This window comes from Crenobacter caeni (assembly GCF_010435965.1).
Classification (GTDB): Bacteria; Pseudomonadota; Gammaproteobacteria; order Burkholderiales; family Chromobacteriaceae; genus Craterilacuibacter; species Craterilacuibacter caeni.
In genome coordinates this window covers 110,813-165,403 of record NZ_JAAGAA010000001.1, presented here as the reverse complement: position 1 = coordinate 165,403, position 54,591 = coordinate 110,813, and the positions used below count along the sequence as shown (strand labels likewise).

The window sequence follows — 54,591 nt, the reverse complement described above, 5'->3', positions numbered from 1 at the left end:
GGAGGCGACCCGCCTCGCGGTGCTCGCCGCCGCGCAAAAGCAGCTCGAGCGCGGCGCCGACCCGGCCGCGGTGCTCGATACGCTGTCCAAGCAACTAACCAACAAACTGATGCACCCGCCGACGCAGGCCCTGTCCGCGCGCGGCGGCGCACACGAAGACGCGCTGGCCGACGCGGTCGCGCGGCTTTATAGCCTACACCCGGAGTCGTCATGAAACCGTCGATCGCCGCCAAACTGTCGCAACTGGCAGAGCGGCTCGAAGAAGTCACCCACCTGTTGGCGAGCGAAAACGCCACCGCCGACATGGACGCGTTCAAGAAGCTGACGCGCGAACACGCCGACCTCACCCCGGTCGTCGAGACCTTTGCCGCCTACCGCCAGTGCGAGGCCGACATCGCGGCCGCCGAGGAGATGCTCTCCGACCCCGACATGAAGGCGTTCGCCGAAGCCGAGATCGAGGAGGGGCGTGCGCGCCTTGACGCGCTCGACGTCGAGCTGCAGAAGCTCCTGCTACCCAAGGATCCGAACGACGACAAGAACCTGTTCCTCGAGATCCGCGCCGGCACCGGCGGCGACGAGGCCGCGCTGTTCGCCGGCGACCTTTTGCGCATGTACACCCGCTACGCCGAGCGCCAGCGCTGGCAGGTCGAGGTGGTGTCGGCGTCCGAATCGGACCTGGGCGGCTACAAGGAAGTGATCGTGCGCCTGATCGGCCAGGGCGCGTTCTCGCGCCTGAAGTTCGAATCCGGCGCCCACCGCGTGCAGCGCGTGCCGGCGACCGAGACCCAGGGCCGCATCCATACTTCGGCCTGCACCGTGGCGGTGATGCCGGAGGCGGACGAGATTGCCGAAGTGGTGCTCAACCCGGCCGATTTGCGCATCGACACCTTCCGCGCGTCCGGCGCCGGCGGCCAGCACATCAACAAGACCGACTCGGCGGTGCGCATCACCCACTTGCCGACCGGCATCGTCGCCGAGTGCCAGGATGGCCGCTCGCAGCACGCCAACAAGGCGTCCGCCATGCAGGTGCTGGCGGCGCGCATCTACGACATCCAGCTGCGCGCGCAGCAACAGAAAGAGGCGGCCGAGCGCAAGAGCCTGGTCGGCTCCGGCGACCGCTCCGAGCGCATCCGCACCTACAACTACCCGCAGGGGCGGGTGACCGACCACCGCATCAACCTGACGCTGTACAAGCTCGACCAGATAATGGACGGCGACTTGACCGAGCTGACCGACGGCCTGTTGGCCGAACATCAGGCCGAGCTGCTGGCGGCACTGTCCGACTGAACGTTCAGGACGACGGCGCGAATTCGAAGTCTGCCGGCAGCTGCTCGCGCGGGATGCCAGCCGGATTGGTCGGCACCGTGTCGCGCGCGCACTCGCTGCCGGGGAGCGCCTGCACCGTCAGCCCGGCAAAGTGCGCGGCGCCGACCACGCCCAGCTGCAGGCGCCCACCGCCGGCCAGCTCGTCCAGCTGGCCACCGCCGATACGCCGACCGTCCGAGCGCACTTGCACATAGCCGTTGCACACCTCGACCTCGACCCGTAGCGGCTGGCCGTAGCCGATCGCCAGCGGGAACGACGCCGGCGCGCGCCAGAACGTTGCCGCGTGCCGTTTGACGATCAGCCGCTGCCGCCCCGCGTGGAAGGTCAGCCCCACCTGGCGCGAGGTGCCGCCGGTCAGCCCGAGCGTCGCCGCGTAGCCCCGCTCCAGTGTCAGTGTTGTTGCCAGCCGGTAATTGGCCGGTAAGCGCGCGCGGTTCAGCAAGGCGGCCTCGACCGCCCGCCCGGCGCACGCCCGCGCGTCCCCCTCGTACGGCGGGCAATAGCCGGCCAGCACGCCGTCCTGCACCGCCCACTGCCCAGACAGCACCGTCCACTCCCGCCCGAAGTCCTCTGCTGTCGGCGGCCGGTACTGCGCGCAGCCGGCGGCGAGCAACACCAGCACGGCCAGCAGCGGCTGTCTCGCGGCGCCGACAATATCCCTGAAAATATATTGATTATTCATATATCGAAACATAGAATAATGGCGCAACCAGCAAAGGAAACCACCATGCAGAAGAATATCGGCAACACCGAGCGCGTGATCCGCGTCGTCGTCGGCCTCGCCATCACCAGCCTCGCCTTCGTCGGCCCGGCCAGCCCGTGGGCCTTTCTCGGCCTGATCCCGGTCGCCACCGGCCTGATGGGCTGGTGCCCGCCGTACGCGATGCTCGGCATCAACACCTGCAAGAAGTAAGCTTGGGCGGGCGGCCCCGGTCGCCGCTCAGGCGGCCGGCAGCCATACCCGCACGCTGAAGCCGCCGTCGGCCTCGTCGACGAAGCCGAGCGTACCGCCGTGCTGGCGGACGACGCGCGCGACGATCGCGAGGCCCAGCCCGCTGCCGCCGTCGGTGCCGCGGTGCGCCGCCAGCCGCTCGAACGGCGCGAGCGCCGCCTCGCGCAGCGCGACGGCGATGCCGTCGCCGTAGTCGGTCACCCTCAACTCGACCCCGCCCTCCGCCGCGCGCACGCTCAGGCGCACCGGCGGCCGCCCGTAGCGGCGCGCGTTTTCCAGCAGGTTGGAGAGCAGGCGTTCGATGGCGAGCGGATCGGCCGCGACCGTCAGGCCGTCTTCCAGCTCAAGCTCGGCCGGCAGCGCGAGCCTGCCGAAGCGGGTGGCGACGCTGGCGGCCAGCTCGCCCAGCACCACCGTCTCGCGCCGCGGCGCCTCGCCGGCACGCGCGAAGTCGCTGAACTGGCTGACGATGCGGCCGAGCTCGTTCAGGTCATCCAGCATGTCATGGCGGTCGGCGCTGTCGTCCTGCATCTCGAGCAAGAGGCGCAGCCGCGTCAGCGGCGTGCGCAAGTCGTGCGACAGCCCGGCCAGCATCAGCCTCCGCTCGCGCTCGGCAGTATCCAGCGCGCCGTTCATCCGGTTGAACGCCTCGGCCAGCGCCCGCACCTCGCGTACGCCGCGCTCGGGCACCGGCTGCGGCGTGCGCCCGGCCTCGCGCTCGCGCACCGCCGCCGACAGCCGCGCCAGCGGCCGTACCACCTGCCAGGCGACGGCGAACGCGAGCGCGATCGCCAGCAGCGACGCGAGCAGCGAAGCCTGCAAGGTGGTGCCGAACGGCCGCTCCTGGAAACGCCCGGCCGGCACCACCAGCCAGTACGCGTCGCCCAGCACATGCACGGCGAACCACAGCTCGCGCCGCCCCTCAAACAGGCGCATGCGCAAGGTCACCGGCTCGCCCAGCGCCTGGGAAAGCCGCGCGGACAACTCGCGGCTCAAGGACGTCTCGCCGTCGTGGAAGGCGACGCCGATGTCGGCGGTGGCCTGCAGCAGGTGCGGGAACCCTGGCTTGTTCTGCGCGGCGAGGTATTCCTCGCGCGCCTCCGGCCCCAGCCCGTCGAGCGCCTCCTCGGCGCCGGCCAGCGCGTCGAGCACCTCGACGTACAGTTGCTCGCCGATCAGGCGGTGCCGTTCGGCGGCCGCCATCCACAGGGTGACCGCCTGCGTGATCAGCACGGCGAACACCACCAACAGCAGCAGGCGAACAAACAGCGACGGCGTGCGCAGGCGGATCATTCGCGCGGCTGCCCATCGGGCACGAACACGTAGCCGTAGCCCCACACGGTCTGGATATGGCGGGTCTTGCCGTCGCCGTTGTCCAGCGCCTTGCGCAGCCGCGACACGTGCACGTCTATGCTGCGGTCGAGCGAGTCGCCGCCGCCCTTGCCCAGCGCCATCTCCATCAGTTGCTCGCGGGTCAGCGGCCGGCGCGGGTGCGTCGCCAGTACCGAGAGCACCGCGTATTCGGCGCTAGTCAGGCTGACCACGCCGTGCTCGCCGACCAGCTCGCGCCGGCCAAGGTGCAGGGTGAAGCCGCCGAAACAGACCGCGTCCTCGGCGTCGTGGCTGGCGTTCAGCGCGGGGGTCGCATGGTGGCGGCGCAGCACGGCCTGGATGCGCGCGGTCAGCTCGCGCGGGTTGAACGGCTTGGCGAGGTAGTCGTCGGCCCCCATTTCCAGGCCGAGGATGCGGTCGATGTCCTCGCCGCGCGCGGTCAGCATGATGATCGGGATGGTCTCGCCCTGCGCGCGCAGGCGGCGTACCACCGCGAGCCCGTCCTCGCCGGGCATCATCACGTCGAGCACGACCAGGTCGGGCCGGTTGCGCGCGAGCTTGCGCTCGATGTCGCGCGCGTCGGGCAGCGTCTCGGCGCTCATCCCCTGCTGGACAAGGAAGCGCGACAGCAGGTCGCGCAGCTTGGCGTCGTCGTCGACGACCAGAATCTTGGCGTTTTCCATGGCACTCAGCTTAACGCGCACGCGCGCAAAGGTCAGCCGGCGCGCAAGCATGTGTTAAGGCAGCCGGCGACCGACACACTCGTTAACAAAGCCCGCGCCGCGCACCAAAAACCGGCAACACCTGCCACCTACACTGGCTGCATCAAACCTGACCACAAGAGGGACAACACCATGAAATCGCTGAACAAGACCCTGGCCGTCGCGCTGACCGCACTCGCCCTCACCGCCGGCGGCCACGCCTTCGCCGGCCCCGGCAAGGGCACAGGTGGCAAGTGCCAGGCGTCGCCGCTGCGCGAAGCCATCCTCTCCGGCGCGCTGACCGACGCCGAACTGAAGACGCTCGAGCAGGACCGCGACGCGCTGCGCGCACGCTACCGCGCGCTCAAACAGCCCGGCCAGCCGCTGGACGAGGCATCCCGTGCCGAACTTGACAAGCAGCGCGGCGCGCTGCGCGAGAAGACGCGCACGCTGGCGGAAAACGACGTGAAGGGCCCGGCGCGCGACGCGCTGCCGGCCAGCTTCTGCGGCGCGCGCGGCGACAAGGCGGGCAAGAGCGGACACATGCAGCCGCCGGCCGGGCTGAACGCCGAGCAGCAGGCTGCGTGGCAAAAGGACCGCGACGCGATGCGCGCCAAGATGCAGGCCGCGCGCGCCGACGGCAAAGTCGACGACAAAGAGCGCGCCGAGCTGCAGGGCCTGCGCGACGAGATGCAGCGCAAATACCACGCCGCGCCGGCCAAGCCCTGACGCAGCGTGCGGGTGGCAGCCGCCTGCCACCCGCCCTACAATCGCGCCATGCCCATCCGCTTCCTGCTGATCGCGCTGCTGTGCCTTGCCGGCAACGGCAGCGCGTTCGCCGACGACGACTGTGACAAGCAGGCCTCACACCGCCTGCGCGAATTGCGCGTGCGCGAGGCGCTCGCCAACGGGAACCTGACCCACGCCGAGGCCGAGCGCCAGCTGCGCCGGCTACACAAGGAGACCCGCCGCCCGAGCGGCCACGAACAGCGGCGCCTGGCGCCGGACGACGCGTTCGACGACGACGCACGCCATTACTGGCGCGACAAGCGCCGCTACAAGGCGCAACCGGACTGACACGCCGGCACGGATTCGTATAGCATGGACGGCGCGGGCACTAGCCCGCTGTCTGCGTCACCGACCGAGGAGGCAAGATGCGCAAGCTGGCGTTCTGGCTCGTCCTGTGGCTGGCCACCGGCCCGGCACTCGCCGCCCACGCCGCCTGCGCGGCGAGCACGGCTCCCGCGCGCTGCCAGGCCATCCACGCAGGCGAGGCGAGCTGCACCGACGTGCCCGGCGCCGACAAACGCGCCTGCCTCGACGCCTTCACCCCCGCCTCCGACTGCCGCCGCGACCGCGACCGCCCACGCTGCGAGGCGCTGCAAAAAGCCCAGCAAGACTGCGACGCCGAACAGGGCGAGGCGCGCCGACTGTGCGTCCTCGCCCTGTTGCCGCAACGCGACTGCGCGCGCGCGGCGGACCGCGCGCGCTGCGAGCGTCAAGCCGCCGCCGAGGCGGCCTGCCTCGGACAGCTAGGCGCGGTGGAGCGCCAGTGCGTCAGCCGGCGGCTTCAGCAGACGCCTTGACGGGCGCGCGCTTGCTGCCGAACGGGCCGATGTCGACCGACGCATCGACCGGCAGCACGCCGTCCGCGATCGCCCGGCTGAACACCTCGAAATCCGACTCGACCTGATCCGCGTACAACAGGGCGTAACGTGACAGCGCGTCGGAAAACTTGCCCGAATTGCCCATGTAGCCTGCGATCACCGCGGCCTGCCCGCCCGATTTGGCGTGCGCGCGCGCCAGCGTCCACGCACACGCCTGCCCGTACGCGCGCAGCGTCTCGGCGTCGAAATTCTCCAAATCGGCCGACGCCTTCATGTCGCGCAACTGGCGCACGTAGAAGTGGCGGCCGGCCGGCCCCGTCGTCCAGCCGAGGAACACGTCGCTCGCCGCCTGCATCAGCCGCTGGCCGAACACCACGCGCTTGCCCTGATGGCCGTGCACGCAAGGCTGGGTAAAGCGCTCGAGCACCGACGGACGCGCCTCCTTCAGCTGCAGGAACAAGGGCTGGTCGTAGTCGTCCTGCAGCAGGATCACCAGGCAGCGCGTGCCGACGCTGCCGACACCGACCACCTTGAACGCGATGTCGACCCTGTTGAAGCGGCGCACCAGCAAGGCGCGGTCTTCCTTCAGCGTCGACAGGTAGGCGTCCATCATCGGCTGCAACGCCGGATCGTCCAGCCCGTCGGCCAGCCACTGGTCGTCCTCGGGCAGCAGCGAGCTGGGCTTGTGCAGGTGGAACAGCGTGGGCGGGGTATCGCGCAATTGCAGGCGGGCGCCGGTGTCGGCGGTGATCTTGGGCAGCAGGCGCTGGTGGGTGCGGTTGCGCGCACGCTGGCCGAGTCGGTCGAGTTGCCCGCGCAGGTGGTCGTTGTGTGCGCTCGCGCACAGCTGGTCGAACGAGACCTTGCTGTACCAGACGTCCATCTGGCTCATCCGCGCGTACTCGTTCATGCGCCGCCGGTAGGTGCCGGTCGCCGCCTCGACGATGCCGCGGCCGGTCGGGTCGGGCAGGCCTAGCGTGCGCGCGGCGAGCACCAGGCTGGTCGCCAGCCGCTTGACGTCCCACTCCCACGGCGCCTGGTGCGTCTCGTCGAAGTCGCAGATGTCGAACAGCAGGTTGCGCTCGGGCGACGCGAAGAAGCCGTAGTTCATCAGGTGCGCGTCGCCGCAGGCCTGCACCAGGATCCCCGAGTGCGGCTGGCTGGCAAGGTCGGCCGCCTGCACCATGGCCAGGCCGCGGAAAAACGCGAACGGCGACGCCGCCATCCGCGCGTAGCGCAGCGGGACCAGCGCCGGCACCCGCCCCTCGCTGCTTTGCTTGACGATGGCGACCGGGTCGCGCTCCCCGGCGAGCCCGCACACGGACAGCGCGCTGCGCGGGCAGAGCTTGCGGCGGACGCGGCCGGCCTCGAGCAGCTCTTCGAAACGGGGGTGGTGGTTGCTCGGCATGATTGGTTTCCGTTGTCGTTCTGCCTGCGATTTTACGCCGCCGTCACGCAGGGCGCCCGCGCATTATGCAGCCCCCGCTTGGGCGGCCTAGCCCTGTGCAGGTACACTGCCGGCGCGCGCAGCCTTCGCCGCGCGCGGATCCACACCCGACCCACAGCTTCCCAACAGCCGGCACACAGCTTGTCCACATCCTTGTCCACATCCCGTCCCTGGTTCCTGTACGTGCTCGAGTGCCGCGGCGGCAGCCTGTACACCGGCGTCGCGCTCGATGTGGCGCGCCGCTTCTCCGAACACCAGCGCGGCCGCGGCGCGCGCTACACGCGCAGCCACCCGCCCGAGCGCGTGCTCTTGACCATCGAGTTTCCCGACAAGTCGGCCGCGCTCAAGGCCGAGCATGCATTCAAGGCGCTGCCGGTGAACGCGAAACGCGCGCTGGTCGCCCGGCACGGCAGCTGACGGGGCTTTCTGCGCGCGCCGGCGCGTGCCAGAATCGACCCATCCTGCATTCATACCGGACCCCGCTGCCATGGCCCTGCGTTACGAGACAATCCCCGTCACCCCCTTCGAACAGAACGCGACCCTGTTGTGGTGCGACCGCACCCTGCGCGCCGCCATCGTCGATGCCGGCGGCGACGCGCAAAAGCTGCTGGCGCGCGTCAAGGCGAACGGTGTCACCGTCGAGAAACTGCTGTTGACCCACGGCCATATCGACCACGCCGGCGCCACCGCCGAACTCGCGAAGACGCTGGGCGTGCCCGTCGAGGGGCCGCAGGAAGCCGAGCGCTTCTGGCTCGACCAGTTGCCGCAGCAGGGCAAGATGTTCGGCTTCGCGCACAGCGACCCGCTGACGCCGGACCGCTGGCTCGCCGGCGGCGACAGCGTGACGGTCGGCGACGAGACGCTGGCCGTCATCCACTGCCCTGGGCACACCCCCGGCCACGTGGTGTTCTACAGCGCGGCCGCGGGCCTCCTGATCGCGGGCGACGTGCTGTTCGCCGGGTCGATCGGCCGCACCGACTTCCCGATGGGCAACCACGAAGCGCTGATCGCTGCGATCCGCGGCAAGCTGTTCGCGCTGCCGGACGAGACCCGGGTGCTGCCCGGCCATGGCCCGGAGACGACGATAGGCGAGGAGCGCCGCTTCAACCCCTTCGTCGCCGACCCGCGCTTCGGCTGATGGACGCTGGCTTCGCCGCGCGCGTCGCCGACGCGCTTGAGGCCGTACCCGCCGGACGCGTCACCAGCTACGGCGCGCTCGCCGCCGCCGCGGGCTGGCCGCGCCATGCCCGCCATGTCGCACGCGTGCTCAAGGCCATGCCGGATCTGCCCTGGCAGCGGGTCGTGCACGCCGACGGCAGCCTCGCACGGCCGGGCAGCGAACAGCACGACTGGCAGCACGCGCTGCTCGAACACGAGGGGGTCGCCTTCCTGCCGTCCGGCCGCGTCGACCTCCAGCGCTGCGGCTGGCCGCTCTCCGATGATGCCATGCCGGCATCAATGACAAGGTCTTGATTTACAAGAAAACAACGCGCAAATTGCAATAATTTTGCGTTTCCCCGATCTGCCTATATCCTGCGCGCCAGCCGCCGCCCTGTCGGCGTTTTTGCCTCATCGTTTCAGGATTTTCATCATGTTGCTCCGCTCCGCCATCGCCCTGGGCTGCGCCCTGGCCGCGCCCTCCGCCCTCGCCGCCAACGACTGGTCGTTCAAGAACGTCAGCGTCAACTGGCTCGACTGGTCCGACGGCACCGAAACGCGCACCAACGCCGGCGCATTCGGCGGCAAGAAGGACTTCGCCTACCTCGAACTGGAAGGCGGCTTCGGCGGCAACTGGGGCGAGGCGTACGGCTTCTTCGACATCGAGAACCCGGGCATGGGCTCGACCGAGACCGACAGCCGCGACCAGCGACGCTACGCGGCCAAGGCCATCGCCCGCTTCAACGTCGCCGAAGTGGGCGGCCTGCCGCTGCAGGTGTACACCCACCTGTACGACACCCGTGACCACCACGGCTTCTTCGACCAGAACCGCGTGCTCGGCGTCGGCACCAGCTGGCGCTCGGGCAACTTCTGGGTGAAGCCGTTCATCGGCGCGCACCAGGAGCTCAAGTCCGGCGTCGGCGCGCACTTCAACGGCTGGATGGCCGGTTACGTCGCAGGCTACGACTTCACGGCGTTCGGGCAGTCGCTGTCGCTGACCCAGTGGCACGAGACCGAATTCGCCCGCAAGGAACGTTTCCTCGCCATGGGCAACCCGGACGGCGGCGTGACGCAGGGCAAGAAGACCGGCCAGAACGGCGCGGTCGCGCTGTGGTGGAACGTGAACAAGTCGCTGACCACCGGCGTGCAGTACCGCTACGCCGACGACAAGCTCGGCTCGGCGACCTACCAGAACGCGATGATCTACTCGGTCAAGTACAACTTCTGATAAACGCTAGCGCGCCTGGCGCGCAAAAGAAAAGTCCCGGACGAAAACGTCCGGGACAGCGCCCTGTACCTCCAAGACCCCGTCCGGCAAAGAGCGGACGGGCAGGCGCTCCTCAGCACCCGCAGGCTTAGACTGCTTCCGGCGGCAAAGTTCCTAGCCCGCCGAACCACCCCTCGACCACCCGTTCGACCTCCTCGCAGCCGGTCTTCTTCAGGCTGGAAAAGAGCTGCACGCTCACCTGCGGGTACGCCGAGAGTTCTGCGCGCACCTCCTTCAGCGTCTTGGCCTGCTCCTGACGCGACAGTTTGTCCGCCTTGGAGAGCAGGATGTGCACCGGGCGCCCGGTGCCGAGGAAGAATTCAAGCATCCGCCAGTCCAGTTCCTTCAAGGGATGGCGCGAATCCATGATCAGCATCAGTCCGACCAGGCTCTGCCGCGTCGCCAGGTAGCGCCCGAGCAGCTCGATCCAGTGCGCGCGCACCGGCTCGGGGACCTGCGCGTAGCCGTAACCCGGCAAGTCGACCAGGTAGCGCTCGTTGCCCAGGTCGAAAAAGTTGATGTGCTGGGTGCGTCCCGGCGTCTTCGACACGTAGGCCAGCCGGGTGCGGTTGGTCAGGGTATTGATCGCACTGGACTTGCCCGCGTTCGACCGGCCGACAAATGCGACCTCCGCCAGGGTGGGCGGCAAGTCTTTGAGATGGTTGACGGTGGTATAAAAACTGGCGTTCTGGAAGATGGGCATGGTAGTAACGGACAAGTCAGTTGTTATAGAATAGCACGATTGAAAATGCCTCTTTCACGGATATACAAGCATTCTTTCTAAGGAGTGACCATGAAATTCAAGACGCTGTTGGCGTTGTCGACCGCCCTGGCGGCAGGCTCCGCTCTGGCCGCGACTCCCGCGCCTAAGGCAGACCCGGCCAAGGGCAAGGTCATCGTGGAACAGGTCTGTGCGGCCTGCCACGGAGTCGACGGCAATAGTGTCGCCTCGGCCAACCCGACGCTGGCCGGCCAGAGCCAGAGCTACCTGCTGCTGCAGTTGCACAACTTCAAGGACGGCAAGCGCAAGGACCCGATCATGATGGGCATGGTCGCACCGCTGTCCGACCAGGACATGGCCAACCTCGCTGCCTACTTCAGCGAGCAGAAGGTCAAGCCGCGCGACGCGACCGACAAGACGCAGCTGGCGCTTGGCAAGGAAATCTACCGCGTCGGCGTGGCGTCGACCAAGGTGCCGGCGTGCATGTCGTGCCACGGACCGGCCGGCAAGGGCCTGCCCGAGAAGTACCCGCGCCTGGGCAGCCAGCACGCGGCCTACATCGTCAAGCAGCTGAACGACTACAAGCTGGGCGAAGTACGCAGCAACACGATCATGGCGGACATTGCCAAGCGCATGAGCGATGCCGAAATGAAGGCGGTCGCAGAATATATTTCCGGCCTGCGCTAAACGCAACTTTTTGCGCGAAGCCCACTCATAAGGGGGTGCCTGGGCAGGCACCCCCTTATTCATCCTCATCGCCATGTCATCCAAAAAACGCAACACCACGCTTCCCTACCGGCTGTACGAGCTGTTCAGCTCGATGCGCTTCGCAATCGGCCTGTTGACCATCCTCGCCATCGCCTCGGTGATCGGCACGGTGCTCAAGCAGAACGAGCCCTACCCCAACTACGCTTTCGAGTTCGGCCAGTTCTGGTTCCAGTTCTTCGAACTGCTCGGCCTCTACGACGTCTACCACTCCGGCTGGTTCCTGACCATCCTCGCCTTCCTCGTGCTGTCGACCACGCTGTGCATCGTGCGCAACGGCCCGGGCTTCGTGCGCGAGATGAAGGGCTACCGCGAAAAGGCGTCTGATACCTCGCTCGCGCTGATGCAGCATAGCTGCGAAGTGGTAGGCGACGCCGACCCGGCGGCGGTCAGCCGCCGCCTGCAGGGCGAAGGCTTCAGCGTGCGCGAGCACCGGCGCGAGGACGGCAGCGTCGTGCTCGCCGCCAAGAAGGGGGCAGCCAACAAGCTCGGCTACTTCTTCGCGCATATCGCGATGGTGGTCATCTGCATCGGCGGCCTGCTCGACGGCAACCTGCCGCTGAAGATCGCCGAGCTCGCCGGCCGCATCGTCCCGGAAACGCGCGATATCCCGCAAAGCCAGGTCCCGGCACAAAGCCGCCTGGACACGGACAACCTGTCGTTCCGCGGCAACGTGACCGTGGGCGAGGGGCGCAGCGCCGACGTGGTGTTCCTCAACGCGGGCAACGGCTACCTGGTGCAGGAACTGCCGTTCATCGTCACCCTGAAGAAGTTCCACGTCGACTACTACAGCAACGGCATGCCCAAGCTGTTCGCCAGCGACCTGGTCGTCACCGACAAGGCGACCGGCAAGGCGACCGAGGCGACCATCGAGGTCAACAAGCCCTTGATCGTCGACGGCGTCGCGATCTACCAGGCCAGCTTCGGTGACGGCGGCTCGCCGCTGACGCTCAACGCGTGGAACGTCGCACGGCCGGACGGCAAGCCGGTGCCGATCAAGGGCGTATCGATGGCGTCGCAGCCGCTGCGCTTCGGCGAGCAGGCGTTCCGCCTCGAGTTCGGCGAGCTCAAGGTGTTCAATATCGAGGACATCGGCGAGACGCCCGGCACTGCGGACTTTGGCCAGAAGATGAAGGACGTGCGCGAGGTGCGCAAGGAAAAGCATGTCCGCAATCTCGGCCCGTCGATCACCTACAAGTTGCGCGACGAACAGGGGCAGGCGCGCGAGTTCCATCACTATATGGCGCCGATCGCGCAGGACGGCCGGCAGTACCTGATCACCGGCGTGCGCGCCGAGGTCGGCCAGCCCTTCCAGTACCTGCGCCTGCCGCTGGACGAGGGCATGGCGGTCGACCGCTTCATGCGCCTGAACGCCGCGCTCGCCAACCCGGCGCTGTACGACGAGATCGCGCGCCGCACCGCGGCGCAGGCGCTCTCCGGCGGCGCGATCAGCCCCGAGCTTACCCGCCAGTTTGAAGACAGCGTCAAGTGGGTACTCGCCCGCTTCGCCGACGGCGGCTTCCCGGCGCTCGAGTCCTTCATCGACGACAAGGTACCGGCCGACAAGCGCCAGGCGATCGCGCAGACGTATATCAAGATCCTGCAGGGCACGGTGCCGGTGGTGATGGACGTCGCGGACAGCCAGGCCGGCGTCGCGCCGACCCCGGTCGACGAGGCGAAGTACCGCTTCCTGCTCGACACCCTGGTCGCCAGCTCCGCCCTGCACGAACTGGGTGCGCCGGTGCTGCTGCAGCTGACCGGCTTCGAGCAGGTACAGGCGTCCGGCCTGCAGCTGACCCGCTCGCCGGGCAAGGACCTCGTTTATCTGGGCTCGCTGTTGTTGATCATCGGCATCATCCTGATGTTCTATGTGCGTGAAGTCAGGCTGTGGGTGGTGTTCCACGGCGCGCGCATGCGCCTGGCGATGACGTCGAACCGGCACAACCGCGACCTCGACCGCGATTTCGAACATCAACACGCAGCACTGCAACAGCAAGTTGGAGCAAGCCATGCAAGCTAGCCATTCCCTGCACCTGAGCCCGCGCGCGTCCTGGCTCAAACCCGGCCCGCTCGACTGGGCGTACGCCGTCGTCGTCCTGATCGCCTGCGCGGTCGCCTTCTGGCAATACGACCACTTCATGGACGTCTACGAGGAAGCCATCCTCGCAGGCTCCGCGCTCGGCTTGATCGGTCTGGGCTGGTTCTGGAAGGACTGGCGCTGGTACTTCCCGCTGTCCGGCCTCGTCTCGCTCGCCGCGATCGGCATCTACGACCACGAGCTTGCCCGCGCGCAGGAAGCGTTCTGGCTCAAGTACCTGCTCTCCAGCCAGTCGTCGATCATGTGGATGTGCACGCTGTTCGTGCTGGCGACCGGCATGTACTGGGCCGGCGTGCTCGCGCGCTCGGCGCTGCTGCAGAAGATGGGCAGCGGCCTGACCTGGGCGGCGTCGGTGATGGGGCTGGCCGGCCTGTTCACCCGCTGGTACGAGAGCTACCTGATCGGCCCGGACATCGGCCACATCCCGGTGTCCAACCTGTACGAAGTGTTCGTGCTGTTCTGCCTGATCACCGCGCTGATGTACCTCTACTACGAGGCGCGCTTCGCCGCGCGGCAGATGGGCGCCTTCGTGCTACTGATCATCAGCGCCGCGGTCGCCTTCATCGTGTGGTACGCGTTCGATCGCCAGGCGCACGAGATCCAGCCGCTGATCCCGGCACTGCAGTCGTGGTGGATGAAGATCCACGTGCCGGCCAACTTCGTCGGCTACGGCGCGTTCGCCATTGCCGCCATGCTCGGCATCGCCGAACTGATGGTGATGCGCGGCTGGCTCGCCGACCGCCTGCCGTCGCCGGAAGTACTCGACGAGGTGATGTACAAGGCGATCGCGATCGGCTTTTTGTTCTTCACCATCGCCACCGTGCTGGGCGCGATGTGGGCGGCCGACGCGTGGGGCGGCTACTGGAGCTGGGACCCGAAGGAGACCTGGGCGCTGATCGTGTGGCTGAACTACGCGGCGTGGCTGCACGTACGCCTGGTCAAGGGCTGGCGCGGCAAGCCGCTGGCGTGGTGGGCGGTGGTCGGGCTATTCGTCACCACCTTCGCCTTCGTCGGCGTCAACATGTTCCTGAGCGGCCTGCACTCGTACGGCGGCCTGTAAACACGCGTCGCCATGGACAAGACCCGGCATTCGCCGGGTCTTTTGCCGTCAGAGGCCCGCGCAGCGGCTGAACAGCCGCCGCCACTTGGCCGAAAGGGTCGGGCCATACTCGAACAGCCTGAGCACGCCCGGCTCGGCGACCAGCCTGAAGCCGATATTGCCGGAGACCGGGTTGAAGAACTGCAGGCTGTGCCGCTGCACGCCGCTGTTCGAGCGTTCGAAGTAGTCGTCCGGGATACGCCACGCCTCGATGCCCGCCTCGACGCAGGCAAGCACGGCGCCCGGTGCCGAACGGGTGATCCACTCGAGCGAAGGCAGGCCACCCGCGGACACCGGCGCCGCCAGCGTGGCCATCAGGCAGAACAGGACGCGGCGGGGTGGACAGGACATGGCGGCTCCGGAAAGAAAACTGGGATCGCCATATCTTCTTACAGATAGCAACTACATTCAATATTTTGTCGTGCAAGGCACGGCCGGAAGGATGCACATGAAAGCCCTGTTGCTGGCGCTGGCCCTGCTGGCCAGCACACCCGCCGCGCTCGCCGCGCTGCTGATCGACGTACGTACCCCCGCCGAGTACACAGAAGCCCACCTCCCCGGCGCGGTCAACCTGCCGCTGGACTCGCTGCAGGCGACCATAGGCCGCCACGCACCCGACCGCGGCAGCCGCATCGAGCTGTACTGCCGCAGCGGCCGGCGCTCGGCGGCCGCTGCGGGGCTGCTGCGCGGCCTGGGTTACCGGGACGTACACGACTTGGGCGGCTACGCACGCGCGCAATCGCTCATGACAAAGGGGCAATGAGTCCGCCAAATCGTGTACGATAGATAGCCTCAACTTCCAAAATAGACACGCTGATGTCCCATCCGCCCGCCCCGCCCAGCGCTACGCCTGCCCCGCTGTACAAGCCGCACAGCGGCCGGCCCGGCACGGACGGGACGCCGATGGCAGACGAAGCCAACCTCGGTCGCCTGCTCGAACACCTGCCGCTGGGCATCATCCAAATCGACGCCCGTGGCCTCGTCGTACGCAACAATCACCTGGTCCCGGCCGACCTCAGGGCAGGCTGCCGCCTGCAACAACAGCATCCCGCCGCGCTATCGAACGCCGTGCACAAGGCACTCGCCGGCGAAAATGCACTGTACGAAGGCTACTGCCCGTCAACGGACGCGCCCGAACGCTTCTTGCGGGCGACCTTCCTGCCGCTCAACGACGGCAAGCAGGTTCACGGTGCGGTCGGCCTGATCGAGGACCTCTCCAGCCGGCGGGCCGACGAGCTTGAACTGCATACCTCCCGCCTGCGCAACCGCCTGCTGTGGGCACAGTCGGCACTGGCAATGATCGAGTGGGACGAACTGTTCAGAGTCCGGGAATGGAATCCGGCCGCCGAGCGCATCTTCGGTTTTTCACGCAGCGAGGCCATCGGCCAGCATGCCCACTTCATCCTGCCGGACGAGGCCCGCAGGATGGTCAGCCTCGAAGTGCTCGACGCCCTGCTCAAGCAGCAGGGTGGCTCGTACAGCCTGAACGCCAACCGGCACCGGGACGGCCGCGAGATCCTGTGCGAATGGTTCAATACCACGCTAGTGAACGAAAACGGCCAGACGCTGGGCGTGACCTCGCTGGTTCAGGACGTGAGCGAACGCGAGGCGGCACAAACCCACAACCGCTACCTCGCCGAACACGACGAGCTGACCGGCCTCTACAACCGCAAGTACCTGTCCCAGCGCGCCGAGCATGCGATCAGCCTCGCCAGCGCGCATCATCCGCTCGCGCTGGCCTTCATCGACCTCGACAACTTCAAGCATGTGAACGACACGCTCGGCCACAGCGCGGGCGACCGCCTGCTCTGCCAGCTCGCCGCGCGCGTCAAGGCGCAGTTGCGCGCGCATGACTGCGCGGCGCGCCAAGGCGGCGACGAATTCATCCTGCTGTTGCCGGACACCACGCTGCCGCTGGCCGGCGCGCTGCTTGACGAGCTGGCCGCCGCGCTGGCCGCGCCCTGCCATATCGACGGGCACGAGATCTGCGTGACGGTGTCGATCGGCGTCGCCTGTTACCCGCAGGACGGCGAAGACTTCGACACCCTGCTGCGCAGCGCGGACATGGCAATGTACGACGCCAAACGCGACGGCAAGAATACCTGGCGGGGCTTTCGCGCCCCGCTGCGGGAACGCGCCAGCCGGCAGCTGCTGCTGGAGAGCGCGCTGCACCGCGCGCTCGCGCGGGACGAATTGTCGCTGCACTACCAGCCGCAGTTCGCGCTTGAAGACAAGCGCCTGCTCGGCTTCGAGGCGCTGCTGCGCTGGCACTCGGAAGATTTGGGGGTGGTGTCGCCTGCGGAATTCATCCCGGTGGCCGAAAGCTGCGGGCTGATCGCGATGATCGGCGACTGGGTGCTGCAGGAGGCGCTGTGCCAGCTCTCCTGCTGGCAGGCGGAAGGCCTCTCGCCGGTGCCGGTCGCCGTCAACCTGTCCGCCGCGCAGTTCCTGCAAAGCGACCTCTCCGAACGCATCGCGCGGGCGCTCGACGCGCACGCGGTCGACGCCGCACTGCTCGAACTCGAACTGACCGAAAGCGTCGCCATGCAAAGGCCGGGAGAAGCGCTCGAGCAACTGGCCGCGCTGCACGCGCTGGGGGTCCGGGTGTCGATCGACGACTTCGGCACCGGTTACTCGTCGCTGTCCTACCTGAAACGTTTCCGGCTCGACCGCCTGAAGATCGACCGCTCCTTCGTCGCCGACATCGTCGAAGACCACGAGGACCGCGCGATCGTCGAGGCGGTGATCCGCATGGCCGGCGCGCTCGGCCTGAAGACGCTGGCTGAGGGCGTGGAGACGCCCGAACAGCTCGCCTGGCTCACCGCGCAAGGCTGTGACGCCGCGCAAGGCTATTTGCTCGAGCGGCCGGTGCCGGCCGGCGAGGCCACCGCCTGGCTGCGCGCGCAGGCGGCCGTGGCCGGCTGAATCAGCCGCGCACCTGCCCGTCGCCGAGCACCACCCACTTCTGGCTGGTCAGCCCTTCCAGGCCGACCGGCCCGCGCGCGTGGATCTTGTCGGTCGAGATGCCGATCTCGGCGCCCAGCCCGTACTCGAAGCCGTCGGCAAACCGGCTGCTCGCGTTGACCATCACCGAGCTTGAGTCGACCTCGCGCAGGAAACGGCGTGCATTCGCGTAGTCGCCGGTGATGATCACGTCGGTATGGTGGCTGCCGTGCGTGTTGATATGCTCGATCGCCGCGTCCAGGCCGTCGACCACGCGGATCGCCAGGATGGGCGCCGCATACTCGGTGTCCCAGTCTTCCTCGGTCGCCACGCGCACCCGCGCGTCGCCAACCAGTTCGCGCGTCTTTGCGCAGCCGCGCAGCTCGACGCCCTTCTCCAGGTACACCGCGCACATCGCCGGCAGGAAGCCGGCGGCGACCGCCTCGTGCACAAGCAGGGTTTCCATCGTGTTGCAGGTGCCGTAACGCTGGGTCTTCGCGTTGTCGCACACCTTGAGCGCCATCGCCAGATCCGCGTGCGCGTCGACGTAGGTGTGGCAGTTGCCGTCCAGGTGCTTGATCACCGGCACCCGCGCCTCGGCGCTGATGCGCGCGATCAGCCCCTTGCCGCCGCGCGGCACGATCACGTCGACGTACTCGGGCATGGTGATCAGCGCGCCGACCGCCGCACGGTCGGTCGTCGCGAGCACCTGCACCGCGTCGGCCGGCAGGCAGGCCGCGGCCAAGCCCTCGGCGACGCAGGCGGCGATCGCCTGGTTGCTGTGGAACGCCTCCGAGCCGCCGCGCAGGATCGCCGCGTTGCCCGCCTTCAGGCACAGACCGGCGGCGTCGGCGGTCACGTTCGGCCGCGCCTCGTAGATGATGCCGATCACGCCCAGCGGCACCCGCATCTTGCCCAGCTGGATGCCGGACGGACGGTAGCTGAAGTCGTCCATCTCGCCGACCGGGTCGGGCAGCGCCGCCATCTGGCGCAGGCCCTCGGCCATGGACGCGACGGTCTGCAGGTTCAGCGTCAGGCGGTCGACCATCGCCGGCGCCAGGCCGTCGGCGAGCGCCTGCTCGACGTCGCGCCGGTTGGCCGCGACAAGCTTGTCCGCCTCGCGTTCGATCGCGTCGGCCATCGCCATCAGCGCCGCGTTCTTCTGGCGGGTGTCGGCGCGCGCCATCGCGCGGCTGGCGCGGCGCGCCGCCTGCCCCACCGCCTGCATGTACTCTTTGATATCCATATCCGGGACCGTGCTGTTTGCCATGATGGCCGACAGATTAACGCAGCTTGGCAGCCGCGTGCCAGCCGTGCGGACAGCGCCGGAATCTCTTTTGTACAACGCGCCGGCCGCCTGTCTGGCCTTACGGAGAGACGGTGATTGACCCTGGCGGCGTCCGAAGTTTATTTTGCCTGACAAGCAACCGCTAGGTTAGCCAAGACTGCCCGCAGGCAGCACGACAACAAAGGAGAAAGCATGCCCCACCACCGCTACCGCGAATTTCACGCAACTTCCGTCGCCGACCCCGCCGCCTTCTGGGCACGCGAGGCCGAGCGCATCCACTGGCAGCAGCCGTTCACGCAGGCGCTCGCCTACGACCAGCCCCCCTTCCGCGACTGGTTCGTCGGCGGTGAAACCAACCTCTGCTACAACGCCGTCGACCGCCACCTAGCCGAGCGCGCCGACCAGGCCGCGCTGATCCACGTCTCGACCGAGACCGGCAGCGAACGGAGCTATAGCTACCGCGAACTGTACGAGGAGGTCGCGCGTTTCGCGGCCATCCTCGCCGAGCAGGGGGTCGGCAAGGGAGACCGCGTGCTGATCTACATGCCGATGATCCCCGAAGCGGTGTTCGCGATGCTGGCGACCGTGCGGCTGGGCGCCATCCACTCGGTGGTGTTCGGCGGCTTCGCCTCCAGCAGCCTCGCCACGCGCATCGAGGACGCGCGCCCCAAGGTGATGGTCACCGCCGACGCGGGGCTCAGGGGCGGCAAGGTGATCGCGTACAAGCCGCTGGTCGACGAGGCGCTGTCGCTCGCCGGCGACGCGGCGCCGGCGCGGGTGATCGTCGTCAACCGCGGCGTCGCCGAGCCGCCGATGATGAAGCCCGGCCGCGACCTCGACTACGCCGAACTGCGCGAGCGGCTGATCGACGCGCGCGCCGACGTGGTGTGGGTCGAGTCGAACCACCCGAGCTACATCCTGTACACCTCGGGCACCACCGGCAAGCCCAAGGGCGTGCAGCGCGACACCGGCGGCTACGCGGTCGCGCTGGCGTCGACCATGGAATACATCTACGGCGGCCGCCCCGGCGAGACCTTCTTCTCGACGTCCGACATCGGCTGGGTGGTCGGCCACAGCTACATCGTGTACGCGCCGCTGATCAACGGCATGGCGACGCTGATGTACGAGGGCCTGCCGACCCGGCCGGACGCCGGCGTCTGGTGGTCGCTCATCGAAAAGTACCGGGTGACGGTGATGTTCTCGGCGCCGACCGCGCTGCGCGTGCTGAAAAAGCAGGACCCGGCGTGGCTGAAGAAATACGACCTCTCGAGCCTGCGCGCCCTCTTCATGGCGGGCGAGCCGCTGGACGAGCCGACCGCCAGCTGGATCGCCGGCGAACTTGGCGTGCCGGTGATCGACAACTACTGGCAGACCGAGACCGGCTGGCCGATGCTGACCGTCTGCCGCGGCGTCGAAAACCTGCCGGTGAAGGCGGGTTCGCCCGGCCTGCCGGTGTACGGCTACGACGTGCGCCTGTTCGACGAGACCAGCGGCGAGGAAGTCGGCCCCGGCCAGAAGGGCGTGATCGGCGTGCTGCCGCCCCTGCCACCGGGCTGCATGAGCACGGTGTGGGGGCAGGACGAACGCTTCGTGTCGACCTACTTCGGCCTGTTCAAGGACAGGCAGGTCTACTCGTCGTTCGACTGGGGGATCAAGGACGAGGACGGCTACTACACCATCCTCGGGCGCACCGACGACGTGATCAACGTCGCCGGCCACCGGCTGGGCACCCGCGAGATCGAGGAGGCGGTCGCCGGGCATGGCGCGATCGCCGAGGTGGCGGTGGTTGGCGTCAGCGACACGCTGAAGGGACAGGTGCCGCAGGCGTTCGCCGTGGTACGCGACCCGTCGCAACTGGCCGACCCGGACAGCCGCGACCGGCTTGAGAAGGAAGTCATCGCGCGCGTCGCGCACGCGCTGGGCGCCATCGCCAACCCGGCACGGGTGTTCTTCGTCAACCAGTTGCCGAAGACGCGCTCGGGCAAGGTGCTGCGCCGCTCGATCCAGGCGCTGGCCGAAGGGCGCGACCCGGGCGACCTGACCACGCTGGATGACCCGGCCGGTATCGAGCAGATCCGCCAGGCCGTGCAGGGCTAAGGGTGGCGGCAGGCGGCACGCCGCCTGCCGTTTTTGCTTACACGAGCTTCCAGCGCACGGTTTCGCCCGCGCGCAGCGGGACGAGCTCGGTGTCGGCGAACGGCAGCACAGGCGCCACCGTCCAATCTTCGCGCACCAGCGTCACCGTGTCCGTATTCGCCGGCAGGCCGTAGAAGGCCGGGCCGTTCAGCGAAGCGAACGCCTCGAGCCTGTCCAGCGCGCCGGCCGCCTCGAATGCCTCGGCGTACAGCTCGATCGCCGCGTGCGCGGTGTACATGCCGGCGCAGCCGCAGGCGGCCTCCTTGGCGTGGCGCGCGTGCGGTGCGCTGTCGGTGCCGAGGAAGAATTTCGGGCTGCCCGAGGTCGCCGCCTTCACCAGCGCCTCGCGGTGCGTCTCGCGCTTGAGCACCGGCAGGCAGAAATGGTGCGGGCGCACGCCGCCGACAAACAGCGCGTTGCGGTTCATCAGCAGGTGGTGCGCGGTGATGGTCGCGCCGACGTTGGCCGGGGCTGCGGCGACGTATTCGGCCGCCTGTCGCGTGGTAATGTGCTCGAATACCACCCTAAGGCCGGGCAGGCGCGCGATCAGCGGTTCGAACACCTGCTCGATGAACACCGCCTCGCGGTCGAAGATGTCGATCGCGGGGTCGGTCACCTCGCCGTGTACCAACAGCGGCAGGCCGACCTCGGCCATCGCTTCCAGCGCCGGCAGCGCCTTGTCGATAGCCGTGACACCGGCGTCCGAGTTGGTCGTCGCGCCGGCCGGGTACAGCTTGACCCCGTGCACGAAACCGCTCGCCTTGGCGCGGCGGATCTCGTCGGCGCTGGTACGGTCGGTCAGGTACAGCGTCATCAGGGGCTCGAACGTCGAACCGGCCGGACGCGCGGCGAGGATGCGCGCGCGGTACGCGGCGGCCAGTTCGACCGTGGTCACCGGCGGCTTCAGGTTCGGCATGATGATGGCGCGGCCCATCTGCCGGCAGGTGTCGGGCAGCACGGCGGCGAGCGCTTCGCCGTCACGCAGGTGCAGGTGCCAGTCGTCGGGGCGGATCAGGGTCAGGGTATGCATGGACTCGGTCTGGGTCGGTGTGAAAGGAGGAAAGCGGTGGCTTACTTGCGGCGCAGCACCATGCGGAACTTGCCCTCGGGGGTCGTCTCGGATACCTCGAGCGCGTTGCCGGTCTGCCTGCAGAACGCCTCGAAGTCGCGCGGCGCGCCCGGGTCGGTGGCGATCACCTCGAGCAGCGTGCCCGATTCCATATCGGCCAGGCCCTTCTTCGCGCGCAGGATGGGCAAGGGACAGTTGAGGCCGGACAGGTCCAGCGTTTTGGCGATCTGCATGGGACACCCGCGTCTATCGGTTACAATGGGCCGTCATTTTACGCCTTATGCGCACGCCCATGTGTGTGATCGCCCTCGCCTACAAGACCCCCCGCCTCGGCCCGCTGGTGCTCGTTGCCAACCGTGACGAACTGCACGCCCGTGCCAGCGCTCCGCTCGCCTGGTGGGACGACGCACCCGACGTGCTCGGCGGGCGCGACCTCGAGGGCGGCGGCAGCTGGCTCGCGATCAGCCGCCACGGCCGCTTCGCCGCGGTCACCAACGTGCGCGAGGGGCAGCGCCAATCCGGCGCGCGCTCGCGCGGCGAGCTGGTACGCCGCTTCGTCGAGGGGCGCGACGACGCGCAGGTCTTCGCACGGCAGCTCAGCGCCGAACATGCCGACTACGCGCCGTTCAACCTGCTGTTCGGCGATATCGGCGACCTCTACCACTTCCACAGCGTGCGCGGCACACTCGCCAGGCTCACCCCCGGCGTGCACACCCTTTCCAACGCGACGCTGGACACGCCGTGGCCCAAATGCCGGCAGCTCGCCGCTCACCTGTCCGCCGCGGCCCGGCCGCCCGCCGCCGCCGAGGCGTTCGAGTGGCTGTCCGACCGCAGCGTGCCGCCGATCGCCGAATTGCCGAATACCGGCGTCGGCCTCGCCCGCGAGAAGCTGCTCGCGCCGGTGCTGATCGCCGGCTACGACTACGGCACCCGCGCGTCGACCCTGCTCAGCGTCGGTGCCGGCGGCCGGGTCGCACTCAGCGAACTTGCCCGCACGCCGGGCGGCGGCCGCGGCCAGCTGCGCGAATTCCGACTCAATCTCGAACCGATCCCGAGGACTTCCAGTGTTTAGAAGACTGCTTCCCAGCCTGCTGGCGCTCGCCTCTGCCGGCGCCTTCGCCGGCGGTGCCGACGCCCACTTCAAGCGCGCGACCGCCAACGCCTTCGACGACGAGACGCCGTGGGCCGAACAGGCAAACGCGCTGCCGGCGTACCCGGCGTCGCCCAACTGGGTCGACTTCACCGCCGGCAACACCGAGCGCAACCGGCTGTCGGTCGACGCCACCGCGCTCGAGATCGGCGCGGACGGCGTGGTGCGCTACACGCTGCGCGTGCTCTCCCCCGGCGGCGTCGCCAATATCAGCCGTGAAGGCATGCGCTGCGCCGACCGCACGCTGCGCAGCTACGCGTTTGGCGATACCATCGGCCAGCGCTGGATCGAATCGGCCAAGCCGGTATGGCGGCCGATCCGCGCCGAAGACGGCGTACGCCAGGCGCTGCGCGAGCGGCTGTGCGACGGCGGCACCCCACGGCGCTCCGTCGAGGCGACCGTCGCCGAGTTCATCAAGCAGGGCTGACCCGCAGATATACTTTTGGCATGAGTCGGGCTAGCATGGACGCTTTGCCCGCGGTCCCGACCATGCCCCCCTCGCTTGCCGGCACCCTCGCCGTCATCCTCGCCGGCGCCTGCTACGGCGCCATCCCGGTGTTTGCCCGCCTCGCGCGCGACGCCGGCGTCGACAGCGCCGGCATGGTCTTCCTGCGCTTCACGCTCGCCGCGCTGATGCTGGTGCTGTGGATGCGCACGACCCGCCTGGCGTGGCCCCGCGGGCGCACCCTGATCGCGCTCGCCGCGATGGGCGCCGTCGGCTACACCGGCATGTCGCTGTGCTTCTTCGGCGCACTCAGAACCGTCCCCGCCGGCACCGTCTCGCTGCTGCTCTACCTGTACCCGGCGCTGGTACTGGCGATCTCGGCGCTCCTGTTCGGCGAAGCGCTGAGCCGCCGCCGCATCGCCGCCTTGCTGTTGTCGCTCGCCGGCCTCGCGGTAACGGTCGGTGCCGGCTACGGCGGCGACGCGATGGGGCTCGCGCTCGGCGTCGGCTCGGCGCTGTTCTATTCGGTGTACGTGGTGGTCGGCGGGCGCTACGCGTGGCGGGTGCACCCGCTGGCGGCGACCACCGTGGTGATGTGTGCCGGCGCCGTGAGCAACGGCGCGCTGCTGCTAGCCTCGGGCTCGCTGACCCTGCCGCAGGGCGCGGCCGGCTGGGCGGGGGTGTTGCTGCTCGCGCTCATCTCCACCGTCGTCGCGACCGCGCTGTTCCTCGCCGGCATGGCGAGGGTCGGCGCCAGCCGCGCGTCGCTGTTGTCGACCAGCGAGCCGCTGTTCACCCTGCTGTTCGCCGCCGCCCTGCTCGGCGAGCCGATGGGCGCCTCGCAACTCATCGGCGGCGCGCTGATCATCGCCGGCGTGCTGTGCGCGGCGGGTGACTCGCGCGCGCGCGCCGAGCCCCGGCCACAGGCCGCCGGCTAAGGCAGGATTCGGGGAGACGTCAGCGCAACAGGCGCAGGGCAAGCCACAGCGCCACCAGCGCGCCGCCGGCCATCAGCGAGCCGCGCCACAGCGCACGGGCGCGCGCGAGGGTCGCCGCGTCGCGGCGGATGGCGTAGCTGACCAGCGCCCAGCAGAACACCAGCATCAAACCGGCGACCCACAGGCGCAAAAGCCACAGCATCAAAGCACCTCGGGCAGGCGGTGGAAGCTGGAGGGGACGTCGAGCGGGTCCTTGAAGCTCACGTACTCCCACGCCGACGGCGTGGCGAGCAGCTTGCGAAGCAGCGCGTTGTTCATCGCGTGGCCGGACTTGTGGCCGGAGAAGGCGGCGATCAGCGGGTGGCCGACGATATAGAGATCGCCGATCGCGTCGAGGATCTTGTGGCGGACGAATTCGTCGGGAAAGCGCAGGCCTTCCGGGTTGAGCACGTACTCGTCGTCGATCACGATCGCGTTGCCGAGGTTGCCGCCCAGCCCCAGCCCCTGGCTCTTCATGTATTCGACTTCGTGCATGAAGCCGAAGGTGCGCGCGCGCGAGATCTCGTCGACGTAGGAGTGGTCGGCGAAGTCTATCTTCACCTTCTGCGGCGCGCGGTTGAACGCGGGGTGGTTGAACTCGATCGACAGCTCGACGGTGAAGCCGTCGTGCGGGTCGAGGCGCACCCATTTGTCGCCTTCGACCACCTCGACCGGCTCCCTGACCCGGATGAAGCGCTTGGGCTTGTCCTGATCTGCGATGCCGGCCGTCTGCAGCAGGTAGATGAAGGGCGCGGCGGACCCGTCCATGATCGGGATTTCCGCCGCGGTCACTTCGATGAGCAGGTTGTCGATGCCCAGCCCGGCGAAGGCGGACATCAGGTGCTCGATCGTCCCGACACGCACGCCGGCGTCGGTCACCAGCGTCGAGGAGAGGCGCGTGTCGTTGACGAGCGAGGGCTCCGCGCGCACGTCGACTGCGGGTTGCAGGTCGGTGCGACGGAAGACGATCCCGCTATCGGCCGGCGCCGGATAAAGGGCAAGCCTTACCCGTTCGCCGGAGTGCAGACCGACGCCGGTGGCGCTGATCGGCTGGCCGAGCGTTCTTTGCAGGATCATCGTTGGCCTCTGCTGGCAGGTTGGGACGGGCGGATTCTAGCACGGCGACCGACGCCGGCTAAATTGAACCTTCCACCCGTTCCTATAGCCTGCCGCTATCAGTCGGCCTGGCGACGCAGGAACGCCGGGATATCGTAGCTCTCGCCGAATTCCGGGTTGGAGAAGTCGCCCGCCACCGGCGTACGGCGGCGGCGGCTGCCGACGCTGGCGAGCGGGTCTTCTTCCTGCTGGAACGCGAAGTCGTCGGTGCCGGTCTTCACGATCTTGATGTATTCCGGGCGCTCCTCGCGCTGTGCCTTCTTCTGGCCGAGGCCGGTCGCGATCAGCGTGACGCGGATCATGTCTTCCGGCATGTCGTCGACTTCGGCGGTACCGAACTTGACCTGTGCGTCCTCGTCGGCGTACTGGCGGACGATGGCCATGATCTCCTTGTACTCGCTCATCTTCAGGCAGCCCGGCGCGGTCGAGATGTTGATCAGCACGCCGCGTGCGCCGTCCAGCGTGATGTTGTCGAGCAGCGGGCTGGCCACCGCCTGTTCGGCGGCGATGCGCGCGCGGTCGAGGCCGGACGCGAACGAGGAACCCATCATCGCCAGGCCCATCTCGCCCATCACGGTGCGCACGTCGGCGAAGTCGACGTTGATGAAGCCCGGGCAGGTGATCACTTCGGCGATGCCGGCGACCGCGCCCTTGAGCACGTCGTCCGCCGCGCGGAACGCCTCGCGCATGGTCACGTCCTCGCCCAGCACTTCCATCAGCTTGTCGTTCGGGATCACGATCAGCGAGTCGACGTGCTTCTTCAGGTCTTCGATGCCCTGCTGCGCGACCTTGATGCGGCGGCCCTCGTGCTCGAACGGACGGGTGACCACGCCCACGGTCAGGATGCCCAGCTCGCGCGCGACTTCGGCGACCACCGGCGCGGCGCCGGTGCCGGTGCCGCCGCCCATGCCGGCAGTGACGAACACCATATTGGCGCCCTTGAGCATCTCGGCGATGCGCTCGCGGTCTTCCAGCGCGGCGCTGCGGCCGACTTCCGGGTTGGCGCCGGCACCCAGGCCCTTGGTCAGGCTCAGGCCCAGCTGCAGCTTCTGCGGCGCGCGGTTGCGCTTGAGCGTCTGCGCGTCGGTATTCGCGCAGATGAACTCGACGCCGTTGACCTTGCCGTCGATCATGTTGTCGATCGCGTTGCAGCCACCGCCGCCGACACCGATCACCTTGATGACAGCGTCGGTCGCCGACTCCTGCATCACTTCAAAAACCATCGAGCTCATATTCCTCTCCTCGTAAAAAATGAGCGTACAAAACCTGCCGGCCCGCCTCAGAAACTGTTGGCGAACCAGGCCCTCATCCTGCCAAACAACTGGCCGACCCCGGCGTTTTCCAGCTTGATCGGGCCGCGCGTGAGCATCGCCTGCTCCTTGCCGTACAACAGCAGGCCGACACCGGTCGAGAAGCGCGGGTTCTTCACCACCTCGGACAGGCCGCCCACGTACTTGGGCACGCCGACGCGCACCGGCATGTGGAACACCTCCTCGGCCAGCTCGACCATGCCCGGCATCAAGCTGGCACCGCCGGTGAGCACGATGCCCGACGAGAGCATGTCCTCGAAGCCCGAACGGCGCAGCTCCTGCTGCACCAGCTGGAACAGCTCCTCGACGCGCGGCTCGATCACCTCGGCCAGCGTCGAGCGCGCCATCTGGCGCGGGCCGCGCTCGCCGACACCCGGCACCTCGATCATCTGCGAGGGGTCGGCCATGCCGACCAGGCAGACGCCGTGGTGGATCTTGATGTCCTCGGCCTCCTTGGTCGGGGTGCGCAGCGCCATCGCAATGTCGTTGGTGATCTGGTCGCCGGCGATCGGGATCACCGCGGTGTGGCGGATCGCACCGTTGCTGTAGACGGCGATGTCGGTGGTGCCGCCGCCGATGTCGATCAGGCACACGCCGAGGTCCTTCTCGTCCTCGGACAGCACGGCGATCGCCGACGCCATCGGCTGCAGCACCAGGTCGGACACCTCCAGCCCGCAGCGGCGCACGCACTTGGCGACGTTCTGCGCGGCGGACACGGCGCCGGTGACGATGTGCACGCGCGCTTCCAAGCGCACGCCGCTCATCCCCAGCGGCTCGCGCACGCCGTCCTGGCCGTCGATGCTGTATTCCTGGGTCAGGATATGCAGCACCTGGTGGTCCGGCGGGATGGTCACCGCGCGCGCGGTCTCGATCACGCGGTCGATGTCCATCTGCGTGACCTCGCGGTCCTTGATCGCGACCATGCCGTGCGAGTTCACGCTCTTGATGTGGCTGCCGGCAATGCCGGTGTACACCTCGTGGATCTTGCAGTCGGCCATCAGCTGGGCCTCTTCCAGCGCACGCTGGATGGCCTGCACGGTGGATTCGATATTGACCACCATGCCCTTTTTCAGCCCTTTGGACGCCGTCTGCCCCATGCCGATGATGTTGAGCCGGCCCTCGTCGAGCACCTCGGCGACGATCGCGACGATCTTCGAGGTGCCGATATCGAGGCCGACCAGCATGGTCTTGCTTTCCTTGGGTTTGCTCACCTGTAAGCTCCAAAAAGACTGCTATCTGTCCTATTGTGCCGGCGGCGCCTTGTAGTCAGGCATCCGCACGGCGTATCCGTTCGGGTAACGCAGATCGACCGTCTCGATCCGGTACGGCAACGCCGAGAGCGTCGTCGTCCAGCTCTTCGCGAAACGCGCGAGCCTCGCGTCCACGTCGCTGCGCCCCAGTTCGAGCTCGACGCCGTTAGACAGGCCGATCCGCCACGCACGCCGCTCGTTCATCCCCACCCGCACCGGCGCGAGGCCCGCCGGCGCGAGGATGGCCTTGAAGCGCGTCAGCGCCCGCGCCATCTCCGCCTCGCTGCCGGCCGGCCCCGACAGCACCGGCAGGCTCTGGTCGCTGGCGGCGTCGAACCATTGTCCCTCGGTCGACACCAGCCCGTTCTCGCCCCAGCGCGCCAGCGCCTTGTGCTCGCTGACCGCGATGTCGAGCTGGTCGGGCCAGCGCCGCCTCACCTGCGCTTCCTTCACCCACGGCAACTTGCCGAAGGCCTGCCGGGTCGCGTCGATGTCCAGCGTAAAGAACGTGCCGCGCAACTCGTGCTCGGCGATGTAGCGCAACTGCACCGGCGTCACCCGTTCCATCCGTCCCTCGATGCTGATCTTCTTCACCGGAAATAGCGGCGAATGGATCAGCCAGAACACGCCGGCCCAGACCAAGAGCAGCGCCGACACCCAGAGCAGCACGCTGGCGACGCCGCCCAGCAGCTTGTGGTTATCCCACATGGACCGACTCGAGGATCTTCACGCACAGATCCTCGTACGACAGCCCCTGCACGCGGGCGGCCATCGGCACCAGGCTGTGGCTGGTCATCCCCGGGTTGGTGTTCGCCTCCAGGAGGTAAATGCCGCCCGCCTCGTCCATCAAAAAGTCGATGCGTGCCCAGCCGCGGCAGCCAAGCACGCGGAACGCCTGCACCGCCAGCGCGCGCGCGCGCGCCTCGGTTGCTTCGTCCAGCCCCGACGGACAACGGTAGACCGTGTCGTCGCGGAAGTACTTGGCGTCGTAGTCGTAATACTCGGTCGCCGGCTCGATCTTGATGGTCGGGTACGCCTCGTCACCGATCACCGCGCAGGTATACTCGCCGCCGCCGATGAACTGCTCGGCCAGCACGATGTTGTCGTAGCGGCTGGCTTCCTCGTAAGCCGCCTTCAGGGCCCCCGCCTCCTTCACCTTGGTGATGCCGATGCTCGACCCCTCGGTCGCCGGCTTCACGAAGATCGGCAGGCCCAGCTTCGCCTCGATCGCGGCAAAGTCGCTGTCCGCGCTCAACAGCTCGAACGCCGGGATCGGCAGGCCGGCCCCTTTCCACAGCAGCTTGGTGCGCCACTTGTCCATGCAGATGGCTGAGGCCATCACGCCGCACCCGGTGTACGGGATGCCCATCGCTTCCAGCGCACCCTGCAGGGTGCCGTCCTCGCCGAACGGGCCGTGCAGGATGTTGAACACCCGCGTGAAGCCCTCGTCCTTCAGCGCCGACAACGGCCGCTCGGCCGGGTCGAACGCGTGCGCGTCAACGCCGCGGCTTTGCAGCGCAGCGAGCACGCCCGCGCCGCTCATCAGCGAAACTTCCCGTTCGGAGGACGAGCCTCCCATCATTACTGCTACCTTGCCAAACTGCTGCATGTCTCTTCCCGAATCATCCGTCTCCCGCCCGGGTGGGCAGGATGTCCTGTGCAGGCGGCCCCCTCAAGGGGCCAGGCTCGCCTGCGTAAGCCTCATTACTGCGCGGCGCGGGCCACCAGCTTGCCCGGCACCTGGCCGATCGACCCCGCGCCCATGGTGACGACCACGTCGCCGTCGCGCGCGAAATCCGCGATGGTCTGCGGCATGTCGGCGATGTCTGCGACGAACAGCGGCTCGACCTTGCCGGACACCCGCACCGCGCGCGCCAGTGCGCGGCCGTCGGCGGCGACGATGGGCGCCTCGCCCGCCGCGTACACTTCGGCCAGCAGCAGGGCGTCGACGCCGGTGAGCACGTGCGCGAAGTCCTCGAACAGGTCGCGGGTGCGCGAGTAGCGGTGCGGCTGGAACGCCAGCACCAGGCGCCGGCCGGGGAAGGCTGCGCGGATCGCCGACAGCGTCGCCGCCATCTCGACCGGATGGTGGCCGTAGTCGTCGATCACCGTGTACTGCCCGCCGCCCGCGGCCGGCAGTTCGCCGTAGCGCTGGAAGCGGCGGCCGACGCCGGCGAACTCGGACAGCCCCTGCTGGATCGCCTCGACCGAAGCGCCGCACTCGAGGCCGATGGTGATCGCGGAGAGCGCGTTGAGCACGTTATGCCGTCCCGGCGTGTTCAGCACCACCGGGAAGGCCGCGCCGCCCTTCACCGACACGTCGAAGCACATGCGGGTGCCGTCGGCGCGCACGTTCAGCGCGCGCACGTCGGCGTCCTCGCTGTCGATGCCGTAGGTGGTCACCGGCCGCGTCACCCGCGGCAGGATCTCGCGCACATGCGCGTCGTCGACGCACAGCACCGCGCGGCCGTAGAACGGCAGCCGCGCCAGGAAGTCGACGAAAGCCTGCTTGAGCTTGTCGAAGCTGTGGTCGTAGGTGTCCATGTGGTCGGCGTCGATGTTGGTCACCACCGCCATCACCGGCGTCAGGTACAGGAAGGACGCGTCCGACTCGTCGGCCTCGGCGACCAGGTACTCGCCGCTGCCCAGGCGCGCGTTGGTGCCGGCTGCGGTCAGCTTGCCGCCGATCACGAAGGTCGGGTCGAGGCCGGCAGCGCCGAGGATGGACGCGGTCAGGCTGGTGGTGGTCGTCTTGCCGTGGGTGCCGGCGATCGCGATGCCCTGCTTGAAGCGCATCAGCTCGGCAAGCATCAGCGCGCGCGGGATCACCGGGATGTGGCGCGCGCGCGCGGCGGCGACTTCCGGGTTGTCCGCCTTGACCGCGGTCGAGGTCACCACCACGTCGGCGCCTTCCATATACGTCGCGTCGTGGCCGAAGAAGATGCGCGCGCCCTGCGCGGTCAGCCGCTTGGTCGCCGCGTTGTCGGCCATGTCGGAGCCCGACACTTGGTAACCCAGGTTGAGCAGCACCTCGGCGATGCCGCACATGCCGACACCACCGATGCCGACGAAATGGATGTGTTTGACCCTGTTCTTCATGAAGCTCTTTCCAGTTTGTTCAGTCGCGGGCGAGTTCCGCGCAGACGTCGGCCACGCGGTGCGCGGCGTCGGCGATCGCCAAGGCGCGCGCGCGTTCGGCCATCTTGAGGCAGTCTTCGCGCGTCAGCGACGCGAAAAGCGCGGCCAGCGCCTCGGCGTTCAGTTCGCCCTGCGGCAGCAGGCGCGCGGCGCCGGCATCCGCCAAAAAGCGCGCGTTCCCCGTCTGGTGGTCGTCGACCGCGTGCGGGTACGGCACCAGCACGCTCGCCGCGCCGGCCGCGGCCAGTTCGGCGATAGTCAGCGCGCCCGCGCGGCACAGCACGAGATCGGCCGCCGCGTACTCGGCGGCCATGTCGTCGATGAAGGCGCGGCAATCGGCCGCGACCCCGGCTTGCGCGTAATTGCCACGCAAGGCGTCGATCTGTTTCACGCCGGCCTGGTGGACCACCTGCGGGCGCTCGTCTTGTGGCAGCCGCGCGAGCGCCGCCGGCACGGTGTCGTTGAACACCTTGGCGCCGAGGGAGCCGCCGACCACCAGCACACGCAAGGGACCGCTGCGGCCGGCGAAGCGTTCGGCCGGCGGCGCCACATGGGCGATCTCGGCGCGCACCGGGTTGCCGACCAGGCCGTCTTTCCCCGCGAACGCGCCGGGGAAGGCGAACAGCGTGCGCGAGGCGACACGCGAGAGCAGGCGGTTGGTCAGCCCGGCGACCGAGTTCTGTTCGTGGATCACCAGAGGCTTCAGGCACAGCCGCGCCATCACCCCGCCGGGGAAGCCGGTGTAGCCGCCGAAGCCGACCGCGACGTCCGGGCGGTGGCGGAACACCACGCGCGCGGCGCCGGCGAAGGCGGACGCCAGCATGAAGGGCAGGCTCAGCCAGCGGCGCAGCCCGTTGCCGCGCATGCCGCGCATCGGGATCGTCTCGATCTCGAAGCCGTGCTGCGGCACCAGCCGCGTCTCCATGCCGCCTTCGGCACCCAGCCAGACCACCTTCCAGCCGCGCGCCTCGAGGTCACGCGCGACGGCCAGCGCCGGGAAGATATGCCCCCCGGTGCCGCCGGCCATCACCATGACTGTCCTTGCTGCCATCCTGTTACCCTTACCCGTTCCTGTCTCGTTACATCATGCGGCGCCCGGCTACACCTTGTAGCCGCGCATCACGCGCCGGTTCTCGTAGTCGACCCGCAACAGCACCGCGAGCGCGACCATATTCATCACCATCGCCGAGCCGCCGAACGACATCAGCGGCAGGGTCAGCCCCTTGGTCGGCAGCAAACCCATGTTCACGCCGATATTGAAGAAGGTCTGGATGCCCAGCCACACGCCGATGCCCTGCGCGACCAGCGACGCGTAGTAGCGCTCCAGCTTCTTCGCTTCCATGCCGATATGGAAGGCGCGGCGCACGATCCAGCCGTACAGGCCGATCAGCACGCAGATGCCGACAAAGCCGAACTCCTCGGCGATCACCGCCATGATGAAGTCGGTGTGCGCCTCCGGCAGGTAGAACAGCTTCTCGACGCTGGCGCCCAGCCCCACGCCGAACCATTCGCCGCGGCCGAACGCGATCAGGCTGTGGCTCAGCTGGTAGCCCTTGCCGTACGGGTCGTCCCACGGGTCGAGGAAGCCGAGCACCCTTTTCAAGCGGTACGGCGAGAGCACGATCATCGACACCACCGCCGCCACCGCCATCGCCGCCATGCCGCCGAAGATGCGCATCGGGATGCCGGCGAGGAACAGGATCGCCATCGAGATCGACATCACCACCATCAGCGCGCCGAAGTCCGGTTCGAGCAGCAGCAGGCCGGACACCGTCAGCATCACCGCCAGCATCGGCAGGAAGCCCTCGCTGATGCTGTGCAGCTTGAGCACCTTGCGCACCGTGTAGTCCGACACGTAGATCACCGCCGCGAGCTTCATCAGCTCGGACGGCTGGAAGTTGATCACCACCAGGTTGATCCAGCGCCGCGAACCGTTGACCACGCGGCCGATGCCGGGGATCAGCACCAGGACGAGCAATATCAGCGCCAGCATGAAGAACTTGCTGGCGTTCTTCTGCCAGAACGCCAGCGGGATCTGGAAGGTGATGAAGCCCGCCGCCAGCGCGACGACGATGAACACCAGGTGGCGCAGCAGATAGAAGGTCTTGCTCTGCGTCGCGGCGTCGGCCTCGGCGTACGTGATCGACGCCGAGTAGACCATCACCACGCTGACCGACAGCAACAGCGCGACCGCCCACAGCAGGGCCTCGTCGAGCGCGGTGATCGGCGCGTAGTCGCGCGCGCTGGCGGCCATCATCCCCGCGTCTCCTGCAGGGCGGCCACGGCGCCGATGAACACTTCGGCGCGGTGCGCGTAGTTGCGGAACATGTCGAGGCTCGCGCAGGCGGGCGACAACAGCACGATGTCCCCCGCCACCGCGCGCAGGGCCGCCTCGCGTGTCGCGTCTTCCAGCGTCGGCGCGTCAACCAGCTCGACGCCGGCGCCGGCGAGCGCCGCACGGATCGCCGGCGCGTCGCGGCCGATCAGCACCACCGCGCGGCAGATGCGCGCAACGGCAGGGGACAACGGCGCGAAATCCTGCCCCTTGCCGTCGCCGCCGGCGATCAGCACCACCGGCTGCGTCATGCCGAGCAGCGCGGCCTCGGTCGCGCCGACGTTGGTACCTTTGGAATCGTCGATATAGGTGACCCCGGCCACCTCGGCGACCTTCTCGACGCGGTGGGCGAGGCCGCGGAAGGTCGTCAGGCCCGAGAGCAGCGCGTCGCGCGGCACGCCCGCCGCTTCGCATAGCGCCAAGGCGGACAGCGCGTTGGCCGCGTTGTGCAGGCCGGTGAGCTGCATGTCGGCGAAGTCGAGTACCGGCTCGCCGCCCGCGCACAGCCAGTGGCGTCCGTCATGCTGCTTGAGCGCGTAGTCGGCGCCTTCGTCCTTCAGCGAGAACCAACGCACCGCCCGCCCCTCGCGGCGCATCGCGCGGCAGAACACGTCGTCGCGGTTGAGCACCTGCACGCCGCGGCCTGCAAACACCGCGGTCTTGCTGTGCGCGTAGTCGAGCAGGTCGTGGTAGCGGTCGAGGTGGTCCTCGGAAATATTGAGCACGGTGGCCGCGTCGGCCGAGAGGCTCAGAGTCGTCTCCAGCTGGAAGCTGGAGAGTTCGAGCACCCAGATGTCCGGCACGCGGCCCTGCCGCTCGGCCAGCGCGTCGAGTACCGGCAGGCCGATATTGCCGGCGACGACGGTGTCGAGGCCGGCGGCCGCGCACAGGTGGCCGACCAGGCTGGTGACCGTGGTCTTGCCGTTGGAGCCGGTGATCGCGACCACCTTCGCGCCGCTACCGGCCACCGCGCGCGCCCACAGTTCGACGTCGCCCACCACCTCGCCGCCGGCCGCCTGGTAGGCGGCGATCGCCGGGTGGCGGCTGGAGACGCCGGGGCTCATCACGATAAGGTCGGCGTCGGCGAAGGTCGCCGCCGAGAAGGCGCCCAGGCGCAGGCCGACGCCGGGCAGCGCCGCTTCCAGCGCGGCGCGCTGCGGCGGCGCCTCGCGGCTGTCGGCGACGGTCACCCGCGCGCCGGCACGCGCGCAATGGCGCGCGGCGGACAGGCCGGAATCCCCCAGGCCGACGACGACGACGTGACGATCGCGCAACATGGGCTTACCTCAGCTTCAGCGTGGAGAGGCCGGCGAGCACCAGCATCATGGTGACGATCCAGAAGCGCACGACCACCTGCGTCTCCTTCCAGCCCTTCAGTTCGTAGTGGTGGTGCAGGGGTGCCATGCGGAACACGCGCTTGCCGGTCAGCTTGAACGACGCGACCTGGATCATCACCGACAGCGCCTCCATCACGAACAGGCCGCCCATGATGAACAGCACCACTTCCTGGCGCACGATCACGGCGACGGCACCGAGCGCGGCGCCCAGCGCCAGCGCGCCGACGTCGCCCATGAATACCTGCGCCGGGTAGGCGTTGAACCACAAAAAGCCCAGGCAGGCGCCGCAGATCGCCGCGCAGAACACCACCACCTCGTGCGCGCCCGGCACGAAGGGCAGGCCTAGGTACTTGGCGAACACCGCGTGGCCGGCGACGTAGCCGAAGATCGCCAGGGCGCCTGCGACCAGCACCACCGGCATAGCGGCGAGTCCGTCCAGGCCGTCGGTCAGGTTGACCGCGTTGCTGGTGCCGACGATCACGAAGTAGGTCAGCACGCAAAAGCCGATCGCGCCCAGCGGGTACGCGACATGCTTGAAGAAGGGGATGATGAAGGTGGTGGTCGCCGGCAGCTGTGCGGTGGTGATCAGGAACACCCCGGCGCCGATGGCGATGGTCGACTGCCACACCATCTTGAAGCGTGCCGACACGCCCTTCGGGTCCTTGTAGACGACCTTGCGCCAGTCGTCGTAGAAGCCGAGCGCGCCGGTGCCGAAGGTCACCGCCAGCAACAGCCACACGTACTTGTTGGACAGGTCGGCCCACAGCAAGGTGGTGATGCCGATCGCAAGCAGGATCAGCGTGCCGCCCATGGTCGGCGTGCCGGACTTGACGAGGTGGGTCTGCGGGCCGTCGGTGCGCACCGCCTGGCCGACCTTGAGCGCGGTCAGCTTGCGGATCACCCACGGGCCGAGGAACAGCGCGATGGCGAGCGAAGTCAGCGCCGCCATCACCGCGCGCAGCGTCACGTAGTTGAAAACATTGAAGGCCCGGACATATCCGCCCAGCCAGTCAGCCAACCATAACAGCACGTTATCCCCTTTTTGTTCGGTATGGAGTCGGGTTTCAGGCCCCGGCCAGCGCCGCGACCACGCGCTCCATGCGCATGAACCGCGAACCCTTGACCAGGACGGTGGCGTCTTTTGTCAGCGCCTTTTTTAGTTCGGTGCACAGCGCGTCGACGTCGTCGAACGATGCTGCGCCCTCGCCGAACGCCGCCGCCGCGTGGCGGGCGAGTTCGCCCAGCGTGTAGAAATGCTCGATGCCCGCTGCGCGGGCTGCCGCGCCGACCTCGGCGTGCAGCGCCGGCGCGCCCTCGCCCAGCTCGCCGATGTCGCCCATCACGAAGAAGCGCGGCGCGGGGTAGGCGGCGAGCACGCGTACCGCCGCCTTCATCGAGTCGGTGTTCGCGTTGTAGGTGTCGTCGATCAGGCGGGCGCCGCACGCGGCCTGCGTAAGCTGCAGCCGGCCCTTGACGCCGCCGAAGGTGGCGAGGCCCGCGGCAATTTCAGCCGGCGAGACGCCCAGCGCGACGCACAGCGCGGCCGCGGCCAGCGCGTTGCGCACATTGTGTTCGCCCGCGGCCGTAAGCTGGACTTCAGCTTCGCCCTGCGGAGTCACCAGCACGAAGCGGCTGGCGTCGGCGGCGAGCACCACGCTCCGCGCGGTCACGCCGGCGCCCTCGCCCAGACCGAAGGACAGCCGCGGGCGGCTGCCTGCGGCAGCAGCGAACAGCGCGGCGTGCGCGTCGTCGGCGTTGACGATGGCGGTGCCGGTGTCGGATAGCCCGCTGAAGATTTCCGCCTTGGCGTGCGCGATCGCCTCGACCGAGCCGAAGTGGCCGATATGCGCGCGCATCGCGTTGTTGACCAGTGCCGTCTCGGGGCGGGCCAGCGAAGCGAGGTAAGTCAGTTCGCCGGCGTGGTTCATCCCCATCTCGAGCACGGCGTAGCGGTGCTCGGGGCGGATGGACAACAGGGTCAGCGGCAGGCCGATGTCGTTGTTGAAGTTGCCGGCGGTGGCGAGCACGGCGTCGCTGCCCGCGACATGCCGCAGCACCGCGGCGACCATTTCCTTGACCGTGGTCTTGCCGTTGGAGCCGGTGATGCCGACGCGGCGCGCCGGCATCCGCGCGGCCCAGCCGGCGGCGAGCCGGCCCAGCGCGAGGCGGGTGTCGTCCACCCGGATCAACGCGGCGCCTTCCAGCGCGAAATCGTCGCGCACCAGCGCACACGCGCCGCGGGCGACGACGTCGGCGACGAAGTCGTGCGCGTCGAAACGCTCGCCCTTGAGCGCGACAAACAAATCGCCCTCGCCGGCGCTGCGGCTGTCGGTGACCACCCGCAGGATTTGCCCGTCCTCGCCAACGAGGGAGCCACCGGCGAGCAGCGCGGCGTCCTTACGCGTCAGCATGCGCGCGTCCCCATGCGGTCAGCGCGTCTTCGGCGACGCGGATGTCGGAGAACGGGTGCTTGACGCCCATCACGTCCTGGTATTCCTCGTGGCCCTTGCCGGCCACCAGCACGATGTCGCCGGCACGCGCCTGGCCCACCGCCCAGTGGATCGCCTGTTCGCGGTCGATCTCGACGTGGCCCGGCGCGCGCATGCCGGCGACGATGTCGCCGATGATGCGCTCAGCGTCCTCGGTGCGCGGGTTGTCGCTGGTGACGACGGCCACATCGGCGATGCGCTCGGCGATCTCGCCCATCATCGGGCGCTTGCCGCGGTCGCGGTCGCCGCCGCAGCCGAACACCACGTAGAGGCGCGAGCCGGCCGGGCGGATCTCGGAGAGCGTGCTGGCGGCCTTCTCCAGCGCGTCCGGCGTGTGCGCGTAGTCGACGACGACCAGCGGCTCGTGGCTGCCGCCGACGCGCTGCATACGCCCGCGTGCGCTCTGGATGCGGCCGAGCACCGCGCAGGCGTCCGCCAGCGGCACGCCGCCCGCGCACAGGGTGGCGAGGCAGGCGAGCATGTTCGACGCGTTGAAGCGGCCGAGCAGCGGCGAGCGGATCTCGCCCTCGCCCCACGGCGTGGTAACCGTCATGCACAGACCGTCCAGGTCGGCGACCAGGCTCAAGGGGCGCACGTCGCCCTCGTCAAGGCCGTAGCTGACGACGCGGGTGCGCGCCGGGTCGATGCCGGCTGCGAGTTCGCGGCCGAAGGCGTCGTCGGCGTTGATCACCGCGTGCTTGAGGCCTTCCCAGTGGAACAGGCGCGCCTTGGCCGCGCCGTACGCCTCCATCGAGCCGTGGTAGTCGAGGTGGTCGCGCGTCAGGTTGGTGAACACCGCGGTGTCGAATTCGACGCCGTTGACTCGGTACTGGTCGAGGCCGTGGCTCGACACTTCCATGGTGACGACCGACGCGCCCTGGCGCAGGTACTCGGCCAGGCGCTGCTGGACGGTCACCGGGTCGGGCGTGGTGTGGGTGGTCTCGGTCAGTTCGCCGTAAAAGCCGTTGCCGACGGTACCGATCAGCGCCGCCTTCTGCTGCAACAGGGTGTACGCCTGCGCGAGCCAGTGCGAGATCGACGTCTTGCCGTTGGTGCCGGTGATGCCGATCACGTGCAGCGCACGGCTGGGGTAGCCCAGCGAGAGCGCTGCGACCATGCCGGCGCGCTCGCGCAGCGCCGGTACCGCGGCGTTGGGCACCGCCCACTCGTCGCGCCACGCGAAGCCGCCTTCCGGGTCCCACAGCACCGCCGCGGCGCCGCGTTCGAGCGCGGCGCCGATAAAGTCGCGGCCGTCGGTGTATTCGCCGCGGCACGCCAAAAAGACGTCGCCCGGGCCCACGCGACGGCTGTCGCTCTCGACCCGGGTCAATGCTATCCCCTGCGCTGTCAGTACTGCCGGATCCCAGTCCGGCAGCGGCGTCATCATGCTCTTCATGTCTCTTCTCTTACTTCCGGCAAACGGTCGACCGGAATCAGGGTGTTGTTGGCCGGGTTGTCCGGCTCCTCGCCCAACACCCGCAAACTGCCGCCCATGATGGCGGAAAAAGCGGGACCGGCGACCGTGCCGCCGTAGTAACTGCCGCCCTTCGGTTCGTCGACCATCACGGCGACGATCAATCTGGGCCTGGTCGCCGGCGCGAAGCCGACGAACATGCCGATATGCTTGTCTGCGACGTAGCGGCCGCCGACCAGCTTGCGCGCGGTGCCCGACTTGCCGCCGACGTTGAAGCCGAGCACCTGCGCGCGGGTGCCGGTGCCGCCGACCTGGGTCACCGTCGTCATCATCTCGCGCATCTGCCGCGCGGTGTCGGGGCGGATCACCGGACGCCCCGGCGGCGGCGCCGAGATGCGGGTGAACGACACCGGCAGCAGGTTGCCGTCGGCGGTGAACACCGTATACGCGCGCGCCAGCTGCAGCAGGCTGACCGACACCCCGTAGCCGAACGACATGGTCGCCTGCTCGATCGGCCGCCAGCCCTTCCAGTCGCGCAGCCGCCCGCCGACTTCCCCCGGGAAACCGGCGTGCGGGTTGCGGCCGAAACCGGCCGCGTCGTAAAACGTCCACATCTGCTCGGGCGTGAACAGCAGCGCCAGCCTGGATGCGCCGACGTTGCTCGACTTCTGGATCACCTCGGTCACCGTCATCAGGGGCTTGGGGTGCGTGTCGCGCACCGTCGCCGGACCGATCCGGTAGGTATTGGTGTCCATCAGCATGGTCGGGCGCGCCTTGCCGTTTTCCAGCGCCATCGCCACCGGGAACGGCTTCATGGTCGAACCCGGCTCGAACATGTCGATCACCGCGCGGTTGCGGCGCATCTCCGGCTCGAGCTGCATCCGGTTGTTCGGGTTGAACGACGGATAGTTGGCCAGCGCCAGGATCTCGCCGGTCCTGCCGTCCAGCACCACCGCCGCGCCGGCCTTCGCCTTGTTCGCCTCGACCGCGCCCTTCACCTCGCGGTACGCCAGGTACTGCAGGCGGCGGTCGATCGACAGCGTCAGCGTCTGCCCGTCGCGCGGGCGCTCGATCGCCGCCAGGTCCTCGACGATGTAGCCGCGCCTGTCCTTGAGCACGACGCGGCTGCCGCTTTGCCCGGAGAGCATCTTCTCGCGCGCAAGCTCCAGCCCTTCCTGCCCCTTGCCGTCGACGCCGGTAAAGCCGATCACCTGCGACAGCATCTCGCCGGCCGGGTAGTAGCGGCGGAACTCCTGCTGCTTGGCCACCCCCGGGATGCCCAGCGCCATCACCTGCTCGGCAAGCTCGGGGCTGACCTGCCGCTTCAGGTAGACGAACTCGCGCTTCTTGTCGGCGAACTTGGCGCGGACCTCCTCGGGCGAGAGCTCGAGCAGGCGGGCGAGCGCGCCGACCTGCTCGTTGCTCACCGGCCCCATGCCGGCCGGACTCGCCCAGATCGTCTGCACCGGCGTGCTGATCGCCAGCGGTTCGCCGTTGCGGTCGGCGATCACGCCGCGGGTCGCCTCCAGCGTCAGCACGCGCCGGAAACGCGCGTCGCCCTGGTTCTGCAGGAAGTCCTGCTGCGCGACCTGCAGGTACAGCGCACGGATCACCAGCGCCGCAAACAGGAGGCCGATGCCGCCCAGCACCAGCGTGACCCGGCCCGACGCGATGCGCATCGCCGGCTTGGGCACGCTGCGGCCGTGCAGCGAATAGGCGCGGCCGGTCACGGACGCGCCCCGGCCACACCGTGCACCTGGATCTCGCGCGGCACCGGCGCATGCATGCCGAGCCTGTCGGCAGCCACCTTCTCGATCACCGCCTGCGCCCCCCAGGTGCTTTGTTCCAGCAACAGCTGCCCGTGCTCGATCTCGTAGGCACGGGTGCGCTTTTGCTCCTTCTCCAGCGCGATGTACAGCTTGCGGGCCATATGCTGGCTGGTCACCACCGACATCGCGCACAACACGAGCACCACCAGCAAGATGGCGTTCAACATCTTCACTCGGCGCGCTCCCACGCGCCGGCCGTCCGCTCGGCGATCCGCATGATCGCGCTACGCGCGCGCGGGTTCGCCGCCAGTTCCGCCTCGCCCGCGCGCACCGGCTTGCCGATGGCCTTCAAGGGCGCCTCGGCCAGGTCGGCCGCGCGCACCGCGACCCAGGACGGCAGCTTGTCGGCGGTCGCCGCGTCGCGGATGAACTGCTTGACGATGCGGTCTTCCAGCGAATGGAAGCTGATCACCGCCAGGCGCCCGCCCTGGGCGAGCAGCGACACCGCCTGCGGCAGCACCGACTTCAGTTCGTCGAGTTCGCCGTTGATATGGATGCGGATGGCCTGAAAGGTACGCGTCGCGGGGTCCTGGCCTGGTTCGCGAGTACGGACGTTTTCCCCAACGAGGACGGCGAGCTGACGCGTCGTAACGAGGGGCTCGGCACCCCGGTGCGCAACAATGGCTGCTGCGATCTTGCGAGCAAACCGCTCTTCACCATAAGTCTTGATGACCTCCCTGATTTCGGCCTCGTCGGCCGACGCCAGCCATTCGGCCGCGGTCATGCCGCGGCTGGTATCCATGCGCATGTCCAGCGGCGCGTCGAAACGGAAGCTGAAGCCGCGGCGGCCGTCGTCGATCTGCGGCGACGACACGCCCAGATCCATCAGCACGCCGTCGACCCGCTCGATCCCGAGCGCGGACAACTCCCGCGCCAGCGTCTCGAAGCCCTGGTGGACAATGGTGAAGCGCGCGTCGGCGGCGGCGAGCCGCTCGCCTTCGGCAATCGCTTCGGGGTCCTTGTCAAAGGCGACCAGGCGCCCAGCGGGCCCCAGCTTCGACAGGATCAACCGGCTGTGACCGCCACGGCCGAACGTGCAGTCGACGTACACGCCGTCCGCGCGGACGGCCAAAGCGTCGACGGCTTCGGCGAGCAGCACCGTGCGGTGCTCGAATTGGACATCGGTCACAACGTAAAATCTCCAAGTTCCGCGGCAAGCGCGGCCGGGTCGAGCGCCAGCGCTGCGCGCGTCTGTTCTTCCCACTTCACGGCGTCCCACAGCTCGAAACGGTTGCCCATCCCGACCAGCGCGACTTCCTTGTCCAGCATCACCAGCTGCCTCAGCCGCGAAGGCAACAGCACGCGGCCGGCGCTGTCCATTTCCAGTTGCTCGGCGTGACCGAGCACCAGACGCTGGTAGCTCTGCAGCACCGGGCTACCGGCGCGCATCCTGAGCAGCTTTTCCTCGACCGGACGCCAGTTGGGCTCGGGGTAGATCAGCAAGGCCTTGGTCGACTCGAGGGTCACCACCAGCTTGTTGCCAAAATCGGACAGCAGCGTCTCGCGGTGCCTGGCCGGAATGGCCAGACGACCCTTGTTGTCGATCGACAGGACGCTAACACCGATCATGAGCCGGCCTACTCCCCCGTGCGAATTCGGGCAAATGCCCCACTTACACCCACTTTATCCCACTTGCCGCCACTATAAATAAACACTGTCAACCCGGTCAATATCGCCAAGCGCTAAATCACCTTTTGAGACAATGACTTAGGCAAGAGCGGCGTTGCCAAATCGTGATTCAAATCAGGGAGTTAAAAACGGAAGCGGATGAAGAGGCTGAACTGCGCGGAAAAAACACCGTAAAAACAACAGAGCCGGGACGACTGGCGCCATCCCGGCCACAACATCAATACAAACGGATCAGGCGAGCTTCTGGCGCAGGATATCCTGTACCTGCGCCGGGTTGGCCTTGCCCTTCGACGCCTTCATCACCTGGCCGGCCAGCGCGTTGAGCGCCTTTTCCTTGCCAGCGCGGAATTCCTCGACCGCCTTGGGGTTGGCGGCGATCGCCTCTTCCACCATCTTCTCGATCGCACCCACGTCGGACACCTGCTTGAGGCCGTCGCGCTCGATCACTTCGTCGGCGCTGAGCGCGTCCACCCACAGGGCATCGAACACCTGCTTGGCGAGCTTGTTCGACAGCGTGCCGTCGGCGACGCGCACCACCAGACCGGCCAGACGCGGGGCGTCGATCGGGCACGCGGCCAGCTCCAGGCCCTCGCGGTTCAGGCGCGCGGCCAGTTCACCGTTGATCCAGTTGGCGGCGAGCTTGCCCTGGCCGGTCGCGCGGGCGACCTGCTCGAAATACTCGGCGTGTGCGAGGCTGGTGGTCAGCAGCGCGGCGTCGTAGGCGGATACACCGTACTCGGCGACGAAACGCGCCTTCATCTGGCCGGGCAGCTCGGGCATGGTCGCCGCGACGCGCGCGATGTCGTCGTCGGACAGCACCACCGGCAGCAGGTCCGGGTCCGGGAAGTAGCGGTAGTCGTGCGCGTCTTCCTTGCTGCGCATCATGCGGGTCTCGCCGCTGTCCGGGTCGAACAGCACGGTCGCCTGCTCGATGCGGCCGCCGTCTTCCAGCGTGTCGATCTGCCACTGGATCTCGTACTTGATCGCCTGTTCGAGAAAGCGGAAGGAGTTGAGGTTCTTGATCTCGCGGCGGGTGCCGAACTCGGCCTGGCCGAACGGGCGCACCGACACGTTGGCGTCGACGCGGAAGCTGCCTTCCTGCATGTTGCCGTCGCAGATGCCAAGCCAAGTCACCAGCGTGTGCAGCGCGCGCGCGTAGGCGACCGCTTCCTCGGCCGAGCGCATGTCGGGCTCGGACACCACTTCCAGCAGCGGCGTGCCGGCGCGGTTGAGGTCGATGCCGGTCATGCCCTGGAAGTCTTCGTGCAGGCTCTTGCCGGCGTCCTCTTCCATATGCGCGCGGGTGACGCGGATCACCTTCTCTTCTTCACCGACCAGGATGGTCAGCGTGCCCGGCCCGACGATGGGCAGGTCCATCTGGCTGATCTGGTAGCCCTTGGGGAGGTCCGGGTAGAAGTAGTTCTTGCGCGCGAACACGTTCTTCTTGTTGATGGTGGCATTCAGCGCCAAGCCGAGGCGGATCGCCTTGTCGACCACCGCGCGGTTGAGCACCGGCAGCACGCCGGGGAACGCCAGCTCGACGACCGACGCCTGCGTATTCGGCTCGGCGCCGAAGGCCGTGCTCGAACCGGAGAAAATCTTGGACGCGGTGTTGAGCTGCACGTGCACCTCAAGACCGATGACGACTTCCCATTTCATATCTGAATCCTTAAATCCTGGCGGGCCGGCCACCCGCAGGCAGCCGGCACCCAATCCTTAGAGCGCCGGCGCGCGGCGGTGCCAGTCGGTCGCACACTGGAAGCGGTGCGCGACGTTCAGCATCTTCGCTTCCGAGAAGTAGTTGCCGATGATCTGCAGGCCGATCGGGCGGCCGTTATCGGCGAAGCCGGCCGGCACGCTCATGCCCGGCAGGCCGGCGAGGTTGACCGACAGCGTGTAGATGTCCGACAGGTACATCTGCACCGGGTCGCCCGACTTCTCGCCGATATTGAAGGCGGCGGTCGGCGCCACTGGCCCGAGGATCACGTCGCAGCGCTCGAAGGCGGCCTTGAAGTCGTTGGCGATCAGGCGGCGGATCTTCTGCGCCTTCAGGTAGTAGGCGTCGTAGTAGCCGTGGCTGAGCACGTAGGTGCCGACCATGATGCGGCGCTTGACCTCTTCGCCGAAGCCCTGCGCACGGGTCTTCTCGTACATCTCGACCAGGTCCTTGTACTCGGGTGCCCGGTAGCCGTAACGCACGCCGTCGAAGCGGCTGAGGTTGGCCGACGCCTCGGCCGGCGCGATCACGTAGTAGGCCGGAATCGACAGCTGGGTGTTCGGCAGCGACACCTCGACCACCTCGGCGCCCTGCGCCTTCAGCTCGGCCACCGCACCCTCGATCACCCGCGCCACGTCCGGCGCGAGCCCCTCGGCGAAGTACTCGCGAGGCAGACCAACCTTCAGACCCGCCAGCGGCTTATCCAGCTCGCGCGTGTAGTCCTCGGCCGCGCGCTCGACGCTGGTCGAGTCGCGCTTGTCGAAGCCCGCCATCACGTTCAGCATCAGCGCGCAGTCTTCTGCCGTTTGCGCGAGCGGGCCGCCCTGGTCGAGCGAGCTGGCGTAGGCGACCATGCCAAAGCGGCTGACCACGCCGTAGGTCGGCTTGATGCCGGTGATGCCGCAGTGGCTGGCCGGCTGGCGGATCGAGCCGCCGGTGTCGGTGCCGGTGGCGACCGGCGCCAGGCGCGCGGCGACCGCGGCGGCCGAGCCGCCCGAGCTGCCGCCGGGGATGGCGGCGGTGTCCCACGGGTTCTTCACCGCACCGTGAAACGAGTTTTCGTTGGACGAGCCCATCGCGAACTCGTCCATATTGGCGCGGCCCAGCGTCACCATGCCGGCCGCGTCGCAACGCTCAACCACGTGCGCGCTGTACGGGGAGACGAAGTTGTCGAGCATCTTCGAGCCGCAGCCGGTTTTCCAGCCTTGCTGGCAGAAGATGTCCTTGTGCACCAGCGGCACGCCGGTCAGCGCGTGCGCGTCGCCCGCGGCACGGCGCGCGTCGGCGGCGGCGGCGGCGGCGAGCGTGCGCTCGCGGTCAAGGGTGACCAGCGCGTTGAGCGCCGGGTTGAGCGCGTCGATGCGCGCGAGGTAGGCGGTGGCCAGTTCGACGGCCGACACGTCCTTGTTGGCAAGCTGGACAGACAGCTCTTTGAGCGTGGCTTCAATCATGATGGATACTCGGTCGGTTCGGATGCGCCGCCTGAGGCGGCTGCACGCGCGCGCAGGCGCTTACTCGATGACTTTGGGGACGAGGAACAGGCCCTTCTCGACCTGCGGCGCGACCGCCTGGTAGGCCTCGCGGTGGTCGGTCTCGGTCACCACGTCGTCGCGCAGGCGCAAGGACACGTCCTGCGGGTGCGCCATCGGCTCGATACCGGTGGTGTCGACTGCCTGCATCTGCTCGATCAGCCCGAAAATATTGTTCAGTTGCGCCAGGGTCGCCTCGACCTGCGCGTCGGTGACTTCGATGCGGGCAAGCTGGGCGATACGCGCGACATCCTGGTGTGTCAGCGACATGTGGACCTCGGGTGAATTCTTTAATTTTCCAAGCGTTGTAGGGTATCATAGGCGGTTAGTTTCACCCAAGATCGACAGCGCCCTTCATCACCGCAAACAGCCGTCATCAATGACGGCGAGGGGCCAACGCCAAGAGAATTTCGCGGACCCGCCCGGCGCGGATCCGCCACGATTAGGATTACCCATGTTCCGCACGCTGACCGGCTACTTTTCCAACGACCTTGCCATCGACCTTGGCACCGCCAACACGCTGATCTACATGCGCGGCAAGGGCATCGTGCTCGACGAGCCGTCCGTCGTCGCCATCCTGAGCGACGCGCCGACCAACAAGAAGTCCATCCTCGCGGTCGGCCTCGAAGCCAAGCGCATGCTCGGCCGCACCCCGGGCTCGATCCAGGCGATCCGCCCGATGAAGGACGGCGTGATCGCCGACTTCACCGTCACCGAGCAGATGCTCAAGCAGTTCATCAAGAAGGTCGCGCCGGGCCGTTTCTTCGCCGCCAGTCCGCGCATCGTGATCTGCGTGCCGTGCGGCTCGACCCAGGTCGAGCGCCGCGCGATCAAGGACTCGGCACTGGCTGCCGGCGCGCGCCGCGTCGAACTGATCGAAGAGCCGATGGCCGCCGCGATCGGCGCCGGCCTGCCGGTCGAGGAGCCGACCGGCTCGATGGTGGTCGACATCGGCGGCGGCACCACCGAAGTCGGCGTGATCTCGCTGGGCGGCGTGGTGTACTCCAACTCGGTGCGCGTCGGCGGCGACAAGTTCGACGAGGCGATCATCAACTACATCCGCCGCAACTACGGCATGCTGATCGGCGAGACCACCGCCGAAGAGATCAAGAAGACCATCGGTTCGGCCTTCCCGGGCGCCGAAGTGCGCGAGATGGAAGTCAAGGGCCGCAACCTGGCCGAAGGCATCCCACGCGCGTTCACCGTCTCGTCCAACGAAATCCTCGAGGCGCTGACCGAACCCTTGAACCAGATCGTCTCCGCGGTGAAGATCGCCCTCGAGCAGACCCCGCCGGAACTGGGCGCCGACATCGCCGAGAAGGGCATGGTGCTCACCGGCGGCGGCGCGCTGCTCAAGGATATCGACCGCCTGCTGGCCGAAGAGACCGGCCTGCCGGTGTTCGTCGCCGAAGAGCCGCTGACCTGCGTGGTGCGCGGCTCGGGCAAAGCGCTCGACAAGATGGACAAGCACGGCACCATCTTCACCAACGTTCCCTGATCCCCCCTCGACACGCCGCGCCCTGGCGCGGCGTGAGGCTGTGCCGATGGAATTCGCCAATACGCCCAGTTTCTTCCGCCACGGGCCGTCGCCGGCCGCGCGGCTGACCGTCTGCGTGCTGCTGTCGCTGTCGCTCCTGGTCGCCGACAGCCGCTTCGGTCTGATGGAACGCGCCCGCGAAGCGATGTCGGTGGTGCTCTACCCCCTGCAGCGCGCGGCCAACCTGCCGGTATCCGCCGTCCGCCACCTGAGCGACTTCTTCGTCGCGCAGGCGACGCTGAAGGAAGAGAACGACGCACTGAAGAACCATGCGCTCGCACAGAAGGCCGAGATCGACCGCCTGCGCGCCGCGCAGGCCGACCTTGCCGAGCTGCGCAAGACACACGCGCTGTCCGCTTCGCTCGGCGGCGGCGGACAGATCGCCGAGGTGCTGTACACCGGCCGCGACCCGTTCTCGCACAAGATCATCGTCGACAAGGGCGAAGACGCCGGGCTTTCCCGCGGCCAGCCGGTCACCGACGACGGAGGCCTGGTCGGCCAGGTCACCCGCGTGCAGCCCTTGTCGGCCGAGGTCACCCTGGTCACCGACAAGCACCAGATGGTGCCGGTGATGCTCGAGCGCACCGGCGTGCGTGCGATCCTGTACGGCTACGGCGGCGGCGTCGAGCTGCGCTACCTGCCGATGGGCGCCGACATCCGTCCGGGCGACCGCCTGCTGACCTCGGGCATCGACGGCGTCTACCCGTCCGGCCTGCCGGTCGCCCGCGTCGAGCGCGTCGACCGCACCTCGTCGAACGCCTTCGTGCGCGCGATCACCCGCCCCCTGGGCGGCCTCGACCACGGCCGCTTCGTGCTGGTGCTGCCGGTGCGCAGCGTGCCGCCGCCTCCCCCACCCGCCGTACCGGCGCCCCAAACCAAGGCAGGAAAGTAGCCCCGATGTCGCTCGACCACCCCCAGGAGCTGCTCAAGCCGGTCAGCCTGCGCTTTGTCTGGCTGACCCTGGCCATCGCCCTGCTGCTCGAACTGGTGCCACTGCCGGTCGGCCGGGCCCGCTTCATGCCCGACTTCGTCGGCTTGCTGGTGCTCTATTGGGCGATCAACCAGCCGCGGCTGGTCGGCGTCGGCACCGCGTTCACCGCCGGCCTGATCGCCGACATCGCCACCGCCGGCCTGTTCGGCCAGCACGCGCTCGCCTACTCGGCCACCTGCTACCTCGCGCAGTACCGCCAGCGCCAGCTGGTGATGCTGGGCCTCGGCCAGCAGTCGCTGGTGGTGCTCGGCCTGATGCTGTGCAACCAGGCGATCATGGTGCTCGCGCGCATGGCGACCGGCGCCGCCTTCGTCGGTTTCGCCTACTTCCTGCCGCCGATCATCGGCGCGCTGTTGTGGCCGCTGCTGACCAAGCTGATGCTGCTGCCTTACCGCAGGGGCTGACACCATGCCCCGCCAGCGTCACCTGCCCCCGGCCCGCGGCGACGACAGCCAGCTGCAGTTGCGCCTGATCGTCGCCTACGCCTTCATGGTGCTGATGTTCCTGGTGCTGGCCGGCCGCTTCGCGTGGCTGCAGTTCTTCCAGTACGACCATTACTCGACGCTCGCGCAGAACAACTCGATCTCGCTGGTGCCGGTCGAGCCGAGCCGCGGCCGCATCGTCGACCGCAACGGCGTCGTGCTCGCGCGCAACTACGCGGCGTACACGCTGGAGGTGACACCGTCCGAGACCGCGGACCTCGACGCGACGGTCGCCGAACTGGGCCAGCTGGTCGAGCTGACCCCGCGCGACATGAAGCGCTTCAAGAAATTCCTCAGCGAGAACCGCCGCTTCGAGCCTTCGGCGCTGAAGATGAAGCTGACCGACGAGGAGGCCGCGCGCGTCGCCGCCAACGGCTGGCGCCTGCCCGGCGTCGAGGTCAAGGCTAGGCTGTTCCGCGACTACCCGTTCGGCGAGCTGACCAGCCATGTGCTCGGCTATATCGGCCGCATCGGTCCGCGCGAGAAGGAACAGATCCAGGAAGACGGGCTGACCGCCAACTACCGCGGCGCCACCCATATCGGCAAGCTCGGCCTCGAGAAGACGTACGAGAACATGCTGCGTGGCCGGCCGGGCTTCGAGGAGATGGAAACCGACGCCGGCGGCCGTGCGGTCAGGAGCCTGAGGCAGAGCGCGCCGCAAAACGGCAGCGACCTGCACCTCGCGCTCGACATCAAGCTGCAGGATGTCGCCGACAAGCTGTTCGGCAAGCGCCGCGGCGCGCTGGTCGCGATCGACCCGCAGACCGGCGGCGTACTCGCCTTCGTCTCCAAGCCCGGCTTCGACCCCTCGCTGTTCGTCGACGGCATCGACACCGTGACCTGGAAGAACCTCAACGAGGACTGGGAGAAGCCGCTGGTCAACCGCGCGCTGCGCGGGCTGTACCCGCCCGGCTCGACCTTCAAGCCCTTCATGGGCATGGCCGCGCTGGACGCCGGCGCGATCGGGCCGAACGAGGTACGCTCGGCGCCCGGCTACTTCACGCTGCCCGGCTCCAGCCACCGCTTCCGCGACAGCAAGCCCTCCGGCAACGGTATGGCTAACCTCAGCCGCGCGATCGCGGTCTCCAGCGATACCGTGTTCTACAAGCTGGCGTGGGACATGGGTATTGACCGCATCCACCCGCGCCTCGCCGAATTCGGTCTGGGCAGCCGGACCGGCATCGATCTGGACGGCGAATCGGCGGGCATCCTGCCGTCCAAGGAGTGGAAGGCCAAGCGCTTCTCGAAGATGAAGCCCGAGTACCAGCGCTGGTACCCGGCCGACGTGGTCAGCATCGGCATCGGCCAGGGCTTCAACGCGTACACCCCGCTGCAGATGGCCAACGCGACCGCCATCCTCGCGTCCGACGGCAAGGTGTTCAAGCCGCACCTGGTGCAGGAAGTGGTCGACCCCAAGACCGGCAAGAAGACCCCGGTCGAACCTGCGCCGCAGAAGCAGCTCGCGTTCAAGCCCGAGTACTTCGACTACATCAAGGGCTCGATGGAGGCGGTGGTCAAGCCCGGCGGCACCGCGTGGCGGCTGGGGCAGGGTTTGAGCTACCGGCTCGCCGGCAAGACCGGCACCGCGCAGGTGGTGCAGATCAAGCAGGGCGCCAAGTACAACGCGGCCGCGCTGGCCGAACAGCACCGCGACCACTCGTGGTTCATCGCGTTCGCGCCGGCCGAGAAGCCGACCATCGCGCTGGCGGTGATCGTCGAGAACGCCGGCTTCGGCGCCGCCGCAGCGGCGCCCCTGGCGCGCGGCGTGATCGACTACTACCTGACCGGCAAGGTGCCACCCGAGGTCGCCGGCCAGCTGCAGACGTTCAAACCCGTGCCGCCCGCGGCCGACGCCAGCGGCCCAGCCGCTGCGGGCGCCGCCGCGAGCGCCCCCACCCCGCAGAAGAAGACCGATGCATCCCCATCCGCTTAAGCGGCTGTGGCAGGCCGTCACCGCGCCGCTGGACGGCCCGCTGGTGCTGCTGCTCGCCGTGATCAACGTGCTGAGCCTCGCCGTGCTCTACTCGGCGTCCAACGAGACCTTCGGCAAGATCGACAACAAGCTGGTCTACACCGCGCTGTCGTTCGGCATCCTGTGGTTCCTCGCGTGGAGCCGCCCGCAGAGCATCATGATGTTCGCCCCGCCGATCTACGTGGTCGGCGTGCTGCTCCTGGTCGGCGTCGAGCTGTTCGGCATCATCGTCAACGGCTCGCAGCGCTGGCTGGACTTCGGCTTCGTGCGCATCCAGCCGTCCGAGATCATGAAGATCGCGCTGCCGATGATGCTCGGCTGGTACTTCCAGCACCACGAGGGGCAGATCCGCTGGTGGCACTATGTGGTCGGCGCGGTGATCATCCTGATTCCCGGCACGCTGATCCTCAAGCAGCCCGACCTCGGCACCGCGACGCTGATCATGGCCTCCGGCTTCTTCGTGCTGTATTTCGCCGGGCTGTCGTGGAAGATCATCCTCGGCGGCGGCGCCGCCTTCCTGGCCAGCCTGCCGCTGGTCTGGCACTTCATGCACGACTACCAGCGGCGCCGCGTGCTCACCCTGCTCGACCCCACGCAGGACCCGCTGGGCGACGGCTACCACATCATCCAGTCGACCATCGCCATCGGCTCGGGCGGGCCGTGGGGCAAGGGCTGGCTGTCCGGCACGCAGACCCACCTCGAATTCATCCCCGAGCGCACCACCGACTTCATCTTCGCGGTGTGGTCGGAAGAATTCGGCCTCATCGGCAATCTCGTGCTCCTGGTGCTGTACCTGGCGGTGCTCAGCCGCGGGCTGATGATCACCGCGCGCGCGCAGACGCTGTTCGGCCGGGTGATGGCCGGCTCGATCACGCTGACCTTCTTCATGTACGCCTTCGTCAACATGGGCATGGTCTCCGGCATCCTGCCGGTGGTCGGCGTGCCGCTGCCCTTCGTCTCCTACGGCGGCACCGCGACGGTGTCGCTGGCGGTCGGCATGGGCATGCTGATGAGCATCGGCAACACCGAGCGCAGGTAAGCCCCACGCCCTCCCTTGCGCAAGCAACCCCATTGGCATAACCTGCCGGCAGACTGGTTGCCCACGCATGGCCGCCAGCGGACACGAGGAGGACGGGATGGGGTTCGATATCGAGTTATTGCTGCTGGCGCTGACACCGCTGTTCCTGCTGTGCGTCGCGCTGGAGGTTGTCTACTGGCGCCGCCAGCGGCGGGCGGATATCTACGGCTGGCGCGACAGCCTGTGCAGCGCGGCGCTTGGCCTCATGCACCAGGGCGCCGACAAGCTCGCGTGGTTCCTGGTGCTGCCCGTCTACGCGTGGGTGTGGCAGCACCGGCTGTTCGACTTTCCGCTTGGCTGGCCGGCCTTTGTCGCGCTGTTTGTCGCGCAGGACTTCCTCTACTACGGCTTCCACCGCGCGAGCCACCGTGTGCGCTGGCTGTGGGCCGCGCACAGCGTGCACCACAGCTCGACCCGGATGAACTTCACCACCGCCTTCCGGCAGAGCCTGATGTACCCGGTCGCCGGCATGTGGCTGTTCTGGCTGCCACTGGCGTGGCTGGGCTTCCCGCCCGAGGCGGTGGTCGGCGTGGTGCTGATCAACCTCGCCTTCCAGTTCTTCGTACATACCCAGGCCATCCCCAGGCTGGGCGTGCTGGAAAAAGTGTTCAACACGCCGTCGATCCACCGCGTGCACCACGCGAAGAATCCTCGCTACCTCGACCGCAACTACGCCGGCGTGCTGGTGGTATGGGACAGGCTGTTCGGCAGCTACGTCGAGGAAGACCCGGCCGAGCCGTGCGACTACGGCACGGTCAAGCCGGTCACCAGCTTCAACCCGCTATGGGTCACGCTGACCGAGTGGGTCGACATGGCGCGCGAAGTGGCGCGCGCACGCGTATGGCGGGAGAAACTGGCGCTGCTGTTCGGCCCGCCGGAAGCCGCCGAGCGTATTGCCGCCGGACAAGCGCGCGATTAGGCACCTCGGGCGCCGGCAGTCACGCATCAAACCGGGACAAATCGGTAAAAACAAACCGCAAAATTGCCGAACATAAAACCATGATGGCATAAAACGCCAAAAATCATCGCCATCCATTTGACAGGCTACGCATCCAGGCAGCAAGATGTCTGCATGGACAGACTGCAACGCAACGCCGTAACTGGCTACGTGTATTACCCGGCCTCCTCTTTGGTGGCCGGTCGTCTCGTGTTGTCCTGAAAAACGAAACCGACTGAATCGGCCGCCGTCCAGGCGGCCTTTTTGTTTTGTCGGCAGCGCGGGCGGTGGCCTCCACCACAAGGGGCCATCATGACCACCACAAGAAGCAGCTGGGGCTCGCGCCTCGGTTTCATCCTCGCCGCCGCCGGCTCGGCCGTCGGCCTGGGCGCGATCTGGAAGTTTCCCTTCGTCACCGCGATGAACGGCGGCGGCGCCTTCATCCTGCTGTTCCTGCTGTTCAGCTTCACGCTCGGCTTCGCGCAGCTCTTGGTCGAATTCACGCTGGGGCGCGCCGCGCAGCGCGGCCCGGTCGGCATGTTCCGCCGACTCGCCGGCGGGCTGTGGCCGCTGGCAGGCCTGATGGGCATCTTCGCCGCCTTCGTGCTGTACAGCTTCTACAGCGTGGTCGGCGGCTGGACGCTGGGCTACCTCGCGCTGGCCTTCGAAGGCTCGGTGCTGGCCACCAACACGGCCGTGCTCACCTCGACCTTCACCCGCTACGTGGAAGACCCGCTGTGGCCCATCGTCAGCCACGCGGTGTTCGCGCTCGCCACGCTGGCCATCGTGCTGGGCGGGGTGGAAAAGGGGATCGAACGCGCCAGCAAGCTCTTGATGCCTTGCCTGTTCCTGCTGATGCTCGCGCTGATCGTGCGCTCGCTGACCCTGCCCGGCGCCGCCGCCGGCGCGCTTGCCTTTTTCACGCCGGACTTCTCGGCCGTCACCCCGGCGATGGTCGGCGACGCGCTGGGGCTCGCCTTCTTCTCGCTGTCGCTGGGCACCGGCGGCATGATCGCGTACGGCTCCTACGTCAAGCAGGAAACGCCGGTGCTGCGCTCGGCGGCGTGGGTGGTCGGCCTCTCCTGCATGGTGGCCATCCTCGCTGGGCTGATGATCTTCCCGGCGCTGGTCGCCTTCGGCCTCGACCCGGCTGCCGGCCCCGGCCTCACCTTCATGACCATGCCCATCGTATTCGCCAGCCTGCCCTTCGGACAAGTCTTCGCCATCGCCTTCTTCGCGCTGCTGTCGGTGGCGGCGCTGACGTCTTCGGTGTCGATGCTCGAGCTGATCGCGACGCTGTTCCTCGACGAGTTCTCCCTGCCGCGCCGGCCGGTGGTGATCGCCTTGAGCCTCGCCGTGTTCCTCGCCGGCGTGCCGGCCTCGCTGTCGCTGGGGCCGTGGTCGGACATCAGCGTGTTCGGCAAGAACATCTTCGACGCGATGGATTACAGCGTGAGCAACGTGATGATGCCGCTCTCCGGCATCCTGGTCGCGCTGTTCGCCGGCTGGCGGGTGTGGCCGCTGATGCGCGAGCACGCAGGGCTGTCCGGCTGGGCGCTGTCCGCGCTCAAGTGGAACTGCCGGCTCGTCGCGCCGCTGGCGATCGCGGCCATCCTGCTCAAAAACCTGTAGCGTGCAGATTGTATCCAGGCCTTGACGGGAGGCCGCCCGCCAAGGCATGCTAGGAACATGAACAGCATCCTCGTGAACCCGACTACCCGCCGCTGGTGGTGGCGCCCTTAACACGGCGCGCCGGTTCACGACCATAGACCAGGCCGCCGACAGGCGGCCTTTGTCATTCCGACCCCCAAGCTCCCTGTCCGGCGACCGCCACCACAAGTACAAGGAGCAGTCATGCAGCGATCACAATGGGGCTCGCGCCTCGGTTTCATCCTGGCCTCGGCCGGCGCCACGGTGGGCCTGGGTTCGATCTGGAAATTCCCCTACGTCACCGCGATGAACGGCGGCGGCGCCTTCCTCGCGATCTTCGTCCTGCTCACCTTCACGCTGGGCCTGACCC

At 68.1% G+C, this 54,591-nt stretch carries 56 protein-coding genes (2 of these 56 only partly in view); 27 read left to right on the top strand and 29 right to left on the bottom strand.

Annotation, left to right across the window (positions count from 1 at the left end; genetic code table 11):
- A protein-coding gene (gene hemA, locus GZH52_RS00805) for a glutamyl-tRNA reductase (protein WP_163314650.1) crosses the window boundary here: on the top strand, positions 1-214 show its 3' end. The gene continues 1,049 nt to the left of window position 1, outside the view; 214 of the gene's 1,263 nt are visible here — the last part of the coding sequence; its start codon lies beyond the left edge, outside the window; the stop codon is at positions 212-214.
- Positions 211-1,287: a peptide chain release factor 1 gene (prfA, locus tag GZH52_RS00800; RefSeq protein ID WP_163314649.1), complete on the top strand. Its 1,077-nt coding sequence runs from the start codon at positions 211-213 to the stop codon at positions 1,285-1,287. Before hemA ends, prfA begins: the two co-directional genes overlap by 4 nt.
- A 4-nt stretch (positions 1,288-1,291) precedes the next feature.
- Here prfA and GZH52_RS00795 read toward each other — a convergent pair whose 3' ends face one another.
- On the bottom strand, positions 1,292-2,008 hold the full coding sequence (locus GZH52_RS00795; RefSeq protein ID WP_163314648.1) for a hypothetical protein: 717 nt from the start codon (positions 2,006-2,008) through the stop codon (positions 1,292-1,294).
- A 45-nt stretch (positions 2,009-2,053) separates the two neighbouring features.
- Here GZH52_RS00795 and GZH52_RS00790 point away from each other — a divergent pair, with 45 nt between their 5' ends.
- Positions 2,054-2,239, top strand: a complete 186-nt coding sequence (locus tag GZH52_RS00790; RefSeq protein ID WP_163314647.1) for a YgaP family membrane protein — start codon at positions 2,054-2,056, stop codon at positions 2,237-2,239.
- A gap of 27 nt (positions 2,240-2,266) precedes the next feature.
- Here GZH52_RS00790 and GZH52_RS00785 read toward each other — a convergent pair whose 3' ends face one another.
- Positions 2,267-3,571 (bottom strand): ATP-binding protein, encoded by a 1,305-nt coding sequence (locus GZH52_RS00785; protein ID WP_163314646.1) that lies wholly within the window; start codon positions 3,569-3,571, stop codon positions 2,267-2,269.
- On the bottom strand, positions 3,568-4,293 hold the full coding sequence (locus GZH52_RS00780) for a response regulator (protein ID WP_163314645.1): 726 nt from the start codon (positions 4,291-4,293) through the stop codon (positions 3,568-3,570). Before GZH52_RS00780 ends, GZH52_RS00785 begins: the two co-directional genes overlap by 4 nt.
- A gap of 171 nt (positions 4,294-4,464) precedes the next feature.
- Between GZH52_RS00780 and GZH52_RS00775 the strand changes: the two genes are divergently transcribed.
- The 3 genes from GZH52_RS00775 to GZH52_RS00765 all read left to right on the top strand — a co-directional run bounded on the left by GZH52_RS00775 (position 4,465) and on the right by GZH52_RS00765 (position 5,897).
- Positions 4,465-5,040 carry a hypothetical protein gene (locus GZH52_RS00775; RefSeq protein WP_163314644.1) on the top strand — a complete coding sequence of 192 codons (576 nt, stop codon included), beginning with the start codon at positions 4,465-4,467 and terminating at the stop codon, positions 5,038-5,040.
- Between the two features lie 48 nt (positions 5,041-5,088).
- The gene (locus GZH52_RS00770; RefSeq protein WP_163314643.1) at positions 5,089-5,388 is read left to right on the top strand and encodes a hypothetical protein; all 300 of its coding nucleotides are present in this window, start codon (positions 5,089-5,091) and stop codon (positions 5,386-5,388) included.
- A 77-nt stretch (positions 5,389-5,465) separates the two neighbouring features.
- Positions 5,466-5,897, top strand: coding sequence for a hypothetical protein (locus GZH52_RS00765; protein WP_163314642.1), 432 nt, complete (start codon positions 5,466-5,468; stop codon positions 5,895-5,897).
- Here the strand turns inward: GZH52_RS00765 and GZH52_RS00760 are convergent.
- Positions 5,869-7,326 (bottom strand): DUF2252 domain-containing protein, encoded by a 1,458-nt coding sequence (locus tag GZH52_RS00760; RefSeq protein WP_163314641.1) that lies wholly within the window; start codon positions 7,324-7,326, stop codon positions 5,869-5,871. The genes GZH52_RS00765 and GZH52_RS00760 overlap by 29 nt on opposite strands.
- Before the next feature lie 180 nt (positions 7,327-7,506).
- Between GZH52_RS00760 and GZH52_RS00755 the strand changes: the two genes are divergently transcribed.
- The 4 genes from GZH52_RS00755 to GZH52_RS00740 all read left to right on the top strand — a co-directional run bounded on the left by GZH52_RS00755 (position 7,507) and on the right by GZH52_RS00740 (position 9,751).
- Complete coding sequence (locus tag GZH52_RS00755) at positions 7,507-7,782, top strand: GIY-YIG nuclease family protein (protein WP_239057961.1); 276 nt, start codon at positions 7,507-7,509, stop codon at positions 7,780-7,782.
- Between the two features lie 70 nt (positions 7,783-7,852).
- Complete coding sequence (locus GZH52_RS00750) at positions 7,853-8,503, top strand: MBL fold metallo-hydrolase (RefSeq protein WP_163314640.1); 651 nt, start codon at positions 7,853-7,855, stop codon at positions 8,501-8,503.
- A complete protein-coding gene (locus GZH52_RS00745; RefSeq protein WP_203525544.1) occupies positions 8,503-8,838 on the top strand; it encodes an MGMT family protein in 336 nt (111 codons plus the stop codon). The genes GZH52_RS00750 and GZH52_RS00745 overlap by 1 nt, the downstream gene beginning before the upstream one ends.
- A 118-nt stretch (positions 8,839-8,956) precedes the next feature.
- Complete coding sequence (locus GZH52_RS00740) at positions 8,957-9,751, top strand: outer membrane protein OmpK (RefSeq protein WP_163314639.1); 795 nt, start codon at positions 8,957-8,959, stop codon at positions 9,749-9,751.
- 127 nt (positions 9,752-9,878) lie between these two features.
- Here GZH52_RS00740 and yihA read toward each other — a convergent pair whose 3' ends face one another.
- Positions 9,879-10,493 carry a ribosome biogenesis GTP-binding protein YihA/YsxC gene (yihA, locus tag GZH52_RS00735; protein WP_163314638.1) on the bottom strand — a complete coding sequence of 205 codons (615 nt, stop codon included), beginning with the start codon at positions 10,491-10,493 and terminating at the stop codon, positions 9,879-9,881.
- A 90-nt stretch (positions 10,494-10,583) separates the two neighbouring features.
- Between yihA and GZH52_RS00730 the strand changes: the two genes are divergently transcribed.
- From GZH52_RS00730 to ccsB, 3 genes are all read left to right on the top strand, one after another.
- Positions 10,584-11,198, top strand: a complete 615-nt coding sequence (locus GZH52_RS00730) for a c-type cytochrome (RefSeq protein ID WP_163314637.1) — start codon at positions 10,584-10,586, stop codon at positions 11,196-11,198.
- A gap of 73 nt (positions 11,199-11,271) precedes the next feature.
- Positions 11,272-13,296 carry a cytochrome c biogenesis protein ResB gene (locus tag GZH52_RS00725; RefSeq protein WP_163314636.1) on the top strand — a complete coding sequence of 675 codons (2,025 nt, stop codon included), beginning with the start codon at positions 11,272-11,274 and terminating at the stop codon, positions 13,294-13,296.
- A complete protein-coding gene (ccsB, locus tag GZH52_RS00720; RefSeq protein ID WP_163314635.1) occupies positions 13,286-14,434 on the top strand; it encodes a c-type cytochrome biogenesis protein CcsB in 1,149 nt (382 codons plus the stop codon). Before GZH52_RS00725 ends, ccsB begins: the two co-directional genes overlap by 11 nt.
- A gap of 48 nt (positions 14,435-14,482) precedes the next feature.
- Here ccsB and GZH52_RS00715 read toward each other — a convergent pair whose 3' ends face one another.
- Entirely contained in the window at positions 14,483-14,824 is a 342-nt protein-coding gene (locus GZH52_RS00715) for a hypothetical protein (protein WP_163314634.1), read from the bottom strand.
- A 97-nt stretch (positions 14,825-14,921) separates the two neighbouring features.
- Between GZH52_RS00715 and GZH52_RS00710 the strand changes: the two genes are divergently transcribed.
- Both GZH52_RS00710 and GZH52_RS00705 read left to right on the top strand, forming a co-directional pair.
- Positions 14,922-15,236 carry a rhodanese-like domain-containing protein gene (locus GZH52_RS00710; RefSeq protein ID WP_163314633.1) on the top strand — a complete coding sequence of 105 codons (315 nt, stop codon included), beginning with the start codon at positions 14,922-14,924 and terminating at the stop codon, positions 15,234-15,236.
- A gap of 140 nt (positions 15,237-15,376) precedes the next feature.
- Positions 15,377-17,398, top strand: a complete 2,022-nt coding sequence (locus tag GZH52_RS00705) for a putative bifunctional diguanylate cyclase/phosphodiesterase (RefSeq protein WP_163314632.1) — start codon at positions 15,377-15,379, stop codon at positions 17,396-17,398.
- A gap of 1 nt (position 17,399) precedes the next feature.
- Here the strand turns inward: GZH52_RS00705 and GZH52_RS00700 are convergent, their stop codons facing one another.
- Positions 17,400-18,662: a glutamate-5-semialdehyde dehydrogenase gene (locus tag GZH52_RS00700; protein ID WP_163314631.1), complete on the bottom strand. Its 1,263-nt coding sequence runs from the start codon at positions 18,660-18,662 to the stop codon at positions 17,400-17,402.
- A 234-nt stretch (positions 18,663-18,896) separates the two neighbouring features.
- On the opposite strand from GZH52_RS00700, the gene GZH52_RS00695 reads away from it, so the two are divergent.
- Positions 18,897-20,801: a propionate--CoA ligase gene (locus GZH52_RS00695; RefSeq protein WP_163314630.1), complete on the top strand. Its 1,905-nt coding sequence runs from the start codon at positions 18,897-18,899 to the stop codon at positions 20,799-20,801.
- Positions 20,802-20,838: 37 nt separating this feature from the next.
- Here the strand turns inward: GZH52_RS00695 and pyrC are convergent, their stop codons facing one another.
- Both pyrC and GZH52_RS00685 read right to left on the bottom strand, forming a co-directional pair.
- A complete protein-coding gene (gene pyrC, locus GZH52_RS00690) occupies positions 20,839-21,870 on the bottom strand; it encodes a dihydroorotase (RefSeq protein WP_163314629.1) in 1,032 nt (343 codons plus the stop codon).
- Positions 21,871-21,911: 41 nt separating this feature from the next.
- A complete protein-coding gene (locus GZH52_RS00685) occupies positions 21,912-22,142 on the bottom strand; it encodes a sulfurtransferase TusA family protein (RefSeq protein ID WP_163314628.1) in 231 nt (76 codons plus the stop codon).
- Positions 22,143-22,201: 59 nt separating this feature from the next.
- Here GZH52_RS00685 and GZH52_RS00680 point away from each other — a divergent pair, with 59 nt between their 5' ends.
- From GZH52_RS00680 to GZH52_RS00670, 3 genes are read left to right on the top strand one after another with little or no spacing between them, the layout of a single operon-like run.
- The gene (locus GZH52_RS00680) at positions 22,202-22,981 is read left to right on the top strand and encodes an NRDE family protein (RefSeq protein WP_163314627.1); all 780 of its coding nucleotides are present in this window, start codon (positions 22,202-22,204) and stop codon (positions 22,979-22,981) included.
- A complete protein-coding gene (locus GZH52_RS00675; RefSeq protein ID WP_163314626.1) occupies positions 22,974-23,486 on the top strand; it encodes a CNP1-like family protein in 513 nt (170 codons plus the stop codon). The genes GZH52_RS00680 and GZH52_RS00675 overlap by 8 nt, the downstream gene beginning before the upstream one ends.
- 35 nt (positions 23,487-23,521) lie before the next feature.
- Positions 23,522-24,442 carry a DMT family transporter gene (locus GZH52_RS00670; protein ID WP_239057959.1) on the top strand — a complete coding sequence of 307 codons (921 nt, stop codon included), beginning with the start codon at positions 23,522-23,524 and terminating at the stop codon, positions 24,440-24,442.
- Between the two features lie 19 nt (positions 24,443-24,461).
- Here GZH52_RS00670 and GZH52_RS00665 read toward each other — a convergent pair whose 3' ends face one another.
- The 20 genes from GZH52_RS00665 to gatC all read right to left on the bottom strand — a co-directional run bounded on the left by GZH52_RS00665 (position 24,462) and on the right by gatC (position 45,844).
- Positions 24,462-24,644: a hypothetical protein gene (locus GZH52_RS00665; protein WP_163314625.1), complete on the bottom strand. Its 183-nt coding sequence runs from the start codon at positions 24,642-24,644 to the stop codon at positions 24,462-24,464.
- Positions 24,644-25,555, bottom strand: coding sequence for a UDP-3-O-acyl-N-acetylglucosamine deacetylase (lpxC, locus tag GZH52_RS00660; RefSeq protein ID WP_349290628.1), 912 nt, complete (start codon positions 25,553-25,555; stop codon positions 24,644-24,646). The genes GZH52_RS00665 and lpxC overlap by 1 nt, the downstream gene beginning before the upstream one ends.
- Before the next feature lie 101 nt (positions 25,556-25,656).
- The gene (ftsZ, locus tag GZH52_RS00655; RefSeq protein WP_163314623.1) at positions 25,657-26,829 is read right to left on the bottom strand and encodes a cell division protein FtsZ; all 1,173 of its coding nucleotides are present in this window, start codon (positions 26,827-26,829) and stop codon (positions 25,657-25,659) included.
- Positions 26,830-26,876: 47 nt separating this feature from the next.
- Positions 26,877-28,091: a cell division protein FtsA gene (gene ftsA, locus GZH52_RS00650; protein ID WP_203525577.1), complete on the bottom strand. Its 1,215-nt coding sequence runs from the start codon at positions 28,089-28,091 to the stop codon at positions 26,877-26,879.
- A gap of 57 nt (positions 28,092-28,148) precedes the next feature.
- Positions 28,149-28,865: a cell division protein FtsQ/DivIB gene (locus GZH52_RS00645; RefSeq protein ID WP_163314622.1), complete on the bottom strand. Its 717-nt coding sequence runs from the start codon at positions 28,863-28,865 to the stop codon at positions 28,149-28,151.
- Positions 28,855-29,766: a D-alanine--D-alanine ligase gene (locus tag GZH52_RS00640; RefSeq protein WP_163314621.1), complete on the bottom strand. Its 912-nt coding sequence runs from the start codon at positions 29,764-29,766 to the stop codon at positions 28,855-28,857. The genes GZH52_RS00645 and GZH52_RS00640 overlap by 11 nt, the downstream gene beginning before the upstream one ends.
- A 95-nt stretch (positions 29,767-29,861) precedes the next feature.
- Positions 29,862-31,256: a UDP-N-acetylmuramate--L-alanine ligase gene (gene murC / locus GZH52_RS00635; RefSeq protein ID WP_163314620.1), complete on the bottom strand. Its 1,395-nt coding sequence runs from the start codon at positions 31,254-31,256 to the stop codon at positions 29,862-29,864.
- A gap of 19 nt (positions 31,257-31,275) precedes the next feature.
- The gene (gene murG / locus GZH52_RS00630; protein WP_203525543.1) at positions 31,276-32,346 is read right to left on the bottom strand and encodes an undecaprenyldiphospho-muramoylpentapeptide beta-N-acetylglucosaminyltransferase; all 1,071 of its coding nucleotides are present in this window, start codon (positions 32,344-32,346) and stop codon (positions 31,276-31,278) included.
- A gap of 48 nt (positions 32,347-32,394) precedes the next feature.
- Positions 32,395-33,552 (bottom strand): putative lipid II flippase FtsW, encoded by a 1,158-nt coding sequence (gene ftsW, locus GZH52_RS00625; protein WP_163314619.1) that lies wholly within the window; start codon positions 33,550-33,552, stop codon positions 32,395-32,397.
- On the bottom strand, positions 33,549-34,907 hold the full coding sequence (murD, locus tag GZH52_RS00620; protein ID WP_163314618.1) for a UDP-N-acetylmuramoyl-L-alanine--D-glutamate ligase: 1,359 nt from the start codon (positions 34,905-34,907) through the stop codon (positions 33,549-33,551). The genes ftsW and murD overlap by 4 nt, the downstream gene beginning before the upstream one ends.
- A gap of 4 nt (positions 34,908-34,911) precedes the next feature.
- Positions 34,912-35,997, bottom strand: coding sequence for a phospho-N-acetylmuramoyl-pentapeptide-transferase (gene mraY, locus GZH52_RS00615; RefSeq protein WP_163314617.1), 1,086 nt, complete (start codon positions 35,995-35,997; stop codon positions 34,912-34,914).
- Positions 35,998-36,031: 34 nt separating this feature from the next.
- A complete protein-coding gene (locus GZH52_RS00610; protein WP_163314616.1) occupies positions 36,032-37,378 on the bottom strand; it encodes a UDP-N-acetylmuramoyl-tripeptide--D-alanyl-D-alanine ligase in 1,347 nt (448 codons plus the stop codon).
- Entirely contained in the window at positions 37,365-38,852 is a 1,488-nt protein-coding gene (locus tag GZH52_RS00605) for a UDP-N-acetylmuramoyl-L-alanyl-D-glutamate--2,6-diaminopimelate ligase (protein ID WP_163314615.1), read from the bottom strand. Before GZH52_RS00605 ends, GZH52_RS00610 begins: the two co-directional genes overlap by 14 nt.
- Complete coding sequence (locus tag GZH52_RS00600) at positions 38,849-40,549, bottom strand: peptidoglycan D,D-transpeptidase FtsI family protein (RefSeq protein WP_163314832.1); 1,701 nt, start codon at positions 40,547-40,549, stop codon at positions 38,849-38,851. The genes GZH52_RS00605 and GZH52_RS00600 overlap by 4 nt, the downstream gene beginning before the upstream one ends.
- A gap of 47 nt (positions 40,550-40,596) precedes the next feature.
- Positions 40,597-40,866, bottom strand: a complete 270-nt coding sequence (gene ftsL, locus GZH52_RS00595) for a cell division protein FtsL (protein ID WP_203525541.1) — start codon at positions 40,864-40,866, stop codon at positions 40,597-40,599.
- Positions 40,867-40,868: 2 nt separating this feature from the next.
- Positions 40,869-41,828, bottom strand: coding sequence for a 16S rRNA (cytosine(1402)-N(4))-methyltransferase RsmH (gene rsmH / locus GZH52_RS00590; protein ID WP_163314613.1), 960 nt, complete (start codon positions 41,826-41,828; stop codon positions 40,869-40,871).
- Positions 41,825-42,268 (bottom strand): division/cell wall cluster transcriptional repressor MraZ, encoded by a 444-nt coding sequence (gene mraZ / locus GZH52_RS00585; RefSeq protein WP_163314612.1) that lies wholly within the window; start codon positions 42,266-42,268, stop codon positions 41,825-41,827. The genes rsmH and mraZ overlap by 4 nt, the downstream gene beginning before the upstream one ends.
- A 291-nt stretch (positions 42,269-42,559) precedes the next feature.
- A complete protein-coding gene (gatB, locus tag GZH52_RS00580) occupies positions 42,560-43,987 on the bottom strand; it encodes an Asp-tRNA(Asn)/Glu-tRNA(Gln) amidotransferase subunit GatB (protein ID WP_163314611.1) in 1,428 nt (475 codons plus the stop codon).
- A 57-nt stretch (positions 43,988-44,044) separates the two neighbouring features.
- Positions 44,045-45,496, bottom strand: a complete 1,452-nt coding sequence (gatA, locus tag GZH52_RS00575) for an Asp-tRNA(Asn)/Glu-tRNA(Gln) amidotransferase subunit GatA (RefSeq protein WP_163314610.1) — start codon at positions 45,494-45,496, stop codon at positions 44,045-44,047.
- Between the two features lie 60 nt (positions 45,497-45,556).
- Entirely contained in the window at positions 45,557-45,844 is a 288-nt protein-coding gene (gatC, locus tag GZH52_RS00570; RefSeq protein WP_136551411.1) for an Asp-tRNA(Asn)/Glu-tRNA(Gln) amidotransferase subunit GatC, read from the bottom strand.
- Between the two features lie 184 nt (positions 45,845-46,028).
- Between gatC and GZH52_RS00565 the strand changes: the two genes are divergently transcribed.
- From GZH52_RS00565 to GZH52_RS00530, 8 genes are all read left to right on the top strand, one after another.
- Entirely contained in the window at positions 46,029-47,072 is a 1,044-nt protein-coding gene (locus GZH52_RS00565) for a rod shape-determining protein (protein ID WP_136551410.1), read from the top strand.
- Positions 47,073-47,118: 46 nt separating this feature from the next.
- Entirely contained in the window at positions 47,119-48,003 is an 885-nt protein-coding gene (mreC, locus tag GZH52_RS00560; protein ID WP_163314609.1) for a rod shape-determining protein MreC, read from the top strand.
- A 5-nt stretch (positions 48,004-48,008) separates the two neighbouring features.
- Entirely contained in the window at positions 48,009-48,506 is a 498-nt protein-coding gene (gene mreD / locus GZH52_RS00555) for a rod shape-determining protein MreD (protein ID WP_163314608.1), read from the top strand.
- 4 nt (positions 48,507-48,510) lie between these two features.
- A complete protein-coding gene (gene mrdA / locus GZH52_RS00550) occupies positions 48,511-50,517 on the top strand; it encodes a penicillin-binding protein 2 (RefSeq protein ID WP_163314607.1) in 2,007 nt (668 codons plus the stop codon).
- Complete coding sequence (rodA, locus tag GZH52_RS00545) at positions 50,498-51,595, top strand: rod shape-determining protein RodA (RefSeq protein ID WP_163314606.1); 1,098 nt, start codon at positions 50,498-50,500, stop codon at positions 51,593-51,595. Before mrdA ends, rodA begins: the two co-directional genes overlap by 20 nt.
- Before the next feature lie 67 nt (positions 51,596-51,662).
- Positions 51,663-52,553, top strand: a complete 891-nt coding sequence (locus GZH52_RS00540; protein WP_239057958.1) for a sterol desaturase family protein — start codon at positions 51,663-51,665, stop codon at positions 52,551-52,553.
- Positions 52,554-52,883: 330 nt separating this feature from the next.
- Positions 52,884-54,203 carry a sodium-dependent transporter gene (locus tag GZH52_RS00535; protein ID WP_163314604.1) on the top strand — a complete coding sequence of 440 codons (1,320 nt, stop codon included), beginning with the start codon at positions 52,884-52,886 and terminating at the stop codon, positions 54,201-54,203.
- A gap of 222 nt (positions 54,204-54,425) precedes the next feature.
- A protein-coding gene (locus GZH52_RS00530; protein WP_163314603.1) for a sodium-dependent transporter crosses the window boundary here: on the top strand, positions 54,426-54,591 show its start. Its footprint extends 1,148 nt past the window's final position; only the first 166 of its 1,314 coding nucleotides appear in the window; the start codon lies at positions 54,426-54,428; the stop codon falls past the right edge of the window.

Bases quoted from the DNA above. Each gene is read 5' to 3' on its own strand.
- prfA (WP_163314649.1), top strand. From the start codon at position 211: ATGAAACCGTCGATCGCCGCCAAACTGTCGCAACTGGCAGAGCGGCTC.
- GZH52_RS00795 (WP_163314648.1), bottom strand. From the start codon at position 2,008: ATGAATAATCAATATATTTTCAGGGATATTGTCGGCGCCGCGAGACAG.
- GZH52_RS00790 (WP_163314647.1), top strand. From the start codon at position 2,054: ATGCAGAAGAATATCGGCAACACCGAGCGCGTGATCCGCGTCGTCGTC.
- GZH52_RS00785 (WP_163314646.1), bottom strand. From the start codon at position 3,571: ATGATCCGCCTGCGCACGCCGTCGCTGTTTGTTCGCCTGCTGCTGTTG.
- GZH52_RS00780 (WP_163314645.1), bottom strand. From the start codon at position 4,293: ATGGAAAACGCCAAGATTCTGGTCGTCGACGACGACGCCAAGCTGCGC.
- GZH52_RS00775 (WP_163314644.1), top strand. From the start codon at position 4,465: ATGAAATCGCTGAACAAGACCCTGGCCGTCGCGCTGACCGCACTCGCC.
- GZH52_RS00770 (WP_163314643.1), top strand. From the start codon at position 5,089: ATGCCCATCCGCTTCCTGCTGATCGCGCTGCTGTGCCTTGCCGGCAAC.
- GZH52_RS00765 (WP_163314642.1), top strand. From the start codon at position 5,466: ATGCGCAAGCTGGCGTTCTGGCTCGTCCTGTGGCTGGCCACCGGCCCG.
- GZH52_RS00760 (WP_163314641.1), bottom strand. From the start codon at position 7,326: ATGCCGAGCAACCACCACCCCCGTTTCGAAGAGCTGCTCGAGGCCGGC.
- GZH52_RS00750 (WP_163314640.1), top strand. From the start codon at position 7,853: ATGGCCCTGCGTTACGAGACAATCCCCGTCACCCCCTTCGAACAGAAC.
- GZH52_RS00745 (WP_203525544.1), top strand. From the start codon at position 8,503: ATGGACGCTGGCTTCGCCGCGCGCGTCGCCGACGCGCTTGAGGCCGTA.
- GZH52_RS00740 (WP_163314639.1), top strand. From the start codon at position 8,957: ATGTTGCTCCGCTCCGCCATCGCCCTGGGCTGCGCCCTGGCCGCGCCC.
- yihA (WP_163314638.1), bottom strand. From the start codon at position 10,493: ATGCCCATCTTCCAGAACGCCAGTTTTTATACCACCGTCAACCATCTC.
- GZH52_RS00730 (WP_163314637.1), top strand. From the start codon at position 10,584: ATGAAATTCAAGACGCTGTTGGCGTTGTCGACCGCCCTGGCGGCAGGC.
- GZH52_RS00725 (WP_163314636.1), top strand. From the start codon at position 11,272: ATGTCATCCAAAAAACGCAACACCACGCTTCCCTACCGGCTGTACGAG.
- ccsB (WP_163314635.1), top strand. From the start codon at position 13,286: ATGCAAGCTAGCCATTCCCTGCACCTGAGCCCGCGCGCGTCCTGGCTC.
- GZH52_RS00715 (WP_163314634.1), bottom strand. From the start codon at position 14,824: ATGTCCTGTCCACCCCGCCGCGTCCTGTTCTGCCTGATGGCCACGCTG.
- GZH52_RS00710 (WP_163314633.1), top strand. From the start codon at position 14,922: ATGAAAGCCCTGTTGCTGGCGCTGGCCCTGCTGGCCAGCACACCCGCC.
- GZH52_RS00705 (WP_163314632.1), top strand. From the start codon at position 15,377: ATGGCAGACGAAGCCAACCTCGGTCGCCTGCTCGAACACCTGCCGCTG.
- GZH52_RS00700 (WP_163314631.1), bottom strand. From the start codon at position 18,662: ATGGATATCAAAGAGTACATGCAGGCGGTGGGGCAGGCGGCGCGCCGC.
- GZH52_RS00695 (WP_163314630.1), top strand. From the start codon at position 18,897: ATGCCCCACCACCGCTACCGCGAATTTCACGCAACTTCCGTCGCCGAC.
- pyrC (WP_163314629.1), bottom strand. From the start codon at position 21,870: ATGCATACCCTGACCCTGATCCGCCCCGACGACTGGCACCTGCACCTG.
- GZH52_RS00685 (WP_163314628.1), bottom strand. From the start codon at position 22,142: ATGCAGATCGCCAAAACGCTGGACCTGTCCGGCCTCAACTGTCCCTTG.
- GZH52_RS00680 (WP_163314627.1), top strand. From the start codon at position 22,202: ATGTGTGTGATCGCCCTCGCCTACAAGACCCCCCGCCTCGGCCCGCTG.
- GZH52_RS00670 (WP_239057959.1), top strand. From the start codon at position 23,522: ATGGACGCTTTGCCCGCGGTCCCGACCATGCCCCCCTCGCTTGCCGGC.
- GZH52_RS00665 (WP_163314625.1), bottom strand. From the start codon at position 24,644: ATGCTGTGGCTTTTGCGCCTGTGGGTCGCCGGTTTGATGCTGGTGTTC.
- ftsZ (WP_163314623.1), bottom strand. From the start codon at position 26,829: ATGAGCTCGATGGTTTTTGAAGTGATGCAGGAGTCGGCGACCGACGCT.
- ftsA (WP_203525577.1), bottom strand. From the start codon at position 28,091: ATGCTGGTCGGCCTCGATATCGGCACCTCGAAGATCGTCGCGATCGTC.
- GZH52_RS00645 (WP_163314622.1), bottom strand. From the start codon at position 28,865: ATGTGGGATAACCACAAGCTGCTGGGCGGCGTCGCCAGCGTGCTGCTC.
- GZH52_RS00640 (WP_163314621.1), bottom strand. From the start codon at position 29,766: ATGCAGCAGTTTGGCAAGGTAGCAGTAATGATGGGAGGCTCGTCCTCC.
- murC (WP_163314620.1), bottom strand. From the start codon at position 31,256: ATGAAGAACAGGGTCAAACACATCCATTTCGTCGGCATCGGTGGTGTC.
- murG (WP_203525543.1), bottom strand. From the start codon at position 32,346: ATGGCAGCAAGGACAGTCATGGTGATGGCCGGCGGCACCGGGGGGCAT.
- ftsW (WP_163314619.1), bottom strand. From the start codon at position 33,552: ATGATGGCCGCCAGCGCGCGCGACTACGCGCCGATCACCGCGCTCGAC.
- murD (WP_163314618.1), bottom strand. From the start codon at position 34,907: ATGTTGCGCGATCGTCACGTCGTCGTCGTCGGCCTGGGGGATTCCGGC.
- GZH52_RS00610 (WP_163314616.1), bottom strand. From the start codon at position 37,378: ATGCTGACGCGTAAGGACGCCGCGCTGCTCGCCGGTGGCTCCCTCGTT.
- GZH52_RS00605 (WP_163314615.1), bottom strand. From the start codon at position 38,852: ATGAAGAGCATGATGACGCCGCTGCCGGACTGGGATCCGGCAGTACTG.
- GZH52_RS00600 (WP_163314832.1), bottom strand. From the start codon at position 40,549: ATGCGCATCGCGTCGGGCCGGGTCACGCTGGTGCTGGGCGGCATCGGC.
- ftsL (WP_203525541.1), bottom strand. From the start codon at position 40,866: ATGTTGAACGCCATCTTGCTGGTGGTGCTCGTGTTGTGCGCGATGTCG.
- mraZ (WP_163314612.1), bottom strand. From the start codon at position 42,268: ATGATCGGTGTTAGCGTCCTGTCGATCGACAACAAGGGTCGTCTGGCC.
- gatB (WP_163314611.1), bottom strand. From the start codon at position 43,987: ATGAAATGGGAAGTCGTCATCGGTCTTGAGGTGCACGTGCAGCTCAAC.
- gatA (WP_163314610.1), bottom strand. From the start codon at position 45,496: ATGATTGAAGCCACGCTCAAAGAGCTGTCTGTCCAGCTTGCCAACAAG.
- gatC (WP_136551411.1), bottom strand. From the start codon at position 45,844: ATGTCGCTGACACACCAGGATGTCGCGCGTATCGCCCAGCTTGCCCGC.
- GZH52_RS00565 (WP_136551410.1), top strand. From the start codon at position 46,029: ATGTTCCGCACGCTGACCGGCTACTTTTCCAACGACCTTGCCATCGAC.
- mreC (WP_163314609.1), top strand. From the start codon at position 47,119: ATGGAATTCGCCAATACGCCCAGTTTCTTCCGCCACGGGCCGTCGCCG.
- mreD (WP_163314608.1), top strand. From the start codon at position 48,009: ATGTCGCTCGACCACCCCCAGGAGCTGCTCAAGCCGGTCAGCCTGCGC.
- mrdA (WP_163314607.1), top strand. From the start codon at position 48,511: ATGCCCCGCCAGCGTCACCTGCCCCCGGCCCGCGGCGACGACAGCCAG.
- rodA (WP_163314606.1), top strand. From the start codon at position 50,498: ATGCATCCCCATCCGCTTAAGCGGCTGTGGCAGGCCGTCACCGCGCCG.
- GZH52_RS00540 (WP_239057958.1), top strand. From the start codon at position 51,663: ATGGCCGCCAGCGGACACGAGGAGGACGGGATGGGGTTCGATATCGAG.
- GZH52_RS00535 (WP_163314604.1), top strand. From the start codon at position 52,884: ATGACCACCACAAGAAGCAGCTGGGGCTCGCGCCTCGGTTTCATCCTC.